The sequence below is a fragment of the Phenylobacterium sp. genome (genome assembly GCF_037189685.1).
GTDB lineage: Bacteria > Pseudomonadota > Alphaproteobacteria > Caulobacterales > Caulobacteraceae > Phenylobacterium.
The window spans coordinates 227139-281885 of sequence record NZ_JBBCIT010000014.1; the positions used below are offsets into that span (position 1 = coordinate 227139).

Here is a 54747-nt window from a genome sequence, read left to right on the forward strand (position 1 = left end):
GATCGCCGGCACCATGGCGCGCTTCGGTCCTTCGAAGAGGACGAAGCCCGTGGCGAAGACCAGCGGCACCATCGCCCCGCCGGTGAACCCCTGGAGCGCCCGGAAGGCGATCATGGAATTGATGTCCCAGGCCAGGCCGCACAGCAGGCTGGAGAGCGTGAACAGCCCCGCCGAGAGCGTGAACAGCCAGCGGGTGGAGAGCGCCTGCGACAGGAAGGCCGCGAGGGGGATCATGACGATCTCGGCCATGAGGTAGGAGGTCTGCACCCAGGCGATCTCGTCCGGACCGGCATTGAGGCCCGCCTGGATCGAGTTCAGCGAGGCCGCGACGATCTGGATGTCGAGCAGGGCCATGAACTGGCCGAAGGCCATGATGCCGAAGATCAGCAGCTTTCGCCGGTCGCTGAGCGCGGCGGGATCGACGGACATGGGTTGCGCTTCCACCTCAGGCGCATAATATGATGATCATCATATAAAGGCGAGATGCGCGGTGCGCTACAGCGACACGCACAAGGACGAGACGCGGAAGACGGTGGTCCAGGCCGCCGCAGCCGCCGTGCGGTCGAAGGGACCCGAGGGCGTGAGCGTGGCCGAGGTCATGGCTGCGGCCGGACTGACCCACGGGGGCTTCTACGCGCACTTCCCGTCGAAGGAGGCCCTGGTCGTCGCCGCGATCGACGAGGCCTTCGGTTCGAGTTCGCGGCGCTTCGCCCGCCTGACGGACGGCGCGACGCGGAGCGAGGCGCTGGCGACGTTCGTGGACACCTACGTCACGATGCGCCACCGCGATCATCCCGAGGGCGGGTGCCCCGTCGCCACGTTGTCCAGCGACCTGCCGCGCCAGGGCCGGGCGGTGCGGGACGCCTACGAGCGCGGTCTGTGGTCGCTGGTCCGCCGGATCGCCGGCTGGCTTCCCGAGGGGACGCCCGACCCCGAGAGCGTGGCGGCGTCGCTGGTGGCCGAGATGGCCGGAAGCGTCCTGATCGCCCGGGCCATTTCCGACGACGCCGAGGCGGACCGCCTGCTGGCCGCCGCCCGACACCGCATCAAGCACCGCATGGGACTCCCGCCATGAACGCCGTCACGCCAGAAACCCAGGTTGCCGATCCACGCCGGATGTCAGGGATCGAGCAGCTTCGCTACGCCTTCGATCCCGAGCGGCCCGAGCGCGGGCCGGGGATCGGCCGCACCCTGAACTTCACGGTCATCGAGATCGAGGAAGGGCGCGTGGTGTTCGGCGGTCATCCGGACGAGAGCGTCTACAACCCTATCGGCACGGTCCACGGCGGCTATGCCGCGACGCTTCTGGATTCGGCCGTGGGCTGCGCTGTCCATTCGACGCTGAAGCCGGGGCAAGGCTACACCACGCTGGAGCTCAAGGTCGCCTACCACAAGGCCCTGACCAAGGAGACGGGGCCGGTCCGGGCCGAAGGGCGGGTCATCCAGGCCGGCCGGCGCGCGGCCTTCGCCGAGGGTCGGCTCGTGGACGAGAAGGGAGTCCTCTACGCCACCGCCACCTCCACGCTGCTGGTGTTCGAGCGATGAAGATGGAGGCCATCGGCGCCGGCGCGCCGGTGCGGCCCAGGCGCCGCCTGCCGCCTCGCGGCGTGCTGGTCCTGGCCGCCGCCCTGGCCGCCGGTGGGGCGGGCTACGCCTACATCCACGCCGCCAAGGCCACGGCGACGACCGACAACGCCTATGTGAAGACCGACGTGACCGTCGTCGCGCCGCGGGTGCGCGGCCATGTCGCCGAGGTCCTGGTGGCCGACAACCAGCCGGTGGCGGCCGGCCAGCCGCTGGTTCGCCTGGATCCCGAAGAGTATGCCGCCCGCGTGGCGGCGGCCGAGGGTGACCTGGCGGTGGCCGAAGCGGCGGTGCAGGCCGCCGGGGCGGCGCTGGCGCGGCTGGCCGACGACGAGGCGGTGGCCTCGGCCCAGGTGCGCGAAGCCGAGACCGGCATCCGCGCCGCCGACGCCGAGGTGCAGAGGGCGCGGGCGGACTGGGGTCGGTACGAGGCCCTGCTGAAGACCGGCTATGCGCCTCGCCGCGAAGCCGATCGGGTGGAAACCCAGGCGGTCGCGGCGGCCGCGGCGGCCGACCGCAGCCGCGCCGAACTGGCGGTCAACCGCAGTCGCCTGGCCGCCACCGCCGGCCGGCGAGGGGAGCTGGCCGCCGCCGTGGCCCAGGCCCGCGCCCAGCGCGCCCGCGCCGCCGCCGCCCTGGACTTGGCGCGGCAGGACCGCGACCACGCGGTGATCCGCGCCCCGGTGGCCGGCGTCGTGGGCGACCGCCAGGCGAACGTGGGCGACTACGTGCAGCCCGGTTCCCGCATGCTGGTCATCACGCCAATGGATCGCCTGTATGTGACCGCCAACTTCAAGGAGACCCAGACGGCGCGGATGCTGGGGGGCCAGCCGGCCTCGGTGACGGTGGACGCGCTTCCCGGCGTGACCCTGAAGGCCCATGTGGAGAGCTTCGCCCCCGGCACGGGTTCGGAGTTCGCGCTGCTGCCGTTCGAGCCGGGCGTGGGCAATTTCACCAAGATCGTCCAGCGGGTGCCGGTCCGGCTCCGCTTCGACCCTGGCCAGCCCGACGTGGCCAAGCTGCGGCCAGGTCTTTCGGCGAAGGTGACGGTGGCGTTGGAGGGCGTCTAGCCGCCCGCCGGTGAACTCCGAGGGGCGCCGCCGGAGGGCTGAGGCCGGGTAGAGCAAAGCCGGGCAGAGCAAAACTGAAGGCGCATCCAGACTTCCATCATATTCCTATCAAGTTAGTGGTATATGATGCCCGCATGCCTGAGGCCCGCATCGAGATTGAGCGCGAGGACGGTGTGGTGGACGCCTTCGTCGCGTATCCTGACACGCCCGGCGACAATCCGCCGGTGATCCTTCTCGGCGACGGCCGGGGCAGGGGGCGCGGCCTGGAAACCGAGGCCCGGCGGCTATCCGCCCACAGGTTTTTCGTCGTGGTCCCCGACCTGAAGGGCCTGGGCGCCGAAGTGCGGCGCGAAGCCGCCGTCGCCTGCCTGGATCACCTGGCCGACCTGCATGGGGTCGACGACACGCGCGTGGGCGTGGCGGGCTTCGGCCTCTGCGCCGATGCGGCCCTATCGCTGGCGGCCTGGCGCTCCGAACGCATCGCCGCGGTGGCGGCCTATGGCCCATCGCGGTTCGGTGTCCGCGGAGCCCTGGAAATCGCCAATCGAATCAATGGTGTCGTCCGCATCGGCTATACGGTGGGGATCACCCGCTCGCGAGCCGGCGTCCTGGAGGCGGCGCTGGGCTGCGCGGGCGTGCCCTTCGATGTCGAGGTGGGCGGCGGCGCGCCGGATTGGGGCGCCCTTGTGGACCTGTTCCACCGCACGCTGTGGCCGCCGGCCGCGGCTGGACGTGGTCCCGACGGACAGGGCCGCGCCGGGCTCAACCCGTAGGCGACTTCCCCAAGCGCATCTTATGTGGCGCAAGGCGTACGCCGCGTTAGGATGCGCCAAGCGACTCGGTCCGGGCGACCCCCGCCAGGACGTCGCGCCAACGCAATCGACTGGGGGAGCCCATGGCCACTGGTAAGAACACGAACGCCCTGCAGAAGCCGCTGACGCCGTCCGCCGAACTGGCCGCCGTGGTGGGTTCCGGCCAGCTTTCGCGCGGCGAGACCGTTTCGAAGATCTGGGACTACATCAAGAAGAACAACCTCCAGAATCCCGCCAACAAGCGCGAGATCCTGGCCGACGCCAAGCTGAAGCCGATCTTCGGCGGCAAGGACAAGGTCAGCATGTTCGAGATGAACAAGCACCTGGCGGCGCACCTGAAGTAGGCGCGGAAGCCCCGGCGACACGCGCCGGCATTCGATCCGGGAGACCCCGCGGGCCAAAGCCTTGCGGGGTCTCCTGCATTCTGGCCTGGATGTTCTGCTTGGCCTGTATGTTCTGCTTGGCCCGCATGACCGTCGGGCCGCCTCTTTCCTTTCACCGTATGGGCCGCCATAAGGGCCGGCCGCTTCCACGGGCCCTTCTCCATTCACGGACGACTTCGTGACGCCGCCCAACAGAGCCATCATTCTCGCTGCCGGCCAGGGCAAGCGCCTCCTGCCCCTCACGGAGGCCCGGCCGAAATGCCTGATCGAACTGTCGGGCCGCACCCTGCTGGCCTGGCAACTTCTGCGGCTGCAGGCGGCAGGCGTCGGCGAAGCTGTGATCGTGACCGGCTTCCGCGCCGACGCGGTCGAGGCCGAGGTCGCGCGGCTGGGCCTGTCGATGCCGGTGCGGCTCCAGTTCAACCCGTTCTACACCGTCTCGGACAACACCGCCTCGTGCTGGATCGTGCGCCACGAGTTCGACCGTGAGGTGCTGGTGCTGAACGGCGACACCCTGTTCGGTTCCGGCGTGGCCGAGGCGCTGCTGTCGGCGCCGGCCGCCGAGGTCACCGTCACCATCGATCGCAAGGACAGCTACGACGCCGACGACATGAAGGTGCTGACCGACCAGGGCCGGCTGGTGGCGATCGGCAAGACCATCGAGGCCTACGACGCCGAGTCGATCGGTTTCCTGCGCTTCTCGTCCGAGGGGGCGGCGAAATTCCGCGATGGCGTCGAGAAGGTGCTCCAGACACCCGAGGGCCTGCGCCGCTGGTACCTGTCGGTCATCGACGAACTGGCGCGGTCGGGCGTGGATGTGAAGGTGGCCTCGATCGAGGGCCTGGAATGGGGCGAGATGGACTTCCCGCAGGATGTGGAAGCCCTGACGCGCCTCTCGAGCGGCTGGACGGTCTGAGCCGAAGCCCAGTCCGAGGGAGGCGCGCCACAGGCGCGGTAAGATGACCGCCAGGACGCCAAGGTCGCCGAGAGGCGCGCGGGCCGGCATCGGACGCCTTGGCGCTCTTGGCGTCTTGGCGGTGTTCTTCGGGGCGCTGACGCGCCTGGCGGACGTTCAAGGCCCGACGATCCGCCGGACGAGATCCAGGTCGGCAGGCTTGTCCACATCGACGGAGGCGAGGCCGTAGGGGCTTTCCACCACGGCCGCCTGCACGCCGGCGAGGTCCCCCAGCCGCCCGGCCGCAGCATGCAGGGTGAGGCGACGGAACAGGTAGCGCAGCAGCATCCCCGGCCCCAGGATGCGGGCCATCCTCCAGGGACGCTTGCGCTCGGACTCGACGCGCCGCCAGAGATCGAGGACGGCGAGCGCCCTGGGCGTGGCGAGGTGGAAGAGATTGCAGCCCGACCAGTCGCCGTCGGCCAGCCGGAGCCAGGTGCGTTTCGTATCCGGCGCGGCGGCCTCGACCGTGGCGCGGGCGGCGACCAGGACGGCGACGTCGGCGTCGGGTGGCGTGTCGGCCAGGAACTGCCCGACCCACTCCGGCCGCAGAAGGGCGTGGTCGGCCGTGGTGACCACAAGCGGCGCGCCCAGGGCCTGGGCGCCGGCGCGGACGCTGAGGCTGGGGCCGGCGGCCTCGTCCAGCGCCTCGCAGCCCAGGCGGGCGATCTCGGCGCGGACCTCGGGATGACTGGAGATCACGGCGATGCGGCCCGCGCCCGCCGCCCGCAGCGCGCCGACCACGCGGGCCAGCAGGGTCTCGCCGCCGAGCCGGATCAGGGCCTTGTGGGCGGCCCCGCCATAGGCCGCGACCGGGTCGGCGCCGCCGCGCGATCCTGCCAGCACCAGGGCGGCGAAGCCGGTCAAGCGCCCTCTTTCCCTTGCAGCGCCTTCTCGTAGACGCGGTAGGTCTTGTAGATGCGTGCGCCGCCGGCGTCGCAGATGCGGCGCATGGGCAGGTTGTCCTCCAGCACCCATGAGAGCTCGTAGCGCTCGTAGCCCAGCTTGCGCGCTGCCTGGGCGACGGCGTCGATGAGCTGGAAGGGCAGGAGCTGGCCGCGCATCGTGGACGCGAACTTGCGCTTCACCCCCATGAGCGGCACGCGGCCGGTCTTCGGCCCCTTCACCTTCAGCCGCCAGAGCAGCCTGGCCCAGCCGAGGGGAAAGAGCTTGCCGCCCAGGTCGGCGATGGCCTCGTTGATGTTGGGCAGCAGGATCATGAAGCCCGCCGCCTCGCCGTCGATCTCGGCGAACCAGGCCAGGCGCGGGTCGATCAGCAGGCGCAGGTTGCTGGCCAGGGCCCGGGTCTCGGCCTCGGTGGTGGGGGTGAAGCCCCAGTTTCCGGCCCAGGCGTCGTTCAGGATGCCGGTGAGGGTGCGGACCTCCTCGTCCAGCCGTTTCATCTCCAGGGTGCGCAGGCGCACGCCTTCGGCCGGGGCCTTGCGCACGCGACGCAGGATGGGGCCGGGGAGATCGTCGGCGACGCTGCAGACATAGGCGTGGATGTCCTTGGCCTTGGCGTAGCCCTGGCCTTCGATACGGACGCCTGTATGGGGGGCGTCGTGGCCCATCATGAACATGGGCGGAGTATCGCGGCCCTCGACCAGCAGGCCCACTTCCTCGTTGGTGGAAAGGTTCACCGGTCCCAGGGCCGTGCGGCAGCCACGCGCCGCCAGCCACGCCTCGGCGGCGGCGAAGAGGGCGGCGAAGACGTCCGGATCGTCCTCGGCGGCGATCATGCCGAAGTGGCCGATGCCGTCCCGGGTCTGGGGATTCAGGTGGTCGATCTGGGCGCTGATGCGGCCCACGTCGCGGCCGTCGCGCCCGGCCAGCCAGAACTGGACGTCGGCGTGCTGGAAGAAGGGGTTCCCCTTGGGGCTCAACGCCTCGTGGCGCTCGAACAGCAGGGGCGCGACGTAGTTGGGGTCGGACGCGCCGATACGCGCGCCCAGCCGGATGAAGCGGTCGAGCTCGGCCTTGCCGGCCACGGGCGTGACGACCACTTCCCCCAAGGCCCGCTCAGCCTTCCAGGTAGAGCAGGGCGGTGACGCCCAGGGCCGCGAAGATCGACGGAGCCGCCCAGGCGGCCAGTACGGCGGGCGCGGCGCCGTTCTCGCCCAGGGCGGTGAAAGCGCCGTCGAAGACCAGGAACAGCAGGCCCGCGGCCAGGCACTGGACCGTCAGGGTGACGCCGCCGCCGCGGAAGTTGGCCAGCGCCGCCGGCGCCGCCAGCAGCATCATGACCAGGCAGGCGACCGGCGCGGCCCAGCTCCGCTGGAGCTGGGTGTCGTAGAAGGTGCGGGGCCGGGTCGAAAGGCCGCCGGCCAGGGCGCGGCTGGCCTCGGCGGCGGTCACCGTCGTTTCGCCCATCGCCAGGGCGCGCACGTCGCCGGGGGTCAGGTTGGCCGGCCAGTCCATGCGCTGGGCGCCGCTCTCGACCACATTGTCGTCGCCGAGGGTCTCGAAACGGGGCTCGACCAGCCGCCAGCGGCCCTCCTCGTAGACCGCCGCCTGGGCGTTGGTCCTCTGGATCAGGCGGCCCGCGGCGTCGCGCTTGTAGATGGTGACCTGTTCCAGGCTGGTCCCGTCGGGATCGCGGGGCACGGCCACCACGATCTCGTCGCCCACGCGGAACGTCACGGGGTCGACGGACTTGGCGGCGTCGGGCGGGGTGCTGGCCTGCCACCACTCGCTGAGGATGGCGTCGGTGCGGGGGGCGATCACCGTACCGATCGCGAGTTGAGCCAGCGCGAGGGTGAGCGCCGTGGGGATCGCCATCATGGTGATGCGGTAGGCCGAGATCCCGGTCGAACGCATCGCGGTCACCGCGCTGTCTCCGGCCAGCTTGCCGAACGCGAACAGGGAGCCGGCCAGCACGGCGAGGGGTGCGGACTGTTCGATCAGCCGCGGCAGGCGCAGGAGGGCGTAGTAGGCCACGCCTCCGGCGCCCAGGTTGCGGTCCAGGATGTCGGTCGAGACGTCCAGCAGGTCGAGGATCTGCAGCACGCCGACGAGGGCGAAGAGGGCCGCGCCGATCCGCGAGGCCATCAGCTTCAGGAGGTAGAGGCCGAGCGTCATGCGGCCGCGCCCGTCGCGCCCGCGGCCCGGCGGAGGCGCATGCGCGCCGCCCAGGCCGACAGGTGTTCCATCGCCCGGCCCACCGGCGTTTCGCCGGGGCGCTTGAGGCTGGTGAAGAAGACCAGGAAGCAGATGCCGGCGAAGATGGCGAAGGGCGCGCCCACGGCCAGTTCGGCGGGCGCCCGCCCGGTCTCGGCCAGGCCCTGGCCGAGCGGGATCGTATGGTGGACGGCGAGCAGCAGCAGGCCGCCCACGATGGCGCCCGGCGCGCGCCCGCTGCGCTTGGCGGCCAGCCCCAGGGGCACCGCCAGCATGGGCAGCAACAGCAGGCCGAAGGCGCGGGCCAGGCGGCCGTACAGCTCGCCCTTCAACGTCTCCTTCGGAAGGGTGGAGTGCCCGGACCGCGCCTGGTCGGCCAGTTCGAAGAGCGTGAGTTCCCGCTCGTCGCCGCCGCGCGCGCGCAAGAGCCGCGCCGGGCCCGTCATGGGAAGCTGCATCGTGAAGGCCTCGAAGCTCAGCGTCTCGGGCCGACCCTCGGCGTTGAAGCGGAGCTGCTGGCCGTCGCGCAGCTCGAGGCGGACGTTCTGGCCATCGCCGGTGCGGCTGAGTTCGGCCATCGCGGCGGTGGTGATCTCCTCGCGGCCCTTCTCGGTGATCCGGCGGATGAACACCCGCGAGAGCTGCTGGCCCGCGGGATCGGCGATGTCGGTGGTCATCGTCAGGTCTTTCGACGGCGACAGGATCGTCTCGGCCGGGATCAGCCCGTTCCAGCCGGCGTTCTGGGCCGTGTGGAGGACCGCGCGGTAGGCGTAGCGGCTATAGGGCTGGGCGAAGCCGAAGACCACGAGGCTGACCACCGTGAGGGCCGCGGCGAGGCAGAGGTAGGGCGCCGCCAGCCGCGTGAGCGAGAAGCCGGCCGCCAGCAGGGCGTCGATCTCGGACGACTGGTTCATCCGGTTCACCACGATGACCAGCGCGAGGAAGAAGGCCGCGGGCAGGGTCAGGCCGATGTAGTGCGGCACGAGATTGACGGCGAGCTGGGCCACGAAGCCGAACCGGTCGCTGGACGCCGACAGCATGTCGAGCAGCCGCAACGTGCGCTCCAGCAGAAGCGCGATCAGGGTCACCCCCGTCGCTCCCACCATCGGCCAGAAGGCCAGGCGGAGCAGATAGCGGTCGATGAGACTCAATCGGGTCCCCGGATTGCGGCGGTCATGCCCGCCAGCGGGCGGCGAAGTCGGCGGCCAGCGCCTGGGCCTCCTCCTCGCTCAGGGCGACGTGAGACGCAAGGGCGGGTGGGCCGGGCCAGCCGGTGTCGGCGAAGGCCTGGCCGCCATGCGACCGTTCGCCGGGGTAGCGCGGAATGACGTGGAAGTGGACGTCGGGGTCCACCATCATCAGCATGAGGTAGTTGATCTTCTCGTAGGCGACGGCGTCGCGCAGCAGCGTCTCGATGCCCTGCACCGCCTTCTGAAGGTCGGCGAAGGCGGCAGGCGACAGGTCGGAAAAGCCCCGGGCGTCCTCCTTGCACACCAGGACCAGTGAACCGAATGTCGGCTGCTGGGGCCGCACCAGCACCAGCCAGTGGCCGGTCTCGGCGACCAGGGTGGCGGGGTGGCCGAACTTCCGGGCCGTGGAATTGGTCACGCGGGACTCCTCGCGATGGAACGGTCGCGTCGTGGACGGATCATAGGAACGCCCCTTCCGGCGGGGAAGGGCGGCTGGGCGGGTTTTGCGCCGCCGGATGCAGGACGAAGGCCCCCAGGCGTTCCACCGACAGCGCCGGGGTGACGCCGAAGGCGGTGACGCGGATGCGGAAGCCGGTCCCGTCGGGCGTGATCTCGATCTCGTTCCAGCGGGCGGGCTCGCCGTGGCCCCCCGCCGGCGTGGAGGCGGCCGGTACGGCCAGGACGGGGATGTCGCGGTCCGGGCCGGGGAGGCGGGCGAGGTGCGCCTCGTGGGCGTGGCCGTGCAGGACGAGTTCGGCGCCCACCGCCTGGAGCATGGCGCGGAACGCGGCGGCGTCGGTGAGCGCCTTGCGCCCCGATACGATTCCACGCGTGACCGGATGATGGACCAGGACCACGCGGCAGAGGCCCTGGGCGTTCGCCTGGCGGAGCAGGTCGGCGGCGGCGTCGATCTGGGGGCGGCCCAGCGCGCCCTGGGCGAGGTGCAGCGCCGTGGGCGTGGCGGATGACAGGTTGACGATCGCCACGGGGCCGCGGATCCGCAGGTGCGGGAAGTCGCCGTCCTGGCCGTCCGAGAGCCAGGGCCGCCACGGGGCGAAGTCGCGGGGGGCGCCGTGGGCGGTGAGCGCGTCGTGGTTTCCCGGGCTGACCGTCACCTCGCGCGGGTCGCCAAGGGCCAGCAGCCAGGCGCGGGCCGCCTCGAATTCCTCGGGCGTCGAGAAATTGACCACGTCGCCGGTGATCGCCACATGGTCGGGCGCGCGACTGACCATGTGGGCGGCGATGGCGTCCAGCACGGCCTGAACGTGCCGATGCTGCTTGCGCCGCCACGCGAAGCGGCTCAGCAGGCGCTTCGAGGCCACGTCGCGCCAGCGGAAGGGCAGGGGCGGCGGCGGAAGCTGCAGGTCCGAAAGATGAGCGAGGCGGAAGGCGGTCAAGCGCAGGTCGAGCTTTCCTGAAGTCGAGCTTTCCTGGGGGGCGAGCTTTCCTAAGGAGACGGCGCTCGGTATCAGGTTGCACCGATTTGCGTGAGAGGCGCGCAGAAGTTTTGCAGACGACGGTCGAGACGGGCGCGGCGCCGGCGGGGATGATCCTGGGCGCCGGCGACGTGCGCATCTGGGGGATGACGGCGCGCGAGCGGTTGCGCCGCACCTTCGTGCGCGCCGGCCTTGCGGTGGCCGAGGCGCCGCCGACGTCCGGTTCGGTGATCCTGGCCCTGGGCGGATGGGTCTACGACGAAGCCCTGATCGCCACCCTCGCGAAGCGGCCGGGCGCGGTCCTGGTGGCCGACGACGGGCGCGCAGTGGCGGCTCACGTGCCTGCCGGGCGCGCGTCCGAGGCCGCTGCCGCGCTGGAGCGGGGCGAGGAGCCCGGGGGGCTGGTGCGGCTGTCCCTCGCCGAACTGGCCTACAACGAGGCGCTCCGCAAGCGCGAGGCGCCGGTGCTGGTGCGGTTGACGCCCCAGAACGTCCGCGCGGTCGAGGCGCGCACCTTCGCGGGCTCTTACAAGGGTGTGACGGACCTCGTCACCAAGTACTGGTGGCCGATTCCCGCCCGCATCGTCACGCGTTGGTGCGCTGTCGCAGGATTGAGGCCCAACCATGTGACATTCCTGGGTTTTCTGCTCGTCTTGGCGGCCTTCTGGCTGTTCTGGCAGGGCCAGTTCGGCTGGGGGCTGGCCTGCGCCTGGGTCATGACCTTCCTCGACACCGTGGACGGGAAGCTGGCGCGGGTGACGCTCACGTCGTCTGCGATCGGCAACGTCTTCGACCACGGCATCGACCTGATCCACCCGCCGTTCTGGTGGTGGGCCTGGTATGTGGGCTGCTTCGGGACCGCCATCGTCGCCGACGCGCCGGGGATCGCGCTGGCGGTGATCCTGGCCGGCTACGTCTTGCAGCGGGTGGAGGAGGGGATCTTCCTGCGGGCCTTCGGATTCCACATCCATTCGTGGCGGCCGTTCGACAGCTTCTTCCGCCTGATCACGGCCCGCCGGAACCCGAACCTGCTGATCCTGACACCCGCCTGGCTGCTGGGCCGTCCCGGAGAGGGACTGATCCTGGTGGGTGTCTGGACGGGCGTCTGCCTGATCGTCCACGCCGCCCAGCTGGTCCAGGCGTTTGCGACGCCGCGCGAGCGCGTGGTCTCCTGGCTGTCGCGTTGATCCGGGCCGGCCTCATCTGGAACCAGAAGAGCCACCGCAACCGCGGGGCCGGCCGCGGGCCCCTGCCGCCCGACGTGCTGGACATCGTGCCCGAGGACCCCGCCGAACTGGACGGCGGCCTCCGGCGGCTGGCGCAGGCCGGCGCGGATCTGGTGGTGGTGGATGGCGGCGACGGTACGATCCGCGAGGTGTTGAGCCGCCTGCCCGAAGCCTTCGAGGGTCGGCTGCCGCGCCTGGCGGTGCTGCCCAACGGCAAGACCAATGCGCTGGCGCTGGACATCGAGACGCCGTTGGGGACGACCCTGGAGCAGATCCTCGCCGCCGCCGAGGCGGGCCGTCCGGTCAAGCAGCGCCAGTGCCTGGAGATCGTGCGCCGGGGCGCCCCCGCGCCCGAGCATCGCGGCTTCCTGTTCGGCGCCGGCGCCTTCGTGCGCGCCACCGAGCTGGCGCAGCGCAACCACGGCCTGGGGTTCTTCGACAACGCAGCCATCGCGGTGACCCTGGGCGGGGCCATCGTGCGCACCCTGGCCGGGGGCGCGGACGAGCCCTGGCGGCGCGGAGAGGCGGGGTCGCTGTCGCTGGCGCCCGAGGTCGCGCGCTGGTTCCTGGTGATGGCCTCGACCCTGAAGCGTTTCCCCCTGGGCCTGCGGCCCTACGGCGTCCCGCGCGAGGGCCTGAAGGTGCTGTCGGTGGCCGCGCCGCCGCGGCGGCTGCCGTTCGCCCTGCCCATCCTGCTGCGGGGGCGCGACGCGCCCTGGCTGGCGGAGGCGGGGTATCGGCGGGACGACCTTCCGGCCTTCGGGTTCGCCTTCGACGGGGAGTATGTGCTGGACGGCGAGCGCTATTCCGGCGGTGACCTGACCGTGCGCCAGGGGCCGGCGCTGGAGTTCGTGATCCCGTGACGCCCGAACTGCTCGCGCGGATCGAAGCCGAGCTGGCGGCCCGGGCGCCGGCCGAGGTCGTGGCCCTGGCCGAGGCGCTGGCCGACCCCGAGCGGGACGCGGCGATCCTCTACTACGGCTCGACACTGCGCACGGGCGACCTGTCGGGAATCCTGGATTTCTACCGCCTGACCCGCCGGCCGCACCGGCGCGGCCTGCGGGCCGTCGTCGAGGCGATCCTGTGGCCCGAGGTGAGCTATCACGAGGTGGCGGTCGGCGATCGGACCCTGAGGGCGAAGGTGGCGACGATGCCGCTGGACGTCTTCCGCAAGGCGGCCGAGGGGCGGACGCTGGACACGACCATCTGGGCCCGCTTCGTCCAGCCCTCGCAGCGGGTCTGGAGCGCCGATGCGAAGGCGGGCCGGGCGGCCGGCGAGGCCGTGGCCGCCGCCGTGGTCACCGCCGCCCGCCATGCCGCGGCCCTGGGGCCGGAGACAGGGACGGCCCGGGACTACTGGCTGGCGCTGTTCCGCCGGACCTACGCCGCCGAATTCCGGGTGGAGAGCGCCAGCCGGGTCGACACCGTGATCGCCGCGGAGCCCGAACGCTATGATGCGCTGCTGCCGCTGGCGTGGGCGGCAGGTGGAGTCGGCCATACAGGCGGGGACGGCCTGTTGCGGCCGCTCCGCCGGGGCCTGCCGGGCTGGACGCTGCGGAACCTGATGGGAAAGCCGCTGAACGTCGCGCGGATCGGCAAGGCGGCCTTCACCTTCGACGGCGCCGCCCGCTATGCGGCGTGGAAGATCGCCCGGCACACGGGAGTCGAGATCGCCGTCACGCCGTTCCGGGAGCGCCATCCGTTCCTGGCCGCGCCGGGGGCGTGGCTGGAGCTCCGGCGGCGGCAGCGGGTGAGGGCGCGCGGAGGCTAGGCCGATGCGCGGAGGGAGTGCTTCAGCAGCCCGAATTCCTGGCCCAGGCGCTCGAAGACGGCCAGGACCTCATCGATCTGGGCCGGCGTGTGGGCGGCGCTGACGCTGGAGCGCAGCAGGGCCTGGTTGTCGGGCGTGGCCGGCGGCACGGCGAGGTTCAGGTAGACCCCGTTCTGCAGCAGGGCGTTCCACATCATCACGGCCGTCGCCTGGTCGGGCATGACCACGGCGGTGATCGGGCTGGCGTGCGGGCCGACCACGAAGCCGAGGGCGCGCAGGCCTTCGTACAGCCGGTCGGCGTTGGCCGAGAGCCGGACGCGCAGGTCACGGTCGTCCTCCAGGCGCTGGAGCGCCTTGAGCGTCGAGGCGATGACCGCCGGCGGCAGGGAAGCGGTGAACATGTACGGCCGGCTGACGATGCGCAGCAGGTCGAAGTTGTCCTCGTCGGAGACGAGGAAGCCGCCTACGGCGCCCAGGCTCTTGGAGAAGGTGCCCACGATGAAGTCGACGTCGGCCTCGACGCCGGCGGCCTCGGCCAGGCCGCGGCCCTTCTCGCCCAGAACGCCCATCGAGTGGGCCTCGTCGACGAGCAGGTAGCCGCCCATCTCGCGCTTCACGGCGGCGAATTCCTTGAGCGGCGCCACGTCGCCGATCATCGAATAGATGCCCTCGACCACGATCAGGCGGCCGCCGGGCGCGTCGCCCAGGCGGCGCAGGCGCTTGGCCAGGTCGTCGGGGTCGTTGTGGCGGAAGCGGATGACCTCGGCGCCCGAGAGCTTGGCGGCGTCATAGATCGAGGCGTGGCTGTCGGCGTCCAGGATCAGGTGGTCGCCACGGCCGACCAGCGCCGAGATGCCGCCGAGGTTGGCCTGGTAGCCGGTGGTGAAGACCATCGCGTGCTTGCGGCCGTAGAACCGCGCCAGCGCGTTCTCGAGCGCGGTGTGACCGCTGAAGGTGCCGTTGGCGAACCGCGAGCCGGTGGTGCCCGTGCCCCACTCGCGCACGGCGGCGGCGGAGGCCTCGATGCATTCGGGGTCGAACGTCAGGCCCAGGTAGTTGTTGGTGCCCAGCAGGATGACCTTGCGGCCGTCGAGCATCCCTTCGGTGGGCGAGAGCACCGCGTCAAAACGGACGGCGGACGGGTCCGCGCCCACGGCGCGAATTCCATCGAGCGGGGCGCGATAGCCCAGGTGCTTGTCGAGCAGCCCCATTCTTAAGCCTTCATTCGTAGCTTGTTGATCAGTTCGGAGAGGTCGCCGACCGTCTGCACCGTCGCCAGCCGGTCGAGGGGAATCGATAGGTCAAATCGATCCTCAAGCTCCATGACGATGTTCATGAGTGCAAGCGAGTCCACGGCCAGGTCGCGGGCGATGTCGGTCTCCGGGGTCACCTGGACATTGCGGCCCAGAACCGTCTCGGCGGCCCGCGCGATTTCACGGACTGTGAGGTCCGTCGCCAGTTCCACCATCGGTGAGCCCCCCATTCGGCCCGAAATGCGTACGCCAGCCGCGTACCTAACCATCTCCGGCCCTTTTTTCTACCGCGGGATGGAATGTGGGTCACAAAAGAGCCGTCAATGTTTCATCCATGCCGCAGTGCGGTACCAGGCGACGGTGTCGGCGAAACCATCGGCCAGCTCGAAACGCGGCGGTGGCAGGCCCGGAAGCCGTTCCGCCTCGGGGACAGACCAGTCGCGGTGCAGCAATTCCCGCGCCTTGGCCGACGAGAGCATGGCCGTGCGACCCAGCAGCATCGTGAAATCATTTGTGATTCCGATGGCGCGGATCAGCGTCCGGGGAACGCGCGCCAGCCGCGGCGTAGCGCCGCAGGCCGAGGCGGCGGCCGACATCAGCTCGCGCCAGGAATAGCCTTCGGGCCGGGAGTCGCACAGCGCGTGCGCCCCGCCCGTCGGCCGCGCTGCAGCAACCGCGGCGGTCTGTCGGGCGGCGTCCGCCACGTGGATCATGGCCACGCGCGCGGCCTCGTCGGGCACGGGAAGGACAGGGCTGAGCGCCGCTGCCTGAAAGACGGGCAGAAGCTCGCGGTCGCCGGGGCCGTAGATGGCGCACGGGCGCACGACCGATAGTCGATTCTCCAGGACTTCGCCCATCGCCGCCTCGCCGGCGCGCTTGCTGGCGGCATAGTGGGAGAGCTGGGGCTCGCGCGCCGTCAGGCTGGAGACCAGCACGACGTGCGCCGTTCCGGCGGTCTTCGCCGCCTCGGCCACCCGGCGGGCGCCGGCCGCGTTCACGGCGTCGAACGCCGCACGGCTGCGCGCCTTCACCAGGCCGGCGGCGTGGATCAGCACGTCCGTTCCCTCGCAAAGCGCGGCGAGCGCGGCGGCGTCTTCGAGACTGCCGGGAACGACTTCGGGCTCGAAGGCCCGCCAGAGGGGCTCGACCGGATCGCGGCGCGCGAGGATGCGCACGGTCCAGCCGTCCTCGCCCAGGGCCTGGACGAGCCGGCGGCCGAGGAAGCCCGTGGCGCCCGTGACCGCGACCCGGCGCATGTTCAGGCCGGCTCCTCCTGGCGGAATGCGCCGGCCAGGAACAGGGCGCGGGCCTTGGAGCGCGACAGCTTGCCCGACGAGGTCTGCGGCAAGGCGTGGGCGCCGACCAGCTCGACGCGGGGCTCCACGCCGTGGCGGGCGCGCAGGACCGCGGCCACGTCGTCGGTCAGGGCGCGGCGCGCCTCGGGATCGCTCGCCCGCGCCTGGACCAGCACGACGAGTTGCTCGCCCGCTTCCTCGTCGACGGAGAAGGCGGCGACGTCGCCGCTGCGCAGACGCTCGATCTCGGACTCGGCGGTCCACTCCAGGTCCTGCGGCCATACGTTGCGGCCGTTGAGCAGGATCAGGTCCTTGGCGCGGCCCGTGGGGACGAACTGGCCGTCGGCGAGATAGCCCAGGTCGCCGGTGTTCAGCCAGCCGTCCTCGCCCAGGGCGGCGGCCGTGGCTTCGGGATCGCCGAAGTACTCGCGCATCAGGCTGGGGCCGCGGACGAACACCCGGCCGGCCTGGCGTTCGGGCAGGGCGCGGCCCGCCTCGTCGCGGATCTCCAGCTCGTGGCCGGGGAAGATGGGGCCGCAGCGGACGAAGGCCCGCGAACGCTCGCCCGAACCGGAGACGACCGCGCCGTCACGCTCCATCCGCGCGACGTCCACGTGGTCGAAGATCAGGCCCTGTTCCAGGGGCGACATGGTCAGGCCGAGGGTGGCCTCGGCCATGCCGTAGCTGGCCACGAAGACGGCGTCCCGGAAGCCGGCCGCGGCGAACCGCTCGGCGAATGCGGTGAGAGGGCCGGTGCGCACCATGTCGCCGCCACAGCCGGCCACGCGCCAGCTCGACAGGTCCAGATCGGTGCGCCCCCCGTCGCCGCGGCGGGCGCAGAGCTCGTAGCCGAAGCTGGGGCTGTAGGAGATCGTGCCCCGGTTCTTCGAGATCAGGTCCAGCCACAGCAGGGGGCGGCGGACGAAGGCGCCGGTCGGCATCATGTCCACCGACATCTGCGCCGACAGAGGGATCAGCAGGAAGCCGACCAGCCCCATGTCGTGATAGAGCGGCAGCCAGGAGACGGCCCGGTCCTGCGGCGTCACGCACAGTCCATGTCGTGTGGTGGCGAGCGCGTTGGCCATCAGGGCGGCGTGGGTGCAGAGCACGCCGGTCGGATTGCGCGTGCTGCCCGACGAGAACTGGACGTAGCACGGATCGTCGGCCGAAGGGGGCGGCAGGTCGGTCGCGGGCGCGCCCGATGGCGCGTCCGGCAGGCCGGCGGCGCCTGCCGTCGCATTCACGTCGGCGTTCACGTCGGAATTCAGGGCGCGGGGCGTTCCGGCGGCCTCCGCGGCCTCGGCCAGCCAGGGGACCAGGGCCTCGGGCCCGAAGACCGCGGCGGCCTTCGCCGAGCGCAGCATGCGGGCGATCTGCTCCACATAGGCTTCCCGCCCCCCCAGCGGCGCCGGGAGCGGCAGCGGCGCCGGCGTGATCCGCGCGTACTGGCAGGCGAAGAACAGGGTGACGAAGTCGGCGTCGGTCTCGGCCACGAGGCCGACCCGGTCCAACGGCTTCAGCCCGGCCGCGAGCAGCCGCACGGCCAGGGTGCGGGCGCGTTCGCGCAGGACCGCGTAGGGGAGGGCCTCGACCAGCTCGCCCCGCAGGCCGTACAGGTTGAGGCCGGTGGGACCCGTGGCGGCGTAGTCCAGCGCCTCGGTCAGGGTCGCGAAGCCGCCCTGCCGGAACGGCCGGTCCGGGGCAGTCGGGGTGATCGTCAAGCGTCGCCTTCCAGTCGTTGCGCGGGATCGGGCGGGTCCGTGTCGACGGACTGTCGAATCCCGTTCTCTCTGAGGATGAACCACAGCATGCCCAGGGCAAGGGCGCCGGCGGCCGCAGCCAGGCCAGCGCCTGCGCCTATAAGCCCGAACTGCGCCACGAGGAAGGGGAGGGCGCACAGGAAGAGGGCGCCCACCGCGAGCCTGACGCGCACCGCGGCGCCCGGCTTGCCCAGCGAGACGAGCATCGGTTCGAGGGGAAGGGCGAAGATGCCGATGACGGCGGCGGCCACCTGCCAGGTCATCACCTCGGCGGCGGCGGAAAAGCCCTTGCCCATGACGAGCGTGAGCAGCGCCGGCCCGGCCAGCCAGCTTACCGCCAGCATCGCGACGCCCACGGCCCCGGCCAGAAGCCCCACGTTGCGGGCCAGCCGCCACATGGCGTGATGCCGGTCTTCGGCGCGCAGCCGGGCGAGTTCGGGATAGAGCGCCGGGACCAGCAGCTTGGCGGGTTTGGCCAGGGCGTCGGCCACCTGGCGGCCTATCCGCCAATAGGCGGCCTGGGCCGGTCCCACCAATGCGCCGACCATGAGGGTCGCGACATGGGTGAAGGCCACGTCGAGCGTCGCGGCGAGGTTGGTGTTCCAGGCGAAGCGCCAGGCGCCGGGCATGCCCTCGGCCAGGCGCCCGCCGCGCCAGGCGAAGCCCTGGAGCATGTCGCGCTTGCGCACCTCGGCCCAGGCCGAACCCGCGAGGTAGAGCCAGCTTCCCACCGTCCCGATCGCCCAGGCCAGCAGGAAGCCCTCCATGCCGGCGCCGAGGGCCAGGGCGATCACCGATCCCACCACCCGGATGAGCGAGATCAGGGCGGCCTGCCAGGCGAGGACGTCGAACCTGTCGAACAGCCGCAGCAGGCCCAGGGGCGTGGCCGAGACCATGAAGGCCACCGAGACCATGTAGAGCGCGGCGGCCGGGGCCTGGTCGGGACCCCATCCGAGGACGTTCGCGAAGGCGATCGCCCCGACCACGCCCACCAGCACCCCCAGCACGGTGCTGGCGATGTCCAGCACGAGGGAGAAGCGCAGCACCCGCTGGAACTCGAGGCGACGACCCTCGGCGAGGGGACGTGCGCCATATTGCAGGATGGTCTGCCACGACTGGAACTTGACCACCTCGCCCAGGAACTGGGCGAAGGCCTGGATGAGGATCAGGATTCCCAGTTCCGCGGCGCCCAGGGCGCGTGCGGCGATGGCCACGGCGGCCAGGCCGAGCACGGCGTTCACCGTGCGCCCGCCCAGCAGGAGACCGGCGTTCGCCACCACCCGGCGAAGGATCGGCCGGACCCCGGCGATCTGTTCGGCCTGTGATGCGCTCATGCGCCCGTTCGCACTCCTCGGGCCGCCGCTCGCCGGCCCTTTGCGCCCAACTAGCGCCGTCCGGGCCTCCACGCCAACCCTGCGGGCGCATGCGCAGATCGCCGCAGCCGGTGCGGCCGGGGGCCGGTTGCGCCCGTATAGGGGTTCAGGACCCGGTCGCGAGACGGTCGGGGCGCAGGTTCGTGATCGCGCGGGACTTGTGATCGCGGCCGGCCCCGGCTTTACCTGGGGCGAGCGAAGCGAGGGGTGGCGATGCGCGTTCTGTTGGCGGTTCTGCTGGCGTTGACGACCCTGGGTCTGGCGGGGCCGGCCGCAGCCGAGATCCGGGCCCTGATCGTGGCGGTCTCCGAATACCAGGACCCGATCCCGTCCCTGGAAGGGCCGCCCAACGACGCCGCCGCGCTCAAGACCCTCCTGGGCGCGCAGGGGGCGACCGACATCACCGTCATCGCCGACCGCAAGGCGACCCGCTCCAACATCCGGGCCGCCCTGGAGAGCCTGGGCAAGCGCTCGAAGCCCGGAGACTGGGTGATCTTCTTCTACGCCGGCCACGGCGCGCAGGCGCGGACCGACGATCCCACCGAGGAGGACGGGCTGGACGAATTCATGGCGCTCGGGGGGTTCAGCGTCGCGCGCCCCGATCCCGAGCAGTTCATCCTCGACGACGACCTGCGGAGCTGGCTGGTGGCCTTCTTCCCGACCACCGTCAACGTCCTGCAGATCGCCGACGCCTGCCATTCGGGCACGCTGAACCGGTCGCTGGCGGGCCAGACGCGGTTCAAGCGGCGAACCGCCCTGGACAACCCGATGGCGATCCGGCTCCCGCCCAGCCCGTTCGACCCGGTGCGGCTGCCGCCGTCGACCGAGGATCCGCCCAACCTCGTCTATGTCGGCGCGGCCCAGGACAACCAGTTCGCGCTGGAGGGGCCTCTGCCGCGGGGCGACTCGGCCTCGCGCGGGCTTCTGACCTACGCGCTGGAAGGCGCGCTGCGCGACCGTCGCCCGAACGGCAACCTCGCCGCCGACCTGGACGACGACGGGCGGCTCTCACTGGCCGAACTGGCCTCGACGCTGGAGACCCGCACCCGCGAGCTGTCGGGCGCCCAGCAGTGGGCGAGCGCGGCGGTTCCGGCGCGCAACGAGCGCAGCGTGATCTTCCAGCCCCTCAAGGCTCCTCCGCCGGACGAGCGGCCGATCGAGGTGAAGCCCGTCGACGACCAGGCCGCGGAGCTGCTGGGCGGGCGCGGGCCCTGGGCCTCGATCCCCAGCGGCGAGCCCGACCTCACCTGGAACGCCACCGAGGGCTGGGTGACCGATCACAGGGGCGACCGGGTGGCGGAGAACCTGCGGACGCCCGAACAGCTCTCGGGCGTGATCATGAAGCGCCGCGCCATCACGCAGATCGCGGCCTCGGCCAACGAGCGCCAGCTCAAGGTCGACATCGGCCCCAAGCCCACGGGCCAGCTCTATCGCAAGGGAGAGACGGTGGATCTGGTGGTCACCCATCGCGGCACGTCGGCCTACCTGACCGCCTTCAACCTCGCCAGCGACGGTACGGTGCAGATGCTCTACCCGATCGACGGCGACGGCGACGGACTGATGGCCGCCGGCCAGACCCGCGTGGTGATGGCCCGGACCAAGGCCGTGCCGCCGTTCGGGCTCGACAATGTGGTGGCCATCGCCACGCCCGAGGCGCCGACCGTCCTGCGCGCGGCGCTGAAGCGGATCGACGGCAAGCGCGACGCGATGGTGGCCGCCGGTCTGGTGCAGGACGAACTGGACCGCGCCAAGGGCCGGGCCGCCTCCGCGCTGGGCGAACTCTACACGGGGCCGTAGGGCGGAGGCCGCGCGACGCCCTGTTCCGCCCGGAGCGTGACTAGGGCGTCGGTTCGGCGGTGACCAGGGCCTGGAGCGCCGTGCGCGCCTGGTTGGCGCAGCCGGCCTGCTGGGCGGTCAGGATATGGTCCAGGGTGGTCAGGTGAGCCGGGTCGGGGCAGACCCCCGAGCGCCGGGCCCCGAACGTCCGCGAGGTCGGCGGGGGATCGACCAGGATCTTGAGCTGGGCGAGGCGCGAGGGGTCGGCCGCCGCGCCCGGCCGCGGCGCGACCGCGCCCTGAGGCCCGCCGCGCACGGTGGTGATCGCGCCGCTGGCGCTCATCAGGCGCACCGTCTGTCCTGCGCCCACGGCGATGCGTTCGCCGCCCGACAGCTCGACGCCGGGTTTCACGGCCGGATCGGTGGAGGCCACCACGACGAAGTCGGCGGCCGCGGCGGCGCCGGCCACGCCGCCTGCCAGGATCGCGCCAAGGATGGCCCCCACGGCCATGCGGCCGGTCGCGCCGGGGACAACGCTGCGCATGGTGACAATCCTCTCGCCTGGTACGCCGGGATGAACCCACCGGCGCGTGCGCCGGTCAAGGCCTTGCGCCTTTGGGGAGAGTTCAGGGGACGCGTTCGTGCGCGGGGCCGCAGGCCTCTAGAGCAGGCGCGCCGCCGCGAGGCGCGCGACGGCCTGGGTGCGGTTCACGGCGTTCAGCTTCCTGCGGGCGTTGTCCACGTGGAAACGGACGGTCGTTTCCGAGAGGCCCAGGATCACCGAGATCTCCCAGTCGGATTTGCCCTCGGCCACCCAGGACAGGGCGTCCCGCTCGCGGTCGGTCAGGCGGATCTCGTCGGCCTCGGGGGGCGCGGCGAAGGTCATCAGCCGCTCGGTGAGCATCAGGCCCGCGAGCTGCACGGCCATGGCGTCGTCCGGCGCAAGGTCGTGGTTGTGAAAGCCCAGGTGGAGCGACGCGATGGTACGGTGGCGGCCGTACGAGGTCGCGCAGACCGCATCGCCGATGCCCGCCTCGCTCATGGCTTCCCAGTAGGCGCCGAAGCCCGAGTCGTGGCGGGGGGCGAAGTCGCTGAAGCGGTAGCGGGTGAGCCCGCCGCGGATCGCCTCGAGCAGGGGGTTGTTCTCGAAGCAGACATAGTCGAACGCCGGCGTCCCCAGCCGCCACGTCTCGGGCGCGATCCGCTGGACGATGCCGCCGGCGGCGTAGTGGGCTTCGGACGTCAGAGGGACCAGCGGACGGCGGTAGAGCCGGGTCTGGAGATACGAGGCCCCGATATGCGACAGGGCGGCGAAGAAGCCCTCGCTCGCCGCTTCGGGCGTCGGAGCCGTCAAGGCCGTGCCGGCGATATCGAGCGCGCGTGTCAGCATGCGACAGAAACAGGTCCCGACGTTACTGTGCCGATCCTAGCAAGTCCGGCGCCGAAGCGTCACCTTGCAGGGTCAACCTCTCGGTTCCGAGAGGCGCCCCCTGCCGCTCATTTCAACGACATTCGCCCCGATCCTGGGCGTGCCTTCGCCGCCTGGGCGAACGTCTTGAGTGGGGTGCAATCATGAGACGAGTTCTAGCCGGGGTGGCGGTGACCGCCGCCTTGCTCGCTGCGCCGGCGGCGCACGCGGCGCACTATGTGCTGAATCTGACGGGCGACGCCGACGGTATGATCACCGACAGCTTCTCGTTCGGAGGAGTCCTCTACGAGACCGGATATCTCGAGCTGTCCGGCTTCACGCCCTTCGTCCTCGAGGACGGGGACACGTTCGAGGCCTTCGTGACGATCTCGGGGTCGAACCCGCCGCCGTTCCCGACGTTCATCGTTCCGCTCCGGGACCAGATGTTCTTCGGGCTGAACTTCGCGGACATCCTCGGGGGCGCCCAGCCTGAGACCTCCGAGGCCAACGGCCTGCTCTCGTTCGACGGCGGCCCGGACGTCGGCGCCGGCTGCGGCAACTGCACGAGCCTGATCTACGGCCTGAACGGGACGCCGTTCGGATTCACGACGCTGGTCGCCAGCGGGACGTTCCTCATGACCGAGCCGTACCAGATCAACACCATCTCGATCAGCTATCAGGTGAACAACGACGCCGTGGGCGCGATCCCCGAGCCGGATGCCTGGGCCCTGATGATCCTGGGTTTCGGCGCCGCCGGCGCGTTGCTGCGTCGCGGCCGGCGGGCGGACGCTGTCCCGGCCTCCTGACCCGATCGCCGTATCCGGACGTGACGGCGCCGCGGCGTTCCCGTTTCCGGGAGCGCCGCGGCGTGCGCGTCGGCGCCCCGAACGAACCGATCCGGCGGCGGGCGCCGGACCCGGCGCGGGGGCGTGGGACCGTCGAGCGAGCCGGCCGCACGAGGTCAACCCCTCGATTTCGAGAGGCGCCCGGGGACGCGGGCTTCGACGATACTTCGCGGCCTGGGGAGAAAAATTTCTCCGCTCAGGCGAATATCTTGAGTGGGGTGCAATTATGAGACGATTTATGGCCGGAGTGGCCGCAACGGCCGCTCTGCTCGCCGCGCCGGCGGCGCAGGCGGCGGTGACCTACACGTTCACGGGGTCCCAGACGCTCAATTTCGGGCCGGTCGATCCGGACGATCCCGATGGCGCGCAGATCGAGGTCGTCGTCAATTCCAGCTTCAGCCTGGTGACGCCGGGCTTCATCACCAACGGGACCTTCACGCCCGACAGCTGCACCGACGACAACGCCGGCTACGTCTGCGGCCAGATGGAGTTCGACAACTTCGCGAACCAGTTCGACGTCGGCGGCGATTTCCTGTCGCTGGGCTACAGCTACGAGGACGACAACACCGCGTTCGGCGGCGGCGCCTTCTTCTTCTTCGCGCCGGGCGCCTTCGGCGCGGTCGGCACGTACACGACCGACGGCTGGCCGATCAACGGCCCGCCCATCGCCAGCGATCCCAACGGCTACAACTGCTGCTTCGGCAACGCCGGCTTCGGGACGCTGGTGGTCTCGGGCTCGCCGGACGTGGGCGCCATCCCCGAACCCGGCGCCTGGGCGCTGATGATCCTGGGCTTCGGCGGCGTGGGCGCGACCCTTCGCCATCGCCGGCGCATCGCCACCTTCGCGGCGGCCTAACAGGGCGGTCGCGCGAGGGGGCTGCGGCGGATGCTACCGTGTCAAGCGTCCGCCGCAGCCATCCATTCCCAGCGGTGCAATCGCCGCCTTGCCAACGGCGCGATTTTGCGTATGTTCCGCGCCCTCGCCGCCGGGCCGCCATGCGAACCCGGAGCCGGGACGGGTGTATAGCTCAGTTGGTAGAGCAGCTGACTCTTAATCAGCGGGTCCAAGGTTCGAATCCTTGTACACCCACCATTCCTCTCTCATGAGAACAGCGGGTCGACCGCGTGGCCAGGGCGGCCGCCCGAGGCGGCGGGCCCGTCCTTCGCTATCCGGGTGACTCCGGGTGACTCTGGGCGACCGGGGGCCTACCTCACCCTGCAGGTTGTCACGCGGGATTCGCCCTTGTCCAAGCCGATGTCGGGAACTGTGCGATCCGCAGGTGGGGGCGGACGGCCCTCAACGTGGCCCGGGTCTGTGTCTATGCTGCCGGCGGGCCCGCCTTTCCCCGTTTCGGCGGCCCTTGGTCCGCCGGGAGGCCCTGGATGCGTGTTCTGAAGACGACGGTGGACGCCGGGGCGGCGGCCTATGCGGCGAACCGGGCGGTGAACCTGGGCCTGGCCGAGGAGCTCCGGGCCCGGGCCGGGCAGGCGGCGCTGGGCGGATCGGCGCAGAGCCGGGAACGCCATGCCGCGCGCGGCAAGCTGTTGCCGCGGGACCGGGTCACGCGGCTGCTGGACGCCGGGGCGCCATTCCTGGAGGTGGGCCAGCTCGCGGCCTTCGGGATGTACGGCGACGAGGCGCCGGGGGCCGGCGTGATCACGGGCGTGGGCCGGGTGTCGGGGCGCGAGGTGATGATCGTGGCCAACGACGCCACGGTGAAGGGCGGGGCCTACTATCCCCTCACGGTGAAGAAGCACCTGCGGGCGCAGGAGATCGCGCGCGAGAACCGGCTGCCCTGCGTCTATCTGGTCGACAGCGGCGGCGCGAACCTGCCGCACCAGGCCGAGGTGTTCCCCGACCGCGAGCACTTCGGCCGCATCTTCTTCAACCAGGCCCGGATGAGCGCCGAGGGGATCGCCCAGGTCGCCTGCGTGATGGGAAGCTGCACGGCCGGCGGCGCCTATGTGCCCGCCATGAGCGACGAGACCGTGATCGTGCGGGGGCAGGGGACGATCTTCCTGGGGGGGCCGCCCCTGGTGAAGGCCGCGACCGGCGAGGTGATCTCGGCCGAGGAGCTGGGCGGGGCCGACACCCACGGCCGGCGTTCGGGCGTGGTCGACCACGTGGCCGAGAACGACGAGCACGCGCTGGCCATCGTCCGGCGCATCGTGGCCAATCTCAACACCACCAAGACCCACGGCCTGACGCTGGCCGAGCCCGAGCCGCCGGCCTACGACCCGGAGGAGCTGTACGGCATCGTGCCCCAGGACGTGCGCGCGCCCTACGACGTGCGCGAGGTGATCGCCCGCGTCGTGGACGGCTCGAAGTTCGACGAGTTCAAGGCGCTGTACGGGACCACCCTGGTCTGCGGTTTCGCCCGCATCTGGGGTCAGCCGGTGGCGATCCTGGCCAACAACGGCGTGCTGTTCTCGGAGAGCGCGCTCAAAGGGGCGCACTTCATCGAGCTGGCCTGCAAACGGAAGATCCCGCTGGTGTTCCTGCAGAACATCTCGGGCTTCATGGTGGGCGGCAAGTACGAGGCCGGCGGCATCGCCAAGGACGGCGCCAAGCTGGTGACCGCCGTCGCCTCCGCGGAGGTGCCGAAGTTCACCGTCCTGATCGGCGGCTCGTTCGGCGCCGGCAACTACGGCATGTGCGGCCGCGCCTACTCCCCGCGCTTCCTGTGGACCTGGCCCAACAGCCGCATCTCGGTGATGGGCGGCGAGCAGGCCGCGTCGGTCCTGGCCACCGTCCACCGTGACGCCGACAAGTGGAGCAAGGACGAGGAGGAGGCCTTCAAGGCCCCGGTCCGCCAGCGCTACGAGGACGAGGGCAACCCCTACTTCGCCACCGCGCGCCTCTGGGACGACGGCGTCATCGACCCCGCCCAGACCCGCGACGTCCTGGGCCTCTCCATCTCGGCCGCGCTCAACGCCCCGATCCCCGAGACGCGCTTCGGCGTGTTCCGCATGTGAGGCGCGACATGGCTAACTCCCTGGCGCGTCAGCGCCTTCGAGATTCAACCGCGGAAAACGCGGAAAAGCGCGGACAGAAGAACCCCGGCGTCGGAGCTCACCCTTCCGCGTCCTTCCGCGTTTTCCGCGGTTCATTTGAGAGCGCCTGCGGCGCGCGAGGCGTCAATGTTTAGGTCTGTCCTCGTCGCCAATCGGGGTGAGATCGCGCGGCGGGTGTTCGCCACGGCGCGACGGCTGGGCATCGAGACGGTGGCGGTCTTCTCCGAGGCCGACGCGAGCGCCGCCCACGTCCGCGACGCCGACCGCGCCGTGCTGATCGGGCCCGCCGCCGCGCGCGAGAGCTATCTGGTGGGTGAGCGGATCATCGCCGCGGCCCAGGCGGCCGGCGCCGAGGCGATCCATCCCGGCTACGGCTTCCTCTCGGAGAACGCCGCGTTCGCCGAGGCGGTGACCGCCGCAGGCCTGGTCTGGATCGGCCCGCCGCCGGCGGCTATCCGCGCGATGGGCCTCAAGGACGCCGCCAAGGACCTGATGCAGAAGGCCGGCGTCCCGGTCACCCCCGGCTACCTGGGCGAGGACCAGTCGGCGAAACGCCTGAAGGCCGAGGCCGACGCCATCGGCTATCCCGTGCTGATCAAGGCCGTGGCCGGCGGCGGCGGCAAGGGGATGCGGCGGGTCGATGCGGCCGCCGACTTCGAGGCCGCCCTGGCCTCGTGCCAGCGCGAGGCCGCCGCCAGCTTCGGCGACGACCGGGTGCTGCTCGAAACCTATGTCACCCGTCCCCGGCACATCGAGGTGCAGGTGTTCGGCGACAGCCAGGGGAACGTGGTCCACCTCTACGAGCGGGACTGCTCGCTCCAGCGCCGCCACCAGAAGGTGATCGAGGAAGCCCCTGCGCCGGGCATGTCCGAGCAGGCGCGCGCGGCGGTCACCGAGGCCGCGGTTCGCGCGGCCAGGGCGGTGGGCTATGTGGGCGCCGGCACGGTGGAGTTCATCGCCGACGCCTCGGCCGGCCTGCGGGGCGACCGCATCTGGTTCATGGAGATGAACACCCGGCTCCAGGTCGAGCATCCCGTCACGGAAATGGTCACGGGCCTGGATCTGGTGGAGTGGCAGTTCCGTGTCGCCGCCGGCGAGCCCCTGCCGCTGACCCAGGACCGGATCGCCCTGAACGGGCATGCGGTGGAAGCCCGGCTCTACGCCGAGAACCCGGCCACCGGCTTCCTGCCCTCGATCGGGCGGCTGGAGAGCTTCAGCCTTCCGGGCGGCGTGCGGGTGGACGCGGGCGTCGAGGAGGGCGACGCCATCACCCCCTTCTACGACCCGATGATCGCCAAGCTGATCGCGCATGCGCCGACCCGCGAACAGGCGATCGCCGAGCTGGCCGAGGCCGTCTGCGAGGTCGAGGTCCATCCCGTGAAGACCAACGCCGGCTTCCTGGTCCGCTGCCTGGAGCATCCGGACTTCATCGTGGGCAGCGTCGACACCGGCCTGATCGGCCGCGAGGCCGAGGCGCTGACCGCGCCGGCCGAGCCCTCGCCCGAGGCGCTGGCGACCGCCGGCTGGGCCTTCCGCGAGATGGTCGAGCGCGAGGTCGAGGGCCAGCCGTCCACGCCCTGGGTCGCGCTGGCGGGATTCCGGCTCAACGCCCCGGCCGATCCGGCGGTGCGCCTGTTCCTCGACGATCGCGCTGTGGTGGCGTCGCCCGGCGACCAGCCGTCGCGCTCGGTCCATGTCCTGGGCGACGAGGAGGTGGTGGTTTTCGAGGCCGGCGAGGCCTTCGTCTTCCGCGACCACCCGCCCGCCGCGGATGCGGCCGGCGCGGGCGGCGACGGCCAGATCCGGGCGCCCATGCCCGGCAAGGTGACCCAGGTGGCCGCCAGGGCCGGCGACAGGGTGGCCAAGGGCCAGACCCTGCTGGTGCTCGAAGCCATGAAGATGGAGCACGCGCTGAGCGCGCCCTTCGACGGCGTCGTCGACGAGATCGGTGCGGAACTGGGCGCCCAGGTCAGCGAAGGGGCGCTGTTGGCGAAACTGTCCGAGCAGGCCTGACGCCGCCTGACGCCCCCTGGCGGGGTTTGCTTCGGTCAGGCCGGAACGGCGGGGCGGGGACGCCAGCGCATGAGGCCGTAGTAGACCACGAGGGCGATCGCGACGCCGACGAACCAGGCATAGGGATAGAGCGCCGCCCAGGCCGGGGGCAGACCCCCGAAGGCGCCCGGCGCGACGGCCATCAGGAAGCCCGGCAGGTTGGGTGCGGTCGCGACGACCAGGGCGATCACGGCGGCGGGATTCCAGCCCCGGCGATAGGCGTAGGGGCCGTCGGGGGCATAGAGGCCCTCGGCGTCCAGCTCGGCGCGGCGCAGCAGCCAGTAGTCGGCGATGATGATGCCCGCGATGGGCCCCAGCAGCGCCGAGTAGCCGATCAGCCAGGTGAAGATGTAGCCGCTGCTGCTGGCCACCAGCTTCCAGGGCATGATGCAGACGCCGATCAGGGCGGTGATCCACGCGCCCGTCCGATACGAGATCCGGCGGGGCGACAGGGCCGAGAAGTCGTAGGCGGGCCCGACGAGGTTGGCGGCGATGTTGCACGAGATGGTGTCGATCGAGATGATCAGCAGCCCGATCAGCACCCAGACGCTCGGGAAGCGGGTGGCCAGCTCCACCGGGTCCCAGATGGCTTCGCCGAAGGCGATGCGGGTCGCCGCGGTGGTGATCACCGCAACGGCGGCGAGCGCGCCCATCGGCAGGGGAAGGCCCACGGCCTGACCGACGAACTGGTCGCGCTGGGTGCGGGCGAAACGGGTGAAATCGGGGATGTTGAGCGCCAGCGTGGCCCAGAAGCCGACCATCGCCGTGAGGCTGGGCCAGAAGATCGCCGCGAAGGCGCCCGGCCTGCCGCTCTCGTCGAAGGCATGGGCGAGGCCGCCGGTCTGGCCGAGCGCCCAGGCCACGAGCACGGCGCAGATCAGGATCTTGGCCGGCGCCGTCCACGTCTCCAGGCGCTTCACCATCTCCATCCCCTTGGTGACGAAGAAGAGCTGGATCGCCCAGAAGGTGAGGAAGGCGGCGAACTGCCACGCCGAGATGCCGAGGCCGGGCAGGGGCGGGCCGTCCAGCGGCGCGCCCAGCGCCACGCCGGCGAGGGCGAGGAGGACCGTGCCGCCCACCCAGGTCTGGATGCCGTACCAGCCGCAGGCGACGATCGCCCGGGCGATGGCGGGAAGCTTGCCGCCCTCGACCCCGAACGAGGCGCGCGCCAGCACCGCATAGGGAATCCCGTGCCGCGCCCCGGCGTGCCCGATCAGCAGCATCGGGATCAGCACGATGACGTTGCCCAGGAGGACCGTGAACACCGCCTGGCCGGGCGACATCCCCTGGTCGATCAGGCCCGACGCCAGCAGATAGGCCGGGATGCACATCGTCATGCCGACCCACAGCGCCGCGAAGTGCCACCAGCGCCAGGTCCGCTGTTCGGGCGTGGTCGGGGCCAGGTCGGGATTGTTCAGGTCGGAAACGATCGCCGTCATGCGCGCAGCCTCGCGCGCGTCGCGCGCATCGCGAAGTGGAAGATGGCGCCAGGGGCCAGATCGGCGCCTCTGCCCATGAATCGGCTTGGAGCCGCGCGGCGGGCGCCCCAACACTTGGGCCCATGCTGCATCATCGACGCCAGATCCTGGCCGGCGCCCTGACTTCGTTCCTTGTCCCGTCCGTCGCGATCCTGCCGACCGGTCCCGTCCTCGCGGCGGAACCGGGCGTGTCCGACACGCCGCTGCCGCGGCTGCTGAACAACCGGCGCGTGATCGTCGACACCGATCCCGGCAACGACGACGCGATCGGCCTGCTCATGGCCCTGGACGCGCCCAACCTCAGCGTCGAAGCGGTCACGGTCTGTCCCGGCAACATCCGCTACGACCAGCAGCTCAGGAATGCGCTCTATGTCGTGGAATTCTCGGGGAAAGGCGGGCGAATCCCCGTTCATGCCGGGCTGGGGCGCCCACTGCTGGACCGGCCCTATCCCACGGCCACCTTCATCCACGGCCCCGACGGCCTGGGTCGCTTCCGCACCCCCGAACCCCGGGGAAGGGTCGACCCGGAACCCGCCGCCGATGCGATCCGCCGGATCGTCCGCCGCCATCCCGGCGAGGTCGTGATCCTGGCCCTGGGCGCGCTCACGAACGTGGCCCAGGCGCTGCTGGCCGATCCGGGCCTGGCCCCGCTGATCAAGGGCGTGCAGTTCGTGGGCAACGCCGGCAACGCCGTGCCCGGCTTCAACGCCCTGGCCGATCCCGAGGCGGTGGACGTGGTGCTGCGATCCGGCGTGATCCTGACGATGGGGCTGGGCGGACCTGGGGCGACCATCCTCACCCGGGGCGACTTCGACCGGATCGCCGCGCTGGATACGCCGCGCAGCCGCTTCTTCATCGAGACCAACGAACTGCGGCTGACGTTCGAGACCACGGCCCGGAATGCGCCCGGTTCCGTCAACGGCGATCCCATGGCCGTCGCGTTGATCATCGACCCGTCGATCGGCGAGGCGTACCGGGCCGTCCACGCCAAGGTGGAGCTGAACGGCCAGTTCACCCGCGGCGCCATCCTGTATGGCGACAATCGCTACAACATGGCGCCGACACCCCCGCCCAACGCGAACATCTGCGTGCAGGCCTCGAACGCGGGGTTCAAGCGCGTGCTGTTCGCCATGCTGGCCCGCGCGTAGCCCACTGGCCCCTGACGGCGTGCGCGGCCCGAGGTCGAACGCCGCGAACAGCGTTGCCCCGCCGCCCCGAAGCGTCCCACAACCGGCGATGTCAACGGGCGAAGGAGGCAGGCATGACGGGCGCTTCGGGCGAGGGGGCCGGGACGCCCGGCGGTGTCGACTTCGACTATCTGGAGGGGTTCGCGGCCGGCGACATGGTGGTGGTCACCGAGGTGCTGAACCTGTTCCAGGGCCAGGCCGCGGGCTGGCTGGCGGAACTGGATGCGCCGCCATCGACATTGCCGGCCGGCCGCTGGCGGGACCTCGCCCATACCATCAAGGGGGCGTCACGCGGCATCGGCGCCGGCGCGCTGGCCGACGTGGCCGACCGGGCCGAGCGGGGGGACCCGGCGATGGCGGGGGAACTGCGCGCGGCCCTGGTCGCCGCCCGCGCGGACATCGAAGGCTATCTGTCCCGGATCGGCGGGGGCTGAGGCGTCAGCACGTCGGCGGCATAGGTCTCGACCAGCAGGCTGAAGGGCCGACCGTCGGGCGTCTGGAGCACCGCCCGATGCTGAAGGACGTCGCGCGGCGGGACGGCGGGCGCGTCGAAGGCCAGGTCGCTTCGGACCTCCCACCCCGCCGGCAGGGGCTGGAACAGCAGCCGGGCCGACAGCGTCCGACGCTGGAACGCCAGCGGGGCCACGACCACGCCGAAGGGCGTCTCGGTGGCTTCCAGCGCGGTGTTCATCTGCGGCGTGAGGCGGCCGGGCAGGTACCAGTTGTCGGCGCGCGACAGGACCGTCTCGCCGCAGATGAGCTCCACCCGGCGCAGGCGGATCGGTTCATTGGCGGCGGCGCCGAGCTGGCGGCGGGCGGCGGCCGCGGCGGCGGGATCGTCGGGCGCGGCAACGCGGCGGGCGCGGACGGGGGGCGCTTCGGCCATGCGCCGGTCGCAGAGGCCCTGGAGCACCGCCGTGGCGCTGTCGCGGCTCAGCAGCTCGGCGTTCAGCGACTGGAGCTGCGCCAGCAGGCGCAGGCGCTGGACATAGTGGGCGTCGGGGCGCTCGGCGACCGCGCCGGCCGCGGGCGACACCGTGGCGATGAACGCCGCCAAAACGCCTCCTGCCAACATGCTTCTCGCCGGAACGGGCTGCATTCTCGACGGACCGGGCCTAGATTCCGGCGCCGTTGTCGATGGCCTGCATGGCCTCCTCGTGGGCGCGGGCCTCGGCCTCGATCCAGCTGATGAAGGCCTTGACCTGAGGCAGCCGGCCCTTGGCCTTCGGATGGACGAGATAGTAGGCGAAGTCCACCGCCGTGGCGATCGGCAGGGGGGCGACGAGCCGGCCCGCCTCGAGGTCGGCCTGGGCCAGGGTGCGCTTGGCCAGCGCGACGCCGCGGCCGTTGGCGGCGGCCTCGATCACCAGCGCCGACTGGTTGAAGCGCGGGCCGCGATGGCCGTCGATGCCGCGCAGGCCGCGGGCGGCGAGCCACATGGGCCAGTCCGGGCAACTGTCGTCGATGTCGGGGGAACCGTCATGGAGCAGGGTGTGATTCGCCAGGTCCTCGGGCGTCTCTATGGGCAGTTCGGCGAGCAGCGCGGGACTGATCACGGGGATGACCGCCTCGCTGACCAGGCGGCGCACCTCGAGGCCCGGATAGCGCCCGGCCCCGTAACGCAGCGCCAGGTCCACCTCGCCGGCGCTGAGGTCGACCAGCTCCATGCCGGCGTTGAGCCAGACGTCCACTTGGGGATGCGCCCGCTCGAAGGCGCCCAGGCGCGGCGCGAGCCACTTGGCGGCGAACGAGGGCGGGGCGGTGATGGTGAGCCGTCGCCCGTCGACCGCCGCGGTCAGCAGGCTGGCGGCCTCGGCCAGGCGGTCGAACGCCTCGCGCAGGGCGGGCAGGGCGGTCTGGGCCGCGTCGGTGAGCAGGAGGCCCTTGGGCGTCCGCTTGAACAAGGCGGCGCCGACATAGTCCTCCAGGTTCTGGATCTGCTGGCTGACGGCGCCCGGCGTCACCGAGAGCTCGTCGGCCGCACGGCTGAAGTTGAGGTGTCGCGCCGCGGCCTCGAAGGCGCGGAGCGCGTTCAGCGGCGGAAGCCGGCGACGCTGGACGTTGCGCTCCATCCTAGAATTCCTGAAGTCCCGGGCAGAAGTCCTTGGGTTGCGAATTGGGCGCTTCGGCCACTTATTGCAAGCGTCCGCTGGTGTATCGGCCCTTTTCACCGGCGGGCGTAGGCGGGGCGGGCGCAGGTCCGCCCCGTCCTGATTTCAGGGTCCCGATTTCCGGGGCCGCGTATCGATAGAGAAGCTAAAGATGGCGACGCGCCATGATCGCGAGGGAAGAGGCGAGGGGCTGGTGCTCCTGGGCGCGCGCGGGCGCGCCGTGCGCCCCGGCCGGGTCTGGCTGGTGGGGGCGGGCCCCGGCGATCCCGAGCTTCTGACGATCAAGGCGCTGAAGGCGCTGCAGGCGGCCGAGGTGGTCGTCCACGACGGCCTGGTGTCGGACGAGATCCTGGAGCTGGCGCCCGCGGCGGCCCGGCGTATCTCGGTGGCCAAGCGCAAGTCGCGCCACTCGTACGGCCAGGACGAGATCAACCGGATGCTGGTCGCGTTCGCGCTGGACGGCCTGAACGTCGTGCGGCTGAAGGGCGGCGACCCCTTCATCTTCGGCCGTGGCGGCGAGGAGCTGGAAGCCTGCCGCGAGGCGGGTATCGAGTGCATCGTGGTGCCGGGCGTGACGGCCGCGCTGGCCGCGGGCGCGAACGCCGGCGCGCCGCTGACCCACCGGGGCTCGGCCCAGGCCGTGACCTTCGTGACCGGCCACGCCGCGAAAGGCGGCGAGCCCGACCTGGACTGGGAGAGCCTGGCGAAGGCCAACCAGACCGTCGTGATCTACATGGGCCTGTCGACGGCTGCGGCGATCTCGGCGCGGCTGACGGCGGCCGGCCGATCGGGGGCCACGCCCGCGCTGATCGTGGAGAACGCCAGCCGGGCGGACGAGCGGCGCGTGCTGACGACGCTGGCCGGGCTGCCCGAGGCGGCCGCCGCGCTCGACGGCCCGGCCCTGCTCATCGTCGGCGAAGCCATGGCGCTGGCGGTTCCTTACCTCCCCCGCGAAGCGGTGGAGGGGGCGAACGGCGGTCTCGGCGAGACGAACCGGATGAAGCTGGCGCAGGGGATGGGGCTTGCCCCCTCCACCACCCGCTTTTCAGCGGGCGGTCCCCCTCCCGCCGCTTCGCGGGGGAGGTAAGATGAAAGCCCTGACCGCCAATCGCCTGACGGACGGCGAAGTCGTGTTCTGGAAGGACGGCCGCTGGATCGAGCGGTTCGCCGACGCCCAGCTCTGGGCCTCGGACGACCCGGCCGCGCTGGAGGCCGAGGGCCGGGGCAAGGCCCAGCCCCTTGTCGTGGTCGACGCCTATCTGATCGACCTCGTCGAGGCCGAGGGCTTCTGGGCGCCGGTCAGCTATCGCGAGCGCATCCGGGCGCTGGGGCCGACCAACCACCTTCACCACGGCAAGCAGGCCGAGGGCGGCGCCGCCATCGAGGCGCTGCAGCACGCCAGCGGCGCGGCCCGCTCGACCGGACGCGTCAACCTGATCAAGCGCAAGTAGAGGGCGCGATGTACCAGTACGACACCCTCGACAAGGAGATGCTGGCCGACCGGTCCGCGGAGTTCCGCGGCCAGGTGGCGCGCCGGCTCTCGGGCGAGCTCTCCGAGGACCAGTTCAAGCCCCTGCGGCTGATGAACGGCCTCTACCTCCAGCTTCACGCCTACATGCTGCGGGTGGCCATCCCCTACGGCTCGCTGAACCCCGCCCAGCTCCGAAAGCTGGCTTGGATCGGCCGCACCTACGACAAGGGCTACGGCCACTTCACGACGCGGACGAACCTCCAGTTCCACTGGATCAAGCTGGCCGACACGCCCGACATCCTGGATCACCTGGCCAGCGTCGACATGCACGCGATCCAGACGTCGGGGAACTGCATCCGCAACACCACGACCGACCCCTATGCGGGCGCGACCGCCGAGGAGGTGGACGATCCGCGGGTGTGGGCCGAGGCGATCCGCCAGTGGTCGACCTTCCACCCCGAGTTCTCGTTCCTGCCGCGCAAGTTCAAGATCGCCATCACCGCGGCGCCCAAGGACCGGACGGCGGCCCGGGTGCATGACATCGGCCTGGTGCTGAAGCGCGCCCGCGACGGCGCGCTGGGCTTCGAGGTGATCGTCGGCGGCGGGATGGGGCGGACGCCCTATGTCGGGCCGACCATCAAGGAGTTCCTGCCGGTCAACCGGCTGCTCTCGTACCTGGAAGCGATCCTGCGCGTGTACAATCGCCACGGTCGCCGGGACAACATCTACAAGGCCCGGATCAAGATCCTGGTGGCGGCCCTCGGCAAGGACGAGTTCGCCCGGCAGGTCGAGGCCGAGTGGGCCAAGATCGACCAGGATGCGGGCGAGGGTGGGGCCGACCTGCCCGACACCGAGCTGGCCCGTATCCGTGGCGCGTTCGCGACGGCGACGTTCGAGACCCTGCCGGCCGTCTCCGAGGCCTTCGAGGCGGCCAAGGCGTCGACCCCCGCGTTCGCGCGGTTCGTCCGCAACAACGTCAAGCCGCACAAGAAGCCCGGCTACGGCATCGTCGAGATCAGCCTGAAGGGCATCGGCGACACCCCAGGCGACGCCACCTCCGAGCAGATGGAGGCCGTGGCCGACCTGGCGGAGCGCTACGGCCAGGACGACATCCGCGTCACCCACGAGCAGAACCTGGTCCTGCCGCACGTGAGGCTCGACGACATCCCGGCGGTCTGGGCCGCCCTGGCCGAGGCCGGGATCGCCACGGCGAACATCAACCTGGTGAGCGACATCATCGCCTGCCCGGGGCTGGACTACTGCGCCCTGGCCAACGCCCGCGCGATCCCGATCGCCCAGCACATCGCCGAGAAGTTCCGCGACCAGGATCGGGCCGAGAAGGTGGGCGAGCTGAAGATCAAGATCAGCGGCTGCATCAACGCCTGCGGCCACCACCATGTGGGCCACATCGGCATTCTGGGCGTCGATAAGAAGGGCGAGGAGTTCTACCAGCTCACCTTGGGCGGTTCGGGCGCCGAGGACGCCTCGCTGGGCTCGATCCTGGGGCCGGCGCTGCCCTATGACCGCGTCGCCGGCGCGGTGGACACCCTGGTCGATGTCTACCTGCGGGAGCGCCGGGACGGGGAGCGGTTCCTCGACACCTTCCGCCGCACCGGCGTGGCCCCGTTCAAGGAGGCCGTCTATGCCGACGCTCATTGAGCTGAAGGACGGCGTCTGCAGGCCCGCCGAGGATCCCTTCACGCATGTGGCCGACGACGAGGACCTGCCGCCCGGCGACGTGATCGTGTCGTTGACGCGCTTCCAGCAGGAGGGCGACCGCCTGCTGTCCGAGGGGCGGCTTGTGGGGGTGCGCCTGAAGTCGGACGAGGAGGTCGAGGCCCTGGCCTACGACCTGCCGCGGCTCTCGCTCGTGGCGCTCGACTTCCCCAAGTACCGCGACGGGCGCGCCTATACGAACGCCCGTCTGGTCCGGGAGCGCTATGGATTCAAGGCCGAGGTCCGCGCCGTGGGCGATGTCCTGCGGGAGCAGGCGGGCTTCATGGCGCGTGTCGGTTTCGACGCCTTCGAGCCGGCCGACGACGCCAGCGCCAACGAGTGGCAGGCGGCCATCCGCCGCTACCGGCACGTCTATCAGCGCGCGGCCGACGGCCGGGCGCCGGCGTTCGTGGAGCGGGAGGGATGAGCGTGGCCTATGATGATCCCGTCGGGGCGGATGTGGCGCTGGCCCTGCGGCTCGACGCCGAGCTGCGCCGCGCCCACCCGCGCACCGTGCTGGAAGCCGCGGTGGAGAGCTTCGGCGACAGCCTGGCCCTGGTGTCGTCGTTCGGCGCCGAATCGGCCGTGCTGCTGCACGTCGCCGCCCAGGTGAAGCGCGACATCCCGATCCTGTTCCTCGACACCGGCATGCTGTTCGGCCAGACGCTGGACTACCGCAAGACCCTGGCGGAACGCCTGGGACTGACCGGGGTGCGCGACCTGCGACCCGCCTACAACGACCTGGCGACCGACGATCCCCAGGCCAAGCTCTGGCAGACCGACACCGACGCCTGCTGCCACATCCGCAAGGTGCTGCCGCTGGACCGCGCGCTGGGCGAATTCGAGGCGTGGATCACGGGCCGCAAGCGCTTCCACGGCGGCGACCGGCTGAACCTGCCCGTGGTCGAGCACGCCGAGGGCAAGGTGAAGTTCAATCCCCTGGCCAACTGGGGCAAGTCGGACCTCGACGCCTACGCCGCCGAGCACGACCTGCCGGCTCATCCCCTGGTGGCCCAGGGCTTTCCCTCGATCGGCTGCTGGCCCTGCACCCATCCGGTGGAGGCGGGCGAGGACGTTCGCGCCGGCCGCTGGAAGGGTCTGGACAAGACCGAGTGCGGCATCCATGTGGCTCGTGCGCCCGGCGTGCCGGACAACGTCGGCGGCGATATTTAGGACGGATTTCGGGATGAACGATGTGACCGTGGCCGCCTCTGCTCCGGCGGGTGGCCTGAAAGCTTCAGGCGCCTTCTATGTCGAGACGGTGACCTGGGTTCAGCATTGGACCTCGAGTCTGTTCTCGTTCCGCACCACCCGCGATCCGGGCCTGCGCTTCTCGAGCGGCCAGTTCGTGATGGTCGGCCTCCAGAAGGAGGACGGCAAGCCGCTGGTGCGCGCCTATTCCATCGCCTCGCCGTCGTGGCACGAGGAACTGGAGTTCTATTCCATCAAGGTGCCGGACGGCCCGCTGACCTCGCGCCTGCAGAACATCAAGGTGGGCGACCAGGTTCTGATCGGCCGCAAGCCCACGGGCACGCTGGTGCTGGACGGCCTGAAGCCCGGCAAGCGGCTGTACATGCTGGGCACGGGCACCGGCTTGGCCCCCTGGCTGTCGCTGGCTCGGGAGCCCGAGGTCTACGAGCGCTTCGAGACGGTGGTGGTGACGCACACCGTGCGCGAGGTGCAGGACCTGAACTATGCCGACCTGTTCGCCGAACTGCCGAAGGACGAGATCCTGGGCGAACTGATCGGCGGCAAGCTCCGCTATTATCCGACCGTCACCCGCGAGGCGTTCCGGACGCAGGGCCGGATCACCAACCTGATCGCTTCGGGCCAGATGTTCCGCGACCTCGGCCTGCCGCCCTTCGATCCGGCCGAGGATCGGGTCATGATGTGCGGCGGTCCCTCGGTGCTGGCCGACCTGAAGCAGCAGCTCCTGGACATGGGTTACGTCGAAGGGTCGATCGCGTCGCCTGGCGACTTCGTGCTGGAAAAGGCGTTCGTCGAGACCTAGAGCGCTATTCGCTCCGATTGAATCGGAGCGGCGCTCTAGATTCTTGATTTGTCGCGCTTTCTAGCGGCGAACCGGTGTCCACTTCGCCGGAAAGCGCTCTAGGCGCCCCAGCCGCGGACGAACTCCGCCCGTGCGGCGACGCTTCCCGTCGGGACGACGACAGGCGCGTAGCCGGTCTCGGCCAGCATGGCGAGGATGCGCCCGAAGGTGGCCTCGGCCTCCGCCCAGTCCTGCCGGCGCTCGGCGTCGGTCTCGTAGATCTCGCGCCAGGGCGGCAGGACGAACACCGTCTCGTTGTAACGTCGCGTCCGCACGGCCTCGCGCAGGGCGGGCGATGGCGGCGTCCCGTTCGCGCCCCACATGTCGATGATCCCGCGGTCGAAGAAGACCCGACGCGTCTCGCCCGACAGCCGGTCGAAGTCGGCGATGTCGCGGGCCGTGGTGAGGTCGCAGAAGCGACGGTTGTCGCGCCAGGGCATGCCCTCGCCCTCGTCGGCCATCTCGTCGGCGATCACCGCCCGGGCGTTCTCGGCCACGGTGAGTTCCCCGCGGCGCGCCAGCTCGGCGAGCAGCGCCGTCTTGCCGACGCCGGGGCCGCCGGTGAGGATGAAGAAGTTCGGCTTGTACATCGATCTCTCCCTCCCTTCATCGGGAGGGTGGCTGGACCCCGGCGAAGGCCGGGGGACAGATGGGTGGGGGAAACGGGGATCGTCCCCGACGTCCGCACTTCGGCCCACGCTTCCCCACCCTGACCGCCTCGCGGTCTGTCCCTCTCCACAAAGAGGGAGCGATCAGGCCGGTGGGCAGCCCTTGAACTCGCCGACCTTCACCGCCGTGAGGGTGGAGAGGTTCAGCTTCTGCACGGGCTTCATCGAGGCGGCGCCGTGGCCGGTGTAGAGATCCACCCGCTGGCCCTTGATCGCCCCGCCCACATCCGAGGCGTACCAGTAGCCGTCGTGGGCGTCGCCGTTCGGCATTCTGAGACCGACCGTCTCCTTGATGAAGACGACCGTGCGGCGGGGGATGATGGTCTTGTCGACCGCCAGGGTGCGCATGGGAACCACCTTGCAGCCCAGGCTGTCGAGCACGCCCACGCCCTTGGCGCCGGCATGATAGAGGGTGGCCTTCACGTTGAAGACCCCGGTTCCGGGAAGGGCGCCCGAGATCACGGAGGAGATCAGATCTCCCACCGGGTCCTTCTGCGCGGCTTGCGCTTGTGTGGCGGTCCCGATGGCGAAAAACAATGCCAGGGCGGCGAGGCGGCGTCGCAAGACGGCGTCTCCTACGTCGTTGAACTGGTGGGCGGACTCCTAGCGGCTCGGCTTCCAGGGGGCAACCCCGGAGGGCCATACGCCGCAGGGTTGTGAGAATCCCTAACGGCGATGGTTAGCGGGAATGGCTTGCGCAACATAGGAAATATCCGAAAGTCCGGCATCCGCCGTGGGGGATCAGGCAATGAAAATCTATGGGGATAGCAAGTCCGGAAACTGCCTGAAGGTAAAATGGACGGCCGATTTCCTGGGCCGTACGTACGATTGGATCGAGGTCGACATCACGCGGGGAGAGTCGCGGACGCCGGCCTTCCTGGCGATGAATCCGGCCGGCCAGGTCCCGGCCGTGAGCCTGGACGACGGGCGGCCGCTGGCGCAGTCCAACGCCATCATCCTACATCTGGCCGAGGGCTCGCCGCTCATCCCGGCCGACGCCTGCGCCCGGATGCTGGAGTGGCTGTTCTGGGAGCAGTACAGCCACGAGCCCTATGTGGCCGTCGCCCGCTTCCAGGTGGTCTACCAGGGCAAGTCGCCCACCGAACTGGACGCGCGGCTGGTGGAGCGCGCCGCCGCCGCGCTTCAGCGGCTGGAGACGGGCCTGGCGGGCGGCGATTTCCTGGTGGGCGACGCCGTGACGCTGGCCGACGTGGCGCTGGTGGCCTACACGCGCCTCGCCCCCGAGGGCGGCTTCGACCTCGATCTCTATCCCAGGGTGAAGGCCTGGGTGGCGCGGGTCGAGACGGCGCTCGGGATCGCCTGAGGCCCGCTTGCCTTCCGGCCGGTGGCACGCGAGAGGGAAGGGATGAAGCGTCTCCTTCTCGCTGCGGCCGCGTGCGCCGCCGTCGCCACGTCCGGTCCCGCCCATGCGTGGGGCGGCGCCGGCCACCGGATGCAGGGACAGGCCGCCATGCGGGGCCTGCCGGACGAGGTTCCGGCCTTCCTGCGCACGCGACAGGCGGCCCTGGACGTGGGCGAGCTGGTCCGGGAGCCCGACCGGTCCAAGGGCGCGGGCAAACTCCACGACCACGACCGCGACGCGGCCCACTTCATCGACATCGACGACGAGGGCAAGCTGTTGGGCGGGCCGGCCTGGCTGCCGCTGGCGGCGACGCGCGCCGACTACGAGACCGTCCTGAGGTCGGCCGGCCTCGACCAGTGGAAGGCGGGTTATCTGCCGTATTCGATCCTGGACCGCTATCAGCAACTCGTGGCCGACCTGGCCTACTGGCGGGTCCTGGACGCCGCCGAGCGCAATCCGGAATGGAAGGCCAACCGCAAGTGGTTCCGGCAGGACCGGGTCCGGCGAGAAGCGCTCATCCTGAAGGGGATCGGCGAACTGGGCCATTTCGTGGGCGACGGCAGCCAGCCGCTGCATCTGTCGGTCCACTACAACGGCTGGGGGGACTATCCCAACCCGGCCGGCTACTCGACCGCCCGCCTGCACGGGCCGTTCGAGGGCGATCTGGTGCGGGGCCGCGTGCCGCCGGCCGAGGTGGAGGCCCGCATGGCGCCGTTCCGGAGCTGCGCCTGCCCGATCGAGCAGCGGGTGGTCGACTACCTGACGGTGGGCTGGAAGCAGGTGATCCCCTTCTACGAGCTGGAGAAGGCTGGGGGATTGAAGGCCGGCGACCCGCGGGGACCCGAATTCGCCGCCGTGCGGCTGGCCGCGGGCGCCTCGGAGCTGCGCGACCTGATCGTCGAGGCCTGGCGCGACAGCATGAAGAGCAAGGTCGGCTGGAAGCCCGTGGCGGTCGAGGACGTGCTGGCGGGCAAGGTCGATCCGCACCCGTCGCTCTACGCGGTGGACTGATGCCGGTCCCGCAGTTCGGCGAAGCGGGGCTGGAAGGCCCGTATCCCGACCGGCCGGCCGCCTTCGCCGTGATCGCGCACGAGGGGCTGATCGCGGTGGTGGAGGTCGACCGCCGGGACCGCGGGCTGGTCATCGACCTGCCGGGCGGCGGGATCGATCCGGGCGAGACCGCCGTCCAGGCGGCCGCGCGCGAGTGCGGGGAGGAGGCGGGGCTGGTGGTGGCCCTGGCGGCCCGGCCCTTCGCGCGGGCGGACCATTTCTACCTCCACAACGATGGCAGGGTGCGCAACACACGCGGGCAGTTCTTTGCCGCGACGATGGAGCGCGAGGACCCTGCGCTGAAGATCGAGCCTGACCACCATCTGCGCTGGATCGCCCCCGACGAGGCCGTCCGGCGGCTGGACCGGGATTCGCACGCCTGGGCGGTGGCCGCATGGCTTCGATTGCGCGAGCGCGAGGGAACCGCTAGCAGCGCGCCATGACGGCCAGAATCATCGAAGGCGCGCCCGTCGCGGAGCGCATCCGCGCGGAGGTGACCGCCGAGGTTGCGCGTCTCCGCGCCGAACACGGATTGCAGCCCGGCCTGGCCGTGGTGCTGGTGGGTGAAGACCCGGCCAGCCAGGCCTATGTGAAATCCAAGGGCGAGCAGTCGCTGGCCGCCGGAATGCACTCGGTCACACATCGGCTGCCCGCCGATACGCGGCAGGACGAACTGCTCAAGCTGGTGGCGGACCTGAACGCCGACCCGCTGATCCACGGCATCCTCGTGCAGTTGCCGTTGCCGAAGCACCTGGACGAGAAGGCCGTCATCTCGGCCATCGATCCCGACAAGGACGTGGACGGCCTGCATGTGATCAACGCGGGCCGCCTGGCGTCGGGTTTGCCGGCGCTGACGGCCTGTACGCCCGTGGGCTGCATGGTGCTGATCCGCGAGACGCTGGGCGATGTGGCCGGCAAGCATGCGGTCGTGGTCGGTCGCTCCCTGCTGGTGGGCAAGCCGATCGCACAGCTCCTGCTGGCCGCGGACTGCACCGTCACGATCGCGCATTCGCGGACGGTCGACCTGCCGGCGGTATGCCGCACCGCCGACATCCTGGTGGCCGCCGTCGGCCGGCCGCGAATGATCCGGGGCGATTGGATCAAGCCGGGCGCCTGCGTCATCGACGTGGGCATCAACCGGGTGCCCTTCGACAACCCCGAGCAGGCCGCCCTGGGCAAGACCAAGATCGTCGGCGACGTGAACTACAAGGAAGGCCTCGCCGTCGCAGGATCGATCACGCCGGTTCCCAAGGGCGTCGGCCCGATGACGGTGGCCTGTCTGCTTCAGAACACGGTGACGGCGGCGAAGCGGATCGCGGGCCTGGCGTAGTCCCGCGGCTCAGGCGGCGGGACCGGGGGTTTGCGCCGGCTTCGCCGTCTCGTTGGTCCAGGTGACGATCTGGCCGAGCATGTCGGCGACCGCGCGGTCGTAGGCCGGGACGATGGCCGTCACCCGGTTGCCCGACGCTTCGGCCCGGCTCTCGAACAGGCGCTCGCTGATGGCTTGCCGTTCGCCCTTGCCGACCAGGGCGGCGCGGACGCGCACGACGACGGTGGGCGCCGCCTTCGGGCCGCGGTCGTAGCGAGTCTCGAAGTTCCGGACATCGAGGCGCAGGATGTAGTCGGCGGCCGCCGTCTCCCCGCGGGCGACCAGCCGGGTCGGGCCGGGATCGGCGTCGAAGGCCGCCACCACCGCGGCGTCCCACAGGGCGACGGCCGGCGCGACCCAGCGGGTCTCGGCCACATAGGCGGCCTTGCCCCCGGTGATGGTGAGGATGCGGTCGCCCCCCGCTTCGCGCGGGAAGGCGCCGTTCGTCCGGAACACGCCCACGGCGCCCGTCGGAGTCTCCAGGGCCGTCTCTGAGAGCGGCTGGCCGAACCGATAGAGGTTCACCGGCTTGCTCTTGGGCACGAGCGAGATGCAGGCCGAGACCGAAAGCGCCGCCGTCACGACGACCGCGAGGGGCAGGATGCGGAACAGGCGGGTCATTGGGGCACCTTCACCTCGTTGGCGGTGGGCTTGGTCAGGGCGCCCGTGGGGCTGGACTGGATATCGTTGACCAGGCGTTCCAGGGCTTCGGCCGTGCTCTGAAGCTGGATCACCGCCTGGGTCACCTGGGGCAGGCCCTGGGTGGCGAAATCGGCGGTCGGGCCGTCGAGGCGCGACAGCATGGCGCGCGCGTCGGCGGCCACCGCGCGGCCTTCCTGTGCGGCGTCGGCCAGGTTCCGGATCGCGCGCCGGCCGTCGCCATCGACGACGTCGCGGGTCGTCTTCGACAGCGCGGCGATCTCGGCGGTCGCTTCCTCCATGCGCTTCAGGGCGGACTGGGCGTCGGCGATGATGGCGCGGCGTTCGCGGAGTTCGGCGGTCACCGCCTGGGTGTCGGAGATCGCGGCCGACAGCGTCTTTATGTTCTGGTCCGACAGGACGCGGTTGACCCGGTCCAGCGCCTCGATGGTGCGGGTCAGCACGGTGCCGCCGCCCTCCAGGAGGTCGGACAGGGTGCTGCGCTGGCTGCGGATCACAGGGACGCACGGCCTCACGCCCTCGCGCTCGCACCACGCCCGCGCCGTGTCCTCCAGAAGCGGCTGGGAACTCGTGCCCGAGGTGATTTGCACATAGTTCAGGCCGGTGATCCCCTGCGGCTCCAGCGTGGCGAACGAGTCGGCCCGCACGGGCACGTCGTCGGTCACCCGGACCCGTGCGATCACGTTGCTCGGGTTGGTCTTGTCCAGGGCGATGGTGATGACCTCGCCCACCTTGATGCCGTTGAAGTGGACTTCGCCGCCCTGGTTCAGCCCGCGGACGGGCCCCTTGAACACGATGTCGTACAGCTGGAAGTCGCGCGCGAAGCTGAGCCGCGCCAGCCAGACGATAAAGATCGCGACGGCGAAGATCAGGATGAGGGTCGAGAGCCCCACCAGGGTGTAGTTGGCGTTCTTTTCCATCAGGCCCTCTCGTTCCGGGCGCTCCGGGCGGCGCGTCCCCGCGGGCCCAGGAAGTATTCGCGGATCCACGGGTGGTCGGACGACTCCAGTTCGCGCACCGGGGCGGTCGCCACGACCTTGCGGTCGGCCAGCACCGCCACGCGGTCGGTGATCGCGTAGAGCGAGTCCAGGTCGTGGGTGATCATGAAGACGGTGAGGCCCAGGCTGTTCGACAAGTCCCGCGTGAGTTCGTCGAAGGCCGCCGCGCCGATGGGGTCGAGGCCCGAGGTCGGCTCGTCCAGGAACAGGAGTTCGGGATCGAGGGCCAGGGCCCGGGCCAGGCCCGCGCGCTTCTTCATCCCGCCCGACAGCTCGGCCGGCTTCAGCGACCCGGCCTCGGGGCGCAGGCCCACCATCGCGATCTTCAGGTCGGCCAGTTCGTCGGCCTCCCGGCGCGACAGATGGCTGTGCTCGAACATGGGGGCCGTAACGTTCTCGCGCACCGTGAGGTTCGAGAAGAGGGCTCCCCCCTGGAACAGCACGCCCCATGACTTCTCCAGCGCGCTCCAACGCCGGCGCGAGGCCCTCTGAAGCTCCTGGCCGAACACGGTGACGGTTCCCGCATTGGGGCTGCGGAGCCCGATGATCGTGTTCAGGAGCACCGACTTTCCCGTGCCCGATCCGCCGACGACGCCCAGGATCTCGCCGCGTCGTACGGTGAGATCCAGGTCTTCATGCACGACGTGGTCGCCGAACTGCGTCCGCAGGCCGCGGACCTCGATGGCGGGGCCGTCCCGGTCGAGGATATCGGTGGCGGGCCTGGTGGGGGCGTCGGTCATACGTCGAGCTGCATGTAGAGCAGCGCGAAGGCCGCATCGAGCATGATGATGGCGAAGATCGCGTGGACGACCGCGCCCGTCACGCGCCGGCCCAGGGACTGCACGTCGCCGCCGACCAGAAGGCCCTGGCGGCAGCCGATGCCGGCCACGACGCCGGCCATCACGGGCGCCTTCGACAGGGCGATGTAGAAGTGCGTGGGTCCGACATTGTCGACGATCCGCTGCAGGAAGAAGGTGGGGCCGAGGTCGAGGGTCGTCCAGCTCACCATCAGGCCGCCGGCGAGACCGGCCAGCGTCGCCACGAACGTCAGCAGGGGAATGGTGACCAGCAGGGCCATGAACCTGGGAAGGACCAGGGCGTCGAAGGGATCGACGCCCATCACCTGCATGGCGTCGACCTCCTGCTGCATCTTCATGGAGCCCAGCTCGGCGGCGAACGCCGAAGCCGAGCGGCCGGCGAGCAGGACGGCGGTGATGACGATGTTGAACTCGCGCAGCACCGCCACGCCGATCAGTTCGACCACGAAGACCTCGGCGCCGAACTGGCGCAGCATGTTCACGCCCAGCAGGGCCACCACCGCGCCGATGAAGAAGGTGGTCAGGGCCACGATGGGGATCGCGTCGAGGCCGGCGCGCTCCATCTGGGTGAAGATCGGAGCCCACCGGATGCGCCGCGGATCGGTGAAGAGGCGTCGGACCATCCGGCCGAGCGCCACCGTGAGGTGGCCGAAGAAGGCCATGGTGTCGAGGAACTCGGCCAGGAGGTCGGTCGTCCCCTTGCCGATCCGGATCACCATGCCGTGGAAACCCCGCGGCTCGCGGCGGATCACGGGTTTGACGTGGGTGGCGGTCTCCACCAGCTCGAGCAGCCGCAGCGTCTCCCGGCGGCCGGTCGCCGCCTGGAGGCTGAAGGCGTCGCCCAGCGCGCGGAGGATGGCGAAGGCGCCCGCGGTGTCCATCCGCCCCACGCCGGTGAGGTCCAGGGCCACGTCCGGGCGACCCCTCACGGCGTCGGCGAGACGCCGACCGGATCCGCCGAGTTGGTCGGTGGTCCAGTCGCCTGTGAGTTCGGCGGTCAGCCGGTCGGCGGCGTCCTGCAACTGGAAGTCGGCGGGCGTCTCCATGTGGCCGTTTGTCACGGTCTCCGGCCAAGCTGTCCAGCCCGCCGCGCCGCGTTTCTGCTCCTCTGCATCTCCGGGACGCCTGCGAGGCGCACACGCCCCCACGCCTGCAAGGCCCAACGCCTGCAAGGCGAAGGCTGTTCCGTAAATCCCTCGTATCCGTGGGCGGAGCACCTTACGGCCACGCTCAGTCAAGTTTTGGTCCAAGTCCGCCGGGTAAGCATCCCGGGACCAGGCCCGAACCGACTCGCTTGCGTTGGAGTGGAGAGAGCGACGTGACCCAGCAGATCGATTTCGCCGGCGCCTCGGGCGCCCGCTACCGCTATTCCGCGCTGGACGAGGATCGGTTCCTGCCGCCGGCGGGGGCCAACTATGTGATCGCCGAACTCACGGAGGAGGGGCCGACCGTGGTGTATGCGGGCGAGACCGACAACCTGGCCAGCCAGAGTTGGCGGGGCGACCTGGAAAAGGCGCGACGGAAGTACGCCAACGCCACCCTGCTCACCCGGCTCAACGTCACGCGGGCTGTCCGGGAGGCCGAACGGCTGGACCTGATCGAGCACTATCATCCCCCGTTGAACGGCTAGACGCCGCGGCTCATCGTGATCGGGTGGATGCGCCGCCCCTCATCGTGATCTTCGGCGCGGCCGTGCGGCCCGACGGGACCCCGTCGCCCGCGCTCTCACGCCGGATCCGCTACGGGGCGGAAGCCGCCGCCGCGTTCCCCGCTTCACGTCTCCTCTGTTCGGGCGGCGCGGGGCCTCGGGGACCCAGCGAGGCCGCGGTCATGGCGGACGAACTGGCGCGCCTGGGCGTGCCGTCGGCCCGGCTCCTGCTGGACGAGGCCAGCCTGGACACCCTGCAGAACGTCGCCGCCGCGGCCCGCGCCGCGCGCGCCGAAGGCGCGCCGTTCGTGATCGCCTGCAGTGACGCCTACCACCTTCCGCGGGTCCGCCTGCTGCTGGCGGCTCTCGGCGTGCGCAGCCGGGCAGGACCGCAGCCGGGGCCGCGCGGCGGTCTCGGCCACCGGTTCGCGATGGCGCTGCGCGAGGCGGTGGCGATACCCTACGATCTCGTCCTCGCCCTGACGCATCGTCGCCGACTGCTGTCATAGTGCTGACCAACTCGAAGGGAAGGCTCCTGTCATGGCATCGGACGCCGACGACAATCCGTTCGCCCGCAACAGCGCGTGGCCGAAGATGCCCCAGGCGCCGTTCCGCGTCGGCGCGTTGCCGCGCACGCCAGGGACGCCCGTGGACGAGGCGCAGGTTTCCGGCGGAGGCCCGGAGGAGTCGGAGCGCCCCCCTGGACCGGCGGCCGAGATCCAACGCCTGACGCCCGTGTTCGTCCGCCCCCTGGAGGGGGCGGAGCCGGCGACGGCCGCCTCGGCGACGCCCACCCGGATCCAGCCCGCGTTCGTTCGGCCGGCCGCCGTTCAGCCGGCGACAGTCCCATCGTCCCCGCCTCGGCCTGAGGCGATCCAGCCGGCGTTTGTTCGGCCGTCGTTCGCGGGACCGACGTCCCCGTCCCAGGCTCCTCCGCCTGAACCTCGGCGACGTGTCGCCGTGCCGCCGCCGCTGCGCGCGATCGAACCGGCCTCCGTCGCGCCCGCGCCTCCGCCCGGCGTCGCTCCTCCGGTGGAGGCCAGGCCCGACGCGGAGGCCGTCATGCCGGTGGCGCCGCGTCGCCGCGCGGAGCCTCGTCGCGGGCCGCGATCGGGGCTCGTCGCCGTAACGGCGGTTGCGGCGGGTATCGGCGGCCTCGCCGTCCTGGGCGCCGTGATCCTGGGCGGGCGGGCGGCTGCTCCGGACGCGTCTCCCGGCCCGACCGGGACCCTCGCCACCGCGCCGTCCATGACCGACTCGCCAGGACCTGACCCATCCGAGGCCGAGGCCTCCGGCGGCGCGGCGCCGGTCATCGTGCCGGTCGGGCAGGGCGCCTCGAGGGTCGTCCCGGCGCCGGCGCTCGCAGCCCGGCCTTCCATCCCGCCGCAGCCTCAGTCGCTGCCCGAGGCGCCTTCAAGGGTCGCTGCAGCGAAGGCGGTCGCGCCGCGCGTGGTCGAACGCCCTGCGCCACCGCCAGCGCCGGCGCCTCAGGCCGAGGCCGTCGGGGACGTCCCAGGCGTGGGCGTGAGGGTTCTGGATCTGCCATCGACGCCGGCGCCCGCGCAGGCCGATCCGCGGCCGACCTACACGCCGCCGGCGGCGCCGGCCCCCGATGCGCCCATGACCACGACCAAGCGTTACTGACCCCAGATGCAAAGGGGCGGCGCGGGTTCCCCCGCGCCGCCCCTCCGGGCCTCAAGACCCCAGGGCCGCGATCAGTACTTCATGCGCAGGGTCACGCCGTAGGTGCGCGGGGCGCCCAGGAAGGCGTCGTACACGCTGATCGAGTCGTTGTTCTCGTCGACCTGGAACGGGCCGTTGAAGCCCACCTGGACGTAGTCCTTGTCGAACAGGTTGTTCGACCAGAGCTCGACGGTCCAGCGGTCGTCGTCCGAGCCGATGCCCACGCGGCCGTTCACCAGCACCATCTCGTCCTGGATCTTGGACGGATGCAGGTCGGAGCCGGTGTTGTAGCGGGACGTGTACTTGCCCGAGAGGTTGGCCTTGAACTTCAGGCCGTTGCCCAGCTCGCGCTCGTAGCTGCCGGCCAGCGAGGCCGACCACAGGGGCGCGAACGACAGTTGGGCGCCGGGCAGGCGGCGCAGGCTGTTGAACCGGGTGGGGTTCAGCAGATCCGCGGCCGTGAACGGCTGGATCTCGGTCTCGGCGTAGGTGACGCCCCCCTGGAGCGTCAGGCCGTCGATCGGCGGCAGGTAGATGAAGTCGACGTCAACGCCCTTGGACACCACCTCGGGCAGGGTCTCGACCACGAAGGCCGTGCCCACGAAGGTGTTGAGCTGGAAGTCGGTGAACTTCTGGTAGAAGGCCGCGACGTTCAGCATCAGGGTGCGGTCGAACCAGCTGGTCTTGGCGCCCAGCTCGTAGCTGTCCACGAACTCACCGCGGAACGAGGTGTCCGGGTCGGCCGTGAAGTTGGGGCCGGCGGCGGTCACGACGATCCGCTGCTCCCGGTCGAGGTTGAAGCCGCCCGCCTTGTAGCCGCGCGAGTACGACGCATAGGTCATCAGGTCGCGGTTCCAGCGGTACGCCAGCTTGGCCGTGCCCGAGAACTCCTCCTCGACGCGCTTCTGACGGTACGTGCCCAGTTCGTCGAAGTCGTTGTTCTGGGCGTTCAGGCAGAGGCCGCCCACGATCGTCGTCGCCGTCGCCTGGCCGACCAGACCCGCGAGCGAACCGAACGCCGCCTCGGCCTGGTCGCAGGACGAGCCGGTGGTCGTATAGCGGCTGAACAGCTTCTTCTCGTCGCGGGTGAACCGCAGGCCCACCGTCAGTTCGAGCTGGTCGGTGATGGCGAAGCTGTTGTTCGTGAACAGGGCGATGGTGTCGCTCGACTGGGTGTAGCGATCGTCCGAGCCGTTGCCGGCCTGGAAGATCGTCCCCGGCGTGAGCCCGATGAGGGCCGGGACGCCGCTCAGCACGCGGCCGGCGAAGTAGGCGTAGTAGTCCGCGCCGTAGTTCAGGACCGAACGGCTCTTCAGGTCCTCGTTGGCGTAGAAGGCCCCGACCAGCCAGTTGAAGCGGCCGTCATAGGCGTCGCCCGCGAGCCGGATTTCCTGGCTGAGCTGGCCGAACTCGACGAAGTTGTCCCCGCCCGCGGGACGATACACGAGGTCCGCGGCCGTGAAGTCCGAGTCCTGGCCCGTCTCGGTGCGCCAGTTGCGGATGGCGGTGATCGAGGTGAGCTTGAGGCCGGAACCCAGGTCCCAGTTGATCTCGGCCGAGACGCCCTTGTCCTCGACGTCCTGATCGGTCGGACGGTTGGCGTAGCCCCGGCGGTCGAACGTCGCGGCCGTCGTGTCCAGCGAGCCGGGGCGGACGGCGTTGACGAAGCTGGCGCGGCTGTTGGCGGCCTGGCCCACGAAGAGCTGGGTGCCGACGCAGCAGCTTTCGTTGCGCTTGGTGAAGTCGGCGATGATGCGGATGTCCACCTGGTCGATGGGGGTCAGCAGGAGCTGGCCGCGGACCGTCCAGAAGTCCTGGTCGTTGTCGCGGCGCTCGGTGCGCGGGCCGGGGCCCGTGACGATCTTCTGGTAGCCGTCGCGCTGGCGCGTGCCGACGAACAGGTGGCCGGCCGCGTCTTCCGAGAGCGGACCGGAGACAGACCCTGTCAGGCCCCACTGGTCGTAGTTGCCGTAGGTGGCTTCGCCCTCGGCCTGGAAGTCGCGGGTCGGGCCGGCGGTGATGACGTTGATGACGCCCGCCGAGGTGTTCTTGCCGAACAGGGTGCCCTGCGGACCCTTCAGCACCTCGATGCGGCTCACCTGGCCCAGGTCGCCGAACGACACGCCGTTGCGCGGGCGGTAGACGCCGTCGATCACCACGCCGACCGAGGATTCCAGGCCGGGGTTGTCGCCGACGGTGCCGACGCCGCGCACGCGCGCGGTCACGACGCTCTCGTTCGAGGTCGAGGTCACGGTCAGGCCGGGGGTGAGGACCGTCAGGTCGCGGATGTCGCGGACGCCGGCGTCCTTGAGGAGTTCACCGCTCACGGTCGTCACCACGATCGGGACGTCCTGAAGGCTCTGCTCGCGCTTCTGGGCGGTGACGACGATTTCCTCGATCTCGCGGCCCGATTCCTCCTGGGCCCCGGTCTGGGCTTGGGCGGTGGTCGCAAAGGCGCCCGCCAGCACGGCGGCGACCGCCGACGTGCGGAACAGCATTCCGTTTCTCATTTCAGTTCGTTCTCCCCGGAGCGGCCCTGCTTGTGAGGGGAGGTGCGGGCCTGCCCGGTGAGGGGCGGCTAGGCGAAGCCAGGCGTTATGGGCAAAGGGATTGCGGACGCGCGCGCCCATTCGGCGCCGGGCCTGTGGCGCCGGAGTCACGAAAGCGTCGCAAAATCCGTCCTGATGTGACGCGTCGGTATATTGGAGGTCGCCGAACGAAGTTTCCGACGCGTGAGTCAGTTTCCCGGGGGTGTGACGTGGAACGGCTGTACGACGGCGGCGAACGCCGGCAGCGCCTCGCAGGCCTGGGCATGGGCCGACAGCCGGGGCCAGCCGGTCGGGGAGTAGGCTTCGGGCAGCGCCTCGCGCACGAACCGCAAGACGCAGCCGACGGCGATGTCCGCATGGCCGATCCGCTCACCGAACCACCAGGGGCCGGGCCGGGCCGAGCGTTCGGCCTCCAGGACCGAGAGGACGCCGCCGATCTGGTCGTGGCACCGCGTCTCCCAGGAGGGCGTCCCCCGCGCGTGGATCACACGCTCGTAGACGAGGCTCACGGCCTTGTCGGCCAGGCCGGTGGCGAGGGCGCAGAGCCTGAGGGCGTGGCGGCGGTCGGGGCCGCCTGGCGGGATCAGCGCGCGGTCCCGCCCCGCCCGTTCATCCAGGTGGTCGAGGATGGCGGCGCTCTCGATCAACGCCTCGCCGTCGTCGGTGACCAGGGTCGGGACCCGCCGCAGCGGGTTGAATTCGGCGATCCGCTCGGCGTCCCCGAACACAGACCACGGCCGATGCTCGTACTCGAAACCGTAGAGCCGCATCGCGACGGCGACGCGCCGGACGAAGGGGCTGTCATACTGGCCGATCAGGATCATGCTGGCGCTCCCTCGCTGCCGGACCCAGCTTAGGCGCGGGCGAGGGCGGCCGAAAAGGCCGGTCCGAGCCGCCGGCGCCGGGGGCGCTTCAGGCGTTCTCCAGCACGAGATGCCCCACGGCGGTGTTGGAAGCGGGCACGTGATAGAAGCGGTGGGCCTCGCGCACCCGTGCGTCCAGCGCCCCGCGCATCACCAGCCACATCACCAGTTCGATTCCTTCCGACCCCGCCTCACGGACATAGTCGATGTGCGGCACGGCGGCCTGGCCGTCCGGGTCGGCGACCAGCCGGTCGAGGAAGGCGGTGTCGAAGTCCCGGTTGATGAGGCCGGCGCGCGGGCCCTGGAGTTGATGGCTCATGCCGCCGGTGCCGAACACGACGACCTTCAGGTCCTCGGGGAAGGCTTCCACGGCGCGGCGGATCGCCCGTCCGAGGTTCAGGCAGCGGCGGCCCGTGGGCGGTGGGTACTGCACCACGTTGACCGCCAGCGGGATCACCCGGCAGGGCCATTCCGACGGCTGGCCGAACAGGAGCGAGAGCGGCACGGTCAGCCCGTGGTCGACGTCCATCCGGTTGACGATGGTCATGTCGAACTCGTCGAGGATCAGCTGTTCCGCCAGATGCCAGGCCAGTTCCGGGTGGCCCGAGACGGACGGCACCGGTCGGGGACCCCAGCCTTCGTCGGCCGGCTCGAACGTGTCGGCGCAACCGATGGCGAAGGTGGGGATCAGTTCGAGCGAGAACGCGCTGGCGTGATCGTTGAAGACCACGATGCAGACGTCCGGCTTCTGTTCGGCGATCCAGCGCTTCGAGGCTTCGTAGCCGGCGAACACCGGCCGCCAGTACGGATCGTCCGCCTTGCCGTTGTCGAGGGCCGCGCCGATGGCGGGGACGTGGCTGGTGGCGACGCCACCGATGATCCGGGCCATCATCGCCCCTCCGATTTCGAGCGGGCGCCCTCGATGGAGCGGCCGCCGGCCAGCATCATGGCGGCGTAGTCGTCCTCGCTCATGCCGCTCATCTCGGCGGCGATCTGGCGGAAGGACAGGCCGTCGGTCGCGGCGATCTTGGCGGTGAAGTAGATGTTGCCGCCCAGCGCGAGCATGCCGTTCCAGTCGCGGGCGAGCACGGCCTGTTTCTGCTCCTCGCTCATGGGCCACCGGTCGAGATAGGCGCGTTCGTCGGCCTTGAAGGCCTCGCGGTTGGCGGCCTTCATCAGCGACATGCAGAACTGGTTGAGGTGGAATCCCTTCCGTGACTGCTCGGCGTCGAACAGCACCGTGCCCGGGATGTCGTGATACGGCTTGCCGCTCATGCGCCGGCCTCCTCGGGCCAGTAGAGGCGCATGGGATTGTCGACCAGCAGCCGGCGCTGAAGCTCCGGGGTCGTGGCGATCGTCGGGATGAAGTCCACGAGCTGGCCCTCGTCGGGCGTGTGGGTCTTCATGTTGGGGTGCGGCCAGTCGGTGCCCCACAGCACCCGGTCGGGAAACGCCTCGACCACGCGCCGTCCGAACGGGACGACATCGGAATAGGCCGGCGGGCCTTCCTTCGACAGCCGCTCGGGGCAACTCACCTTGCACCAGATGTCGTCGCGGGCGGACATGAAGGCCAGGAAGCGGTCGAACAGGGGGCCGTCGGCGCCGTCGTCCACCTGGGGCGTGCCCATGTGGTCCACCACCAGCGGCGCCGGAAGCGCCAGGAAGAAATCCTGCAGGTCCGCCAGTTCCGCCGCCTCGAAATAGATCACGATGTGCCAGCCGAGGGGGGCGATCTTCGCGGCGATCTCGGTCAGTTCGTCGTGGGGCAGGGCGTCGACCAGCCGTTTCACGAAGTTGAACCGAACGCCGCGGACTCCGCCGTCATGCAGGCGCCTGAGCTCCTCGGGCGTGACGTCGCGCTTCACCGTCGCCACGCCGCGCGCGCGGCCGCCCGAGTGGGCGATGGCGTCCAGGAGCGCGCGATTGTCGGCGCCGTGGCAGGTGGCCTGGACGATGACGTTGCGCGCGAAGCCCAGGAAGTCGCGCAGGGCGAACAGGTCGTCCCGGCCGCCGTCGCAGGGGGTGTATTTGCGGCCGGGCGCATAGGGAAACACGTCGCCGGGACCGAAGACGTGGCAGTGGGCGTCCACCGCGCCGGGCGGCGGCGTGAAGCGCGGCCTGGCGGGCGACGGGTGCCAGACCCGCCAGCCGAAATCCATGACGAAGGCCGGGCCGCCGCTCATCGGCCCTGGCCCTTCAGGATGGCGTCCATGCGGGGATAGACGCGCCGGGCGTTCAGTTCGAAGACCTTGCGCTTGTCGGCGTCCGGGATCGCGAGCGCGTCGACGTATCGCTTCGTGTCGTCGAAATACTGGCCGGTCTCGGGATCGATCCCACGGACCGCGCCGACCATCTCCGAGCCGAACAGGATGTTGTCCACGTCGATCACCTTGAACAGCAGGTCGATACCCGGCTGGTGGTAGACGCAGGTGTCGAAGAAGACGTTCTTCATGACGTGCTCGCGCAGGGGCGGACGCTTGAGCATGTCGGCCAGGCCCCGATACCGGCCCCAGTGGTAGGGCACGGCGCCGCCGCCGTGCGGAATGATGAAGCGCAGGTCGGGAAAGTCGCGGAACAGGTCGCCTTCCAGGAACTGCATGAAGGCGGTGGTGTCGGCGTTGATGTAGTGGGCGCCGGTGGCGTGGAAGTTGTGGTTGCACGAGCCCGAGACGTGGATCATCGCCGGCACGTCCAGTTCGACCATCTTCTCGAAGAACGGATACCAGGCGCGGTCGGTCAGCGGC

The 54747-nt window shown here is 70.8% G+C and carries 58 protein-coding genes and 1 tRNA gene (2 of these 59 running past the window's edge); 30 read left to right on the top strand and 29 right to left on the bottom strand.

Features of this window, described 5'->3' with window-relative positions:
* Nucleotides 1–429: the 5' end (the start) of a DHA2 family efflux MFS transporter permease subunit gene (locus WG212_RS11105; protein ID WP_337187158.1), read on the bottom strand. It extends 1134 nt beyond the left edge of the window; the window shows 429 of its 1563 coding nt (coding positions 1–429); the start codon lies at nucleotides 427–429; the stop codon falls past the left edge of the window.
* Between the two features lie 61 nt (nucleotides 430–490).
* Between WG212_RS11105 and WG212_RS11110 the strand changes: the two genes are divergently transcribed.
* The 6 genes from WG212_RS11110 (at nucleotide 491) to WG212_RS11135 (ending at nucleotide 4765) form a co-directional block, all read left to right on the top strand.
* Entirely contained in the window at nucleotides 491–1075 is a 585-nt protein-coding gene (locus WG212_RS11110) for a TetR/AcrR family transcriptional regulator (protein ID WP_337187159.1), read from the top strand.
* The gene (locus WG212_RS11115) at nucleotides 1072–1545 is read left to right on the top strand and encodes a PaaI family thioesterase (RefSeq protein WP_337187160.1); all 474 of its coding nucleotides are present in this window, start codon (nucleotides 1072–1074) and stop codon (nucleotides 1543–1545) included. Before WG212_RS11110 ends, WG212_RS11115 begins: the two co-directional genes overlap by 4 nt.
* The gene (locus tag WG212_RS11120; protein ID WP_337187161.1) at nucleotides 1542–2654 is read left to right on the top strand and encodes an HlyD family secretion protein; all 1113 of its coding nucleotides are present in this window, start codon (nucleotides 1542–1544) and stop codon (nucleotides 2652–2654) included. Before WG212_RS11115 ends, WG212_RS11120 begins: the two co-directional genes overlap by 4 nt.
* A gap of 134 nt (nucleotides 2655–2788) precedes the next feature.
* Nucleotides 2789–3427 carry a hypothetical protein gene (locus WG212_RS11125; RefSeq protein WP_337187162.1) on the top strand — a complete coding sequence of 213 codons (639 nt, stop codon included), beginning with the start codon at nucleotides 2789–2791 and terminating at the stop codon, nucleotides 3425–3427.
* Between the two features lie 122 nt (nucleotides 3428–3549).
* Complete coding sequence (locus WG212_RS11130) at nucleotides 3550–3810, top strand: SWIB/MDM2 domain-containing protein (protein ID WP_293480104.1); 261 nt, start codon at nucleotides 3550–3552, stop codon at nucleotides 3808–3810.
* A 217-nt stretch (nucleotides 3811–4027) separates the two neighbouring features.
* Nucleotides 4028–4765: a phosphocholine cytidylyltransferase family protein gene (locus tag WG212_RS11135; RefSeq protein ID WP_337187163.1), complete on the top strand. Its 738-nt coding sequence runs from the start codon at nucleotides 4028–4030 to the stop codon at nucleotides 4763–4765.
* Nucleotides 4766–4921: 156 nt separating this feature from the next.
* Here the strand turns inward: WG212_RS11135 and WG212_RS11140 are convergent, their stop codons facing one another.
* The 6 genes from WG212_RS11140 to WG212_RS11165 are packed head-to-tail and all read right to left on the bottom strand — an operon-like array spanning nucleotide 4922 to nucleotide 10508.
* Entirely contained in the window at nucleotides 4922–5671 is a 750-nt protein-coding gene (locus WG212_RS11140) for a nucleotidyltransferase family protein (protein WP_337187164.1), read from the bottom strand.
* Nucleotides 5668–6816, bottom strand: a complete 1149-nt coding sequence (locus WG212_RS11145) for a dATP pyrophosphohydrolase (RefSeq protein WP_337187165.1) — start codon at nucleotides 6814–6816, stop codon at nucleotides 5668–5670. The genes WG212_RS11140 and WG212_RS11145 overlap by 4 nt, the downstream gene beginning before the upstream one ends.
* Nucleotides 6817–6823: 7 nt before the next feature.
* Entirely contained in the window at nucleotides 6824–7882 is a 1059-nt protein-coding gene (locus tag WG212_RS11150; RefSeq protein WP_337187166.1) for an LptF/LptG family permease, read from the bottom strand.
* Complete coding sequence (locus tag WG212_RS11155) at nucleotides 7879–9072, bottom strand: LptF/LptG family permease (RefSeq protein WP_337187167.1); 1194 nt, start codon at nucleotides 9070–9072, stop codon at nucleotides 7879–7881. Before WG212_RS11155 ends, WG212_RS11150 begins: the two co-directional genes overlap by 4 nt.
* A 22-nt stretch (nucleotides 9073–9094) precedes the next feature.
* Entirely contained in the window at nucleotides 9095–9529 is a 435-nt protein-coding gene (locus WG212_RS11160; protein ID WP_337187168.1) for an HIT family protein, read from the bottom strand.
* Between the two features lie 40 nt (nucleotides 9530–9569).
* Nucleotides 9570–10508, bottom strand: coding sequence for a metallophosphoesterase (locus tag WG212_RS11165; protein ID WP_337187169.1), 939 nt, complete (start codon nucleotides 10506–10508; stop codon nucleotides 9570–9572).
* 110 nt (nucleotides 10509–10618) lie between these two features.
* Here WG212_RS11165 and WG212_RS11170 point away from each other — a divergent pair, with 110 nt between their 5' ends.
* From WG212_RS11170 to WG212_RS11180, 3 genes are read left to right on the top strand one after another with little or no spacing between them, the layout of a single operon-like run.
* On the top strand, nucleotides 10619–11734 hold the full coding sequence (locus WG212_RS11170) for a CDP-alcohol phosphatidyltransferase family protein (RefSeq protein WP_337187170.1): 1116 nt from the start codon (nucleotides 10619–10621) through the stop codon (nucleotides 11732–11734).
* Nucleotides 11731–12636 (top strand): diacylglycerol kinase family protein, encoded by a 906-nt coding sequence (locus WG212_RS11175; protein ID WP_337187171.1) that lies wholly within the window; start codon nucleotides 11731–11733, stop codon nucleotides 12634–12636. The genes WG212_RS11170 and WG212_RS11175 overlap by 4 nt, the downstream gene beginning before the upstream one ends.
* Nucleotides 12633–13544 carry a hypothetical protein gene (locus tag WG212_RS11180; RefSeq protein WP_337187172.1) on the top strand — a complete coding sequence of 304 codons (912 nt, stop codon included), beginning with the start codon at nucleotides 12633–12635 and terminating at the stop codon, nucleotides 13542–13544. The genes WG212_RS11175 and WG212_RS11180 overlap by 4 nt, the downstream gene beginning before the upstream one ends.
* On the opposite strand, the gene WG212_RS11185 is transcribed toward WG212_RS11180, so the two are convergent.
* The 5 genes from WG212_RS11185 to WG212_RS11205 form a co-directional block, all read right to left on the bottom strand.
* The gene (locus tag WG212_RS11185) at nucleotides 13541–14755 is read right to left on the bottom strand and encodes a pyridoxal phosphate-dependent aminotransferase family protein (RefSeq protein ID WP_337187173.1); all 1215 of its coding nucleotides are present in this window, start codon (nucleotides 14753–14755) and stop codon (nucleotides 13541–13543) included. The two genes, WG212_RS11180 and WG212_RS11185, sit on opposite strands and share 4 nt — an antisense overlap.
* Before the next feature lie 2 nt (nucleotides 14756–14757).
* The gene (locus WG212_RS11190; protein WP_293374320.1) at nucleotides 14758–15012 is read right to left on the bottom strand and encodes an acyl carrier protein; all 255 of its coding nucleotides are present in this window, start codon (nucleotides 15010–15012) and stop codon (nucleotides 14758–14760) included.
* Nucleotides 15013–15117: 105 nt separating this feature from the next.
* Nucleotides 15118–16053, bottom strand: coding sequence for an SDR family NAD(P)-dependent oxidoreductase (locus WG212_RS11195; RefSeq protein WP_337187174.1), 936 nt, complete (start codon nucleotides 16051–16053; stop codon nucleotides 15118–15120).
* A 2-nt stretch (nucleotides 16054–16055) separates the two neighbouring features.
* Nucleotides 16056–17813, bottom strand: a complete 1758-nt coding sequence (locus WG212_RS11200) for a fatty acyl-AMP ligase (protein WP_337187175.1) — start codon at nucleotides 17811–17813, stop codon at nucleotides 16056–16058.
* On the bottom strand, nucleotides 17810–19186 hold the full coding sequence (locus WG212_RS11205; protein WP_337187176.1) for a lipopolysaccharide biosynthesis protein: 1377 nt from the start codon (nucleotides 19184–19186) through the stop codon (nucleotides 17810–17812). Before WG212_RS11205 ends, WG212_RS11200 begins: the two co-directional genes overlap by 4 nt.
* Nucleotides 19187–19438: 252 nt before the next feature.
* Here WG212_RS11205 and WG212_RS11210 point away from each other — a divergent pair, with 252 nt between their 5' ends.
* Entirely contained in the window at nucleotides 19439–21022 is a 1584-nt protein-coding gene (locus WG212_RS11210) for a caspase family protein (RefSeq protein WP_337187177.1), read from the top strand.
* Nucleotides 21023–21062: 40 nt separating this feature from the next.
* Here WG212_RS11210 and WG212_RS11215 read toward each other — a convergent pair whose 3' ends face one another.
* Complete coding sequence (locus WG212_RS11215; protein ID WP_337187178.1) at nucleotides 21063–21545, bottom strand: hypothetical protein; 483 nt, start codon at nucleotides 21543–21545, stop codon at nucleotides 21063–21065.
* 117 nt (nucleotides 21546–21662) lie between these two features.
* On the bottom strand, nucleotides 21663–22391 hold the full coding sequence (locus tag WG212_RS11220) for a helix-turn-helix domain-containing protein (protein WP_337187179.1): 729 nt from the start codon (nucleotides 22389–22391) through the stop codon (nucleotides 21663–21665).
* Between the two features lie 182 nt (nucleotides 22392–22573).
* Here WG212_RS11220 and WG212_RS11225 point away from each other — a divergent pair, with 182 nt between their 5' ends.
* The 5 genes from WG212_RS11225 to WG212_RS11245 all read left to right on the top strand — a co-directional run bounded on the left by WG212_RS11225 (nucleotide 22574) and on the right by WG212_RS11245 (nucleotide 28282).
* Complete coding sequence (locus WG212_RS11225; RefSeq protein WP_337187180.1) at nucleotides 22574–23215, top strand: PEPxxWA-CTERM sorting domain-containing protein; 642 nt, start codon at nucleotides 22574–22576, stop codon at nucleotides 23213–23215.
* A 277-nt stretch (nucleotides 23216–23492) separates the two neighbouring features.
* The gene (locus WG212_RS11230) at nucleotides 23493–24110 is read left to right on the top strand and encodes a PEPxxWA-CTERM sorting domain-containing protein (RefSeq protein WP_337187181.1); all 618 of its coding nucleotides are present in this window, start codon (nucleotides 23493–23495) and stop codon (nucleotides 24108–24110) included.
* A gap of 161 nt (nucleotides 24111–24271) precedes the next feature.
* A tRNA-Lys gene (locus tag WG212_RS11235) sits at nucleotides 24272–24347 on the top strand.
* A 290-nt stretch (nucleotides 24348–24637) separates the two neighbouring features.
* Entirely contained in the window at nucleotides 24638–26230 is a 1593-nt protein-coding gene (locus tag WG212_RS11240) for a carboxyl transferase domain-containing protein (RefSeq protein WP_337187182.1), read from the top strand.
* Nucleotides 26231–26395: 165 nt separating this feature from the next.
* On the top strand, nucleotides 26396–28282 hold the full coding sequence (locus tag WG212_RS11245) for a biotin carboxylase N-terminal domain-containing protein (protein WP_337187183.1): 1887 nt from the start codon (nucleotides 26396–26398) through the stop codon (nucleotides 28280–28282).
* A gap of 35 nt (nucleotides 28283–28317) precedes the next feature.
* On the opposite strand, the gene WG212_RS11250 is transcribed toward WG212_RS11245, so the two are convergent.
* A complete protein-coding gene (locus WG212_RS11250; protein WP_337187184.1) occupies nucleotides 28318–29760 on the bottom strand; it encodes an NCS1 family nucleobase:cation symporter-1 in 1443 nt (480 codons plus the stop codon).
* Between the two features lie 122 nt (nucleotides 29761–29882).
* Between WG212_RS11250 and WG212_RS11255 the strand changes: the two genes are divergently transcribed.
* Nucleotides 29883–30947, top strand: a complete 1065-nt coding sequence (locus tag WG212_RS11255; protein ID WP_337187185.1) for a nucleoside hydrolase — start codon at nucleotides 29883–29885, stop codon at nucleotides 30945–30947.
* A gap of 113 nt (nucleotides 30948–31060) precedes the next feature.
* Nucleotides 31061–31420, top strand: coding sequence for an Hpt domain-containing protein (locus WG212_RS11260; RefSeq protein ID WP_337187186.1), 360 nt, complete (start codon nucleotides 31061–31063; stop codon nucleotides 31418–31420).
* On the opposite strand, the gene WG212_RS11265 is transcribed toward WG212_RS11260, so the two are convergent.
* Both WG212_RS11265 and gcvA read right to left on the bottom strand, forming a co-directional pair.
* Entirely contained in the window at nucleotides 31393–32043 is a 651-nt protein-coding gene (locus tag WG212_RS11265; RefSeq protein WP_337187187.1) for a hypothetical protein, read from the bottom strand. The two genes, WG212_RS11260 and WG212_RS11265, sit on opposite strands and share 28 nt — an antisense overlap.
* A gap of 58 nt (nucleotides 32044–32101) precedes the next feature.
* Entirely contained in the window at nucleotides 32102–33058 is a 957-nt protein-coding gene (gene gcvA / locus WG212_RS11270; protein WP_337187188.1) for a transcriptional regulator GcvA, read from the bottom strand.
* Nucleotides 33059–33248: 190 nt separating this feature from the next.
* Between gcvA and cobA the strand changes: the two genes are divergently transcribed.
* The 6 genes from cobA to WG212_RS11300 are packed head-to-tail and all read left to right on the top strand — an operon-like array spanning nucleotide 33249 to nucleotide 38295.
* Nucleotides 33249–34184, top strand: coding sequence for a uroporphyrinogen-III C-methyltransferase (gene cobA / locus WG212_RS11275; RefSeq protein ID WP_337187189.1), 936 nt, complete (start codon nucleotides 33249–33251; stop codon nucleotides 34182–34184).
* Nucleotide 34185: 1 nt separating this feature from the next.
* On the top strand, nucleotides 34186–34548 hold the full coding sequence (locus WG212_RS11280; protein ID WP_337187190.1) for a DUF2849 domain-containing protein: 363 nt from the start codon (nucleotides 34186–34188) through the stop codon (nucleotides 34546–34548).
* 8 nt (nucleotides 34549–34556) lie between these two features.
* The gene (locus tag WG212_RS11285; protein WP_337187191.1) at nucleotides 34557–36227 is read left to right on the top strand and encodes a nitrite/sulfite reductase; all 1671 of its coding nucleotides are present in this window, start codon (nucleotides 34557–34559) and stop codon (nucleotides 36225–36227) included.
* Nucleotides 36211–36711, top strand: coding sequence for a DUF934 domain-containing protein (locus WG212_RS11290; RefSeq protein ID WP_337187192.1), 501 nt, complete (start codon nucleotides 36211–36213; stop codon nucleotides 36709–36711). Before WG212_RS11285 ends, WG212_RS11290 begins: the two co-directional genes overlap by 17 nt.
* On the top strand, nucleotides 36708–37457 hold the full coding sequence (locus WG212_RS11295) for a phosphoadenylyl-sulfate reductase (RefSeq protein WP_337187193.1): 750 nt from the start codon (nucleotides 36708–36710) through the stop codon (nucleotides 37455–37457). The genes WG212_RS11290 and WG212_RS11295 overlap by 4 nt, the downstream gene beginning before the upstream one ends.
* Nucleotides 37458–37470: 13 nt before the next feature.
* Nucleotides 37471–38295, top strand: coding sequence for a ferredoxin--NADP reductase (locus WG212_RS11300; protein WP_337187194.1), 825 nt, complete (start codon nucleotides 37471–37473; stop codon nucleotides 38293–38295).
* Nucleotides 38296–38393: 98 nt separating this feature from the next.
* Here the strand turns inward: WG212_RS11300 and WG212_RS11305 are convergent, their stop codons facing one another.
* Nucleotides 38394–38924, bottom strand: coding sequence for an AAA family ATPase (locus WG212_RS11305; RefSeq protein WP_337187195.1), 531 nt, complete (start codon nucleotides 38922–38924; stop codon nucleotides 38394–38396).
* A 162-nt stretch (nucleotides 38925–39086) separates the two neighbouring features.
* Entirely contained in the window at nucleotides 39087–39545 is a 459-nt protein-coding gene (locus tag WG212_RS11310; RefSeq protein WP_337187238.1) for a 3D domain-containing protein, read from the bottom strand.
* Nucleotides 39546–39750: 205 nt separating this feature from the next.
* Between WG212_RS11310 and WG212_RS11315 the strand changes: the two genes are divergently transcribed.
* From WG212_RS11315 to folD, 4 genes are read left to right on the top strand one after another with little or no spacing between them, the layout of a single operon-like run.
* Nucleotides 39751–40326, top strand: coding sequence for a glutathione S-transferase family protein (locus tag WG212_RS11315; RefSeq protein ID WP_337187196.1), 576 nt, complete (start codon nucleotides 39751–39753; stop codon nucleotides 40324–40326).
* 42 nt (nucleotides 40327–40368) lie between these two features.
* Nucleotides 40369–41376, top strand: a complete 1008-nt coding sequence (locus WG212_RS11320) for a S1/P1 Nuclease (RefSeq protein WP_337187197.1) — start codon at nucleotides 40369–40371, stop codon at nucleotides 41374–41376.
* The gene (locus WG212_RS11325; RefSeq protein WP_337187198.1) at nucleotides 41376–41858 is read left to right on the top strand and encodes an NUDIX domain-containing protein; all 483 of its coding nucleotides are present in this window, start codon (nucleotides 41376–41378) and stop codon (nucleotides 41856–41858) included. The genes WG212_RS11320 and WG212_RS11325 overlap by 1 nt, the downstream gene beginning before the upstream one ends.
* Entirely contained in the window at nucleotides 41855–42745 is an 891-nt protein-coding gene (gene folD, locus WG212_RS11330; protein ID WP_337187199.1) for a bifunctional methylenetetrahydrofolate dehydrogenase/methenyltetrahydrofolate cyclohydrolase FolD, read from the top strand. The genes WG212_RS11325 and folD overlap by 4 nt, the downstream gene beginning before the upstream one ends.
* A 9-nt stretch (nucleotides 42746–42754) precedes the next feature.
* Here folD and WG212_RS11335 read toward each other — a convergent pair whose 3' ends face one another.
* Genes WG212_RS11335 through WG212_RS11350 form a run of 4 tightly spaced genes read right to left on the bottom strand, consistent with a single transcriptional unit; the run spans nucleotide 42755 to nucleotide 46306 of the window.
* A complete protein-coding gene (locus tag WG212_RS11335; RefSeq protein ID WP_337187200.1) occupies nucleotides 42755–43405 on the bottom strand; it encodes an ABC-type transport auxiliary lipoprotein family protein in 651 nt (216 codons plus the stop codon).
* Nucleotides 43402–44364 carry an MlaD family protein gene (locus WG212_RS11340; RefSeq protein ID WP_337187201.1) on the bottom strand — a complete coding sequence of 321 codons (963 nt, stop codon included), beginning with the start codon at nucleotides 44362–44364 and terminating at the stop codon, nucleotides 43402–43404. The genes WG212_RS11335 and WG212_RS11340 overlap by 4 nt, the downstream gene beginning before the upstream one ends.
* Nucleotides 44364–45182, bottom strand: coding sequence for an ABC transporter ATP-binding protein (locus tag WG212_RS11345; protein ID WP_337187202.1), 819 nt, complete (start codon nucleotides 45180–45182; stop codon nucleotides 44364–44366). The genes WG212_RS11340 and WG212_RS11345 overlap by 1 nt, the downstream gene beginning before the upstream one ends.
* Nucleotides 45179–46306 (bottom strand): ABC transporter permease, encoded by a 1128-nt coding sequence (locus tag WG212_RS11350; protein WP_337187239.1) that lies wholly within the window; start codon nucleotides 46304–46306, stop codon nucleotides 45179–45181. The genes WG212_RS11345 and WG212_RS11350 overlap by 4 nt, the downstream gene beginning before the upstream one ends.
* 272 nt (nucleotides 46307–46578) lie before the next feature.
* On the opposite strand from WG212_RS11350, the gene WG212_RS11355 reads away from it, so the two are divergent.
* The 3 genes from WG212_RS11355 (at nucleotide 46579) to WG212_RS11365 (ending at nucleotide 48552) form a co-directional block, all read left to right on the top strand.
* Complete coding sequence (locus WG212_RS11355; RefSeq protein WP_337187203.1) at nucleotides 46579–46890, top strand: hypothetical protein; 312 nt, start codon at nucleotides 46579–46581, stop codon at nucleotides 46888–46890.
* A gap of 23 nt (nucleotides 46891–46913) precedes the next feature.
* Nucleotides 46914–47417: a YdcF family protein gene (locus WG212_RS11360; RefSeq protein WP_337187204.1), complete on the top strand. Its 504-nt coding sequence runs from the start codon at nucleotides 46914–46916 to the stop codon at nucleotides 47415–47417.
* Between the two features lie 553 nt (nucleotides 47418–47970).
* Nucleotides 47971–48552: a hypothetical protein gene (locus WG212_RS11365; RefSeq protein ID WP_337187205.1), complete on the top strand. Its 582-nt coding sequence runs from the start codon at nucleotides 47971–47973 to the stop codon at nucleotides 48550–48552.
* 71 nt (nucleotides 48553–48623) lie between these two features.
* Here WG212_RS11365 and WG212_RS11370 read toward each other — a convergent pair whose 3' ends face one another.
* From WG212_RS11370 to WG212_RS11395, 6 genes are all read right to left on the bottom strand, one after another.
* Nucleotides 48624–51089: a TonB-dependent receptor gene (locus WG212_RS11370; RefSeq protein ID WP_337187206.1), complete on the bottom strand. Its 2466-nt coding sequence runs from the start codon at nucleotides 51087–51089 to the stop codon at nucleotides 48624–48626.
* Nucleotides 51090–51328: 239 nt separating this feature from the next.
* Nucleotides 51329–51964: a glutathione S-transferase family protein gene (locus tag WG212_RS11375; protein ID WP_337187207.1), complete on the bottom strand. Its 636-nt coding sequence runs from the start codon at nucleotides 51962–51964 to the stop codon at nucleotides 51329–51331.
* Between the two features lie 88 nt (nucleotides 51965–52052).
* Nucleotides 52053–52895 (bottom strand): class III extradiol dioxygenase subunit beta, encoded by an 843-nt coding sequence (locus tag WG212_RS11380; protein WP_337187208.1) that lies wholly within the window; start codon nucleotides 52893–52895, stop codon nucleotides 52053–52055.
* Nucleotides 52892–53278: a protocatechuate 4,5-dioxygenase subunit alpha gene (gene ligA, locus WG212_RS11385; RefSeq protein WP_337187209.1), complete on the bottom strand. Its 387-nt coding sequence runs from the start codon at nucleotides 53276–53278 to the stop codon at nucleotides 52892–52894. Before ligA ends, WG212_RS11380 begins: the two co-directional genes overlap by 4 nt.
* Nucleotides 53275–54186, bottom strand: coding sequence for an amidohydrolase family protein (locus WG212_RS11390; RefSeq protein ID WP_337187210.1), 912 nt, complete (start codon nucleotides 54184–54186; stop codon nucleotides 53275–53277). Before WG212_RS11390 ends, ligA begins: the two co-directional genes overlap by 4 nt.
* Nucleotides 54183–54747, bottom strand: partial view of an amidohydrolase family protein gene (locus WG212_RS11395; protein ID WP_337187211.1) — the 3' portion only. Its footprint extends 458 nt past the window's final position; 565 of the gene's 1023 nt are visible here — the last part of the coding sequence; the start codon falls outside the window, past its right edge; the stop codon is at nucleotides 54183–54185. Before WG212_RS11395 ends, WG212_RS11390 begins: the two co-directional genes overlap by 4 nt.

Bases quoted from the DNA above. Each gene is read 5' to 3' on its own strand.
- WG212_RS11115 (WP_337187160.1), top strand. From the start codon at position 1,072: ATGAACGCCGTCACGCCAGAAACCCAGGTTGCCGATCCACGCCGGATG.
- WG212_RS11120 (WP_337187161.1), top strand. From the start codon at position 1,542: ATGAAGATGGAGGCCATCGGCGCCGGCGCGCCGGTGCGGCCCAGGCGC.
- WG212_RS11125 (WP_337187162.1), top strand. From the start codon at position 2,789: ATGCCTGAGGCCCGCATCGAGATTGAGCGCGAGGACGGTGTGGTGGAC.
- WG212_RS11130 (WP_293480104.1), top strand. From the start codon at position 3,550: ATGGCCACTGGTAAGAACACGAACGCCCTGCAGAAGCCGCTGACGCCG.
- WG212_RS11150 (WP_337187166.1), bottom strand. From the start codon at position 7,882: ATGACGCTCGGCCTCTACCTCCTGAAGCTGATGGCCTCGCGGATCGGC.
- WG212_RS11185 (WP_337187173.1), bottom strand. From the start codon at position 14,755: ATGGGGCTGCTCGACAAGCACCTGGGCTATCGCGCCCCGCTCGATGGA.
- WG212_RS11190 (WP_293374320.1), bottom strand. From the start codon at position 15,012: ATGGTGGAACTGGCGACGGACCTCACAGTCCGTGAAATCGCGCGGGCC.
- WG212_RS11195 (WP_337187174.1), bottom strand. From the start codon at position 16,053: ATGCGCCGGGTCGCGGTCACGGGCGCCACGGGCTTCCTCGGCCGCCGG.
- WG212_RS11205 (WP_337187176.1), bottom strand. From the start codon at position 19,186: ATGAGCGCATCACAGGCCGAACAGATCGCCGGGGTCCGGCCGATCCTT.
- WG212_RS11210 (WP_337187177.1), top strand. From the start codon at position 19,439: ATGCGCGTTCTGTTGGCGGTTCTGCTGGCGTTGACGACCCTGGGTCTG.
- WG212_RS11215 (WP_337187178.1), bottom strand. From the start codon at position 21,545: ATGCGCAGCGTTGTCCCCGGCGCGACCGGCCGCATGGCCGTGGGGGCC.
- WG212_RS11220 (WP_337187179.1), bottom strand. From the start codon at position 22,391: ATGCTGACACGCGCGCTCGATATCGCCGGCACGGCCTTGACGGCTCCG.
- WG212_RS11225 (WP_337187180.1), top strand. From the start codon at position 22,574: ATGAGACGAGTTCTAGCCGGGGTGGCGGTGACCGCCGCCTTGCTCGCT.
- WG212_RS11230 (WP_337187181.1), top strand. From the start codon at position 23,493: ATGGCCGGAGTGGCCGCAACGGCCGCTCTGCTCGCCGCGCCGGCGGCG.
- WG212_RS11240 (WP_337187182.1), top strand. From the start codon at position 24,638: ATGCGTGTTCTGAAGACGACGGTGGACGCCGGGGCGGCGGCCTATGCG.
- WG212_RS11245 (WP_337187183.1), top strand. From the start codon at position 26,396: ATGTTTAGGTCTGTCCTCGTCGCCAATCGGGGTGAGATCGCGCGGCGG.
- WG212_RS11250 (WP_337187184.1), bottom strand. From the start codon at position 29,760: ATGACGGCGATCGTTTCCGACCTGAACAATCCCGACCTGGCCCCGACC.
- WG212_RS11255 (WP_337187185.1), top strand. From the start codon at position 29,883: ATGCTGCATCATCGACGCCAGATCCTGGCCGGCGCCCTGACTTCGTTC.
- WG212_RS11260 (WP_337187186.1), top strand. From the start codon at position 31,061: ATGACGGGCGCTTCGGGCGAGGGGGCCGGGACGCCCGGCGGTGTCGAC.
- gcvA (WP_337187188.1), bottom strand. From the start codon at position 33,058: ATGGAGCGCAACGTCCAGCGTCGCCGGCTTCCGCCGCTGAACGCGCTC.
- cobA (WP_337187189.1), top strand. From the start codon at position 33,249: ATGGCGACGCGCCATGATCGCGAGGGAAGAGGCGAGGGGCTGGTGCTC.
- WG212_RS11280 (WP_337187190.1), top strand. From the start codon at position 34,186: ATGAAAGCCCTGACCGCCAATCGCCTGACGGACGGCGAAGTCGTGTTC.
- WG212_RS11285 (WP_337187191.1), top strand. From the start codon at position 34,557: ATGTACCAGTACGACACCCTCGACAAGGAGATGCTGGCCGACCGGTCC.
- WG212_RS11290 (WP_337187192.1), top strand. From the start codon at position 36,211: ATGCCGACGCTCATTGAGCTGAAGGACGGCGTCTGCAGGCCCGCCGAG.
- WG212_RS11295 (WP_337187193.1), top strand. From the start codon at position 36,708: ATGAGCGTGGCCTATGATGATCCCGTCGGGGCGGATGTGGCGCTGGCC.
- WG212_RS11300 (WP_337187194.1), top strand. From the start codon at position 37,471: ATGAACGATGTGACCGTGGCCGCCTCTGCTCCGGCGGGTGGCCTGAAA.
- WG212_RS11305 (WP_337187195.1), bottom strand. From the start codon at position 38,924: ATGTACAAGCCGAACTTCTTCATCCTCACCGGCGGCCCCGGCGTCGGC.
- WG212_RS11315 (WP_337187196.1), top strand. From the start codon at position 39,751: ATGAAAATCTATGGGGATAGCAAGTCCGGAAACTGCCTGAAGGTAAAA.
- WG212_RS11320 (WP_337187197.1), top strand. From the start codon at position 40,369: ATGAAGCGTCTCCTTCTCGCTGCGGCCGCGTGCGCCGCCGTCGCCACG.
- WG212_RS11325 (WP_337187198.1), top strand. From the start codon at position 41,376: ATGCCGGTCCCGCAGTTCGGCGAAGCGGGGCTGGAAGGCCCGTATCCC.
- folD (WP_337187199.1), top strand. From the start codon at position 41,855: ATGACGGCCAGAATCATCGAAGGCGCGCCCGTCGCGGAGCGCATCCGC.
- WG212_RS11335 (WP_337187200.1), bottom strand. From the start codon at position 43,405: ATGACCCGCCTGTTCCGCATCCTGCCCCTCGCGGTCGTCGTGACGGCG.
- WG212_RS11340 (WP_337187201.1), bottom strand. From the start codon at position 44,364: ATGGAAAAGAACGCCAACTACACCCTGGTGGGGCTCTCGACCCTCATC.
- WG212_RS11345 (WP_337187202.1), bottom strand. From the start codon at position 45,182: ATGACCGACGCCCCCACCAGGCCCGCCACCGATATCCTCGACCGGGAC.
- WG212_RS11350 (WP_337187239.1), bottom strand. From the start codon at position 46,306: ATGGAGACGCCCGCCGACTTCCAGTTGCAGGACGCCGCCGACCGGCTG.
- WG212_RS11365 (WP_337187205.1), top strand. From the start codon at position 47,971: ATGCCGGTGGCGCCGCGTCGCCGCGCGGAGCCTCGTCGCGGGCCGCGA.
- WG212_RS11370 (WP_337187206.1), bottom strand. From the start codon at position 51,089: ATGCTGTTCCGCACGTCGGCGGTCGCCGCCGTGCTGGCGGGCGCCTTT.
- WG212_RS11375 (WP_337187207.1), bottom strand. From the start codon at position 51,964: ATGATCCTGATCGGCCAGTATGACAGCCCCTTCGTCCGGCGCGTCGCC.
- WG212_RS11380 (WP_337187208.1), bottom strand. From the start codon at position 52,895: ATGATGGCCCGGATCATCGGTGGCGTCGCCACCAGCCACGTCCCCGCC.
- ligA (WP_337187209.1), bottom strand. From the start codon at position 53,278: ATGAGCGGCAAGCCGTATCACGACATCCCGGGCACGGTGCTGTTCGAC.
- WG212_RS11390 (WP_337187210.1), bottom strand. From the start codon at position 54,186: ATGAGCGGCGGCCCGGCCTTCGTCATGGATTTCGGCTGGCGGGTCTGG.